General features: G+C 68.8%; 53 protein-coding genes, 1 pseudogene and 1 riboswitch (1 of these 55 cut by a window edge). Of the genes and pseudogenes, 32 read left to right on the top strand and 22 right to left on the bottom strand.

The genetic code is table 11. The annotated features are described in order from the left end of the window. Positions 1 to 14 precede the first annotated feature (14 nt). Both ON30_RS25600 and ON30_RS25595 read right to left on the bottom strand, forming a co-directional pair. Positions 15 to 563, bottom strand: a complete 549-nt coding sequence (locus ON30_RS25600; protein WP_040710814.1) for a methylated-DNA--[protein]-cysteine S-methyltransferase — start codon at positions 561 to 563, stop codon at positions 15 to 17. Between the two features lie 173 nt (positions 564 to 736). Then, positions 737 to 1012: a hypothetical protein gene (locus ON30_RS25595; protein ID WP_040710812.1), complete on the bottom strand. Its 276-nt coding sequence runs from the start codon at positions 1010 to 1012 to the stop codon at positions 737 to 739. Positions 1013 to 1073: 61 nt separating this feature from the next. On the opposite strand from ON30_RS25595, the gene yczR reads away from it, so the two are divergent. Then, positions 1074 to 2567 (top strand): MocR-like transcription factor YczR, encoded by a 1494-nt coding sequence (yczR, locus tag ON30_RS25590; RefSeq protein ID WP_040710810.1) that lies wholly within the window; start codon positions 1074 to 1076, stop codon positions 2565 to 2567. Positions 2568 to 2622: 55 nt separating this feature from the next. Beyond that, positions 2623 to 3327 carry an NUDIX hydrolase gene (locus ON30_RS25585; protein WP_051029951.1) on the top strand — a complete coding sequence of 235 codons (705 nt, stop codon included), beginning with the start codon at positions 2623 to 2625 and terminating at the stop codon, positions 3325 to 3327. Positions 3328 to 3367: 40 nt separating this feature from the next. Here the strand turns inward: ON30_RS25585 and ON30_RS25580 are convergent, their stop codons facing one another. Then, entirely contained in the window at positions 3368 to 4465 is a 1098-nt protein-coding gene (locus ON30_RS25580; protein ID WP_040710809.1) for a CaiB/BaiF CoA transferase family protein, read from the bottom strand. Positions 4466 to 4915: 450 nt separating this feature from the next. Between ON30_RS25580 and ON30_RS25575 the strand changes: the two genes are divergently transcribed. Then, complete coding sequence (locus tag ON30_RS25575; RefSeq protein WP_051029950.1) at positions 4916 to 5581, top strand: hypothetical protein; 666 nt, start codon at positions 4916 to 4918, stop codon at positions 5579 to 5581. Between the two features lie 2 nt (positions 5582 to 5583). Here the strand turns inward: ON30_RS25575 and ON30_RS41280 are convergent, their stop codons facing one another. Beyond that, positions 5584 to 6597, bottom strand: a complete 1014-nt coding sequence (locus ON30_RS41280) for an SDR family NAD(P)-dependent oxidoreductase (protein ID WP_040710913.1) — start codon at positions 6595 to 6597, stop codon at positions 5584 to 5586. Positions 6598 to 6703: 106 nt separating this feature from the next. Between ON30_RS41280 and ON30_RS25565 the strand changes: the two genes are divergently transcribed. Further along, on the top strand, positions 6704 to 7288 hold the full coding sequence (locus ON30_RS25565; RefSeq protein ID WP_040710808.1) for a TetR/AcrR family transcriptional regulator: 585 nt from the start codon (positions 6704 to 6706) through the stop codon (positions 7286 to 7288). 32 nt (positions 7289 to 7320) lie between these two features. Here the strand turns inward: ON30_RS25565 and ON30_RS25560 are convergent, their stop codons facing one another. From ON30_RS25560 to ON30_RS41275, 3 genes and pseudogenes are all read right to left on the bottom strand, one after another. Further along, on the bottom strand, positions 7321 to 8355 hold the full coding sequence (locus ON30_RS25560; RefSeq protein ID WP_051029949.1) for a fused (3R)-hydroxyacyl-ACP dehydratase subunits HadA/HadB: 1035 nt from the start codon (positions 8353 to 8355) through the stop codon (positions 7321 to 7323). Between the two features lie 172 nt (positions 8356 to 8527). Continuing rightward, a complete protein-coding gene (locus ON30_RS25555) occupies positions 8528 to 9442 on the bottom strand; it encodes a hypothetical protein (RefSeq protein WP_245554212.1) in 915 nt (304 codons plus the stop codon). A gap of 27 nt (positions 9443 to 9469) precedes the next feature. Then, a pseudogene (locus tag ON30_RS41275) lies at positions 9470 to 9661 on the bottom strand (helix-turn-helix domain-containing protein); the annotation flags it as partial. Positions 9662 to 9895: 234 nt separating this feature from the next. Between ON30_RS41275 and ON30_RS25550 the strand changes: the two are divergent. The 3 genes from ON30_RS25550 (at position 9896) to ON30_RS25540 (ending at position 12486) form a co-directional block, all read left to right on the top strand. After that, positions 9896 to 11344: a class I SAM-dependent methyltransferase gene (locus ON30_RS25550; protein ID WP_245554204.1), complete on the top strand. Its 1449-nt coding sequence runs from the start codon at positions 9896 to 9898 to the stop codon at positions 11342 to 11344. Continuing rightward, entirely contained in the window at positions 11335 to 11898 is a 564-nt protein-coding gene (gene cyaB / locus ON30_RS25545; protein WP_040710802.1) for a class IV adenylate cyclase, read from the top strand. The genes ON30_RS25550 and cyaB overlap by 10 nt, the downstream gene beginning before the upstream one ends. A gap of 105 nt (positions 11899 to 12003) precedes the next feature. Continuing rightward, positions 12004 to 12486 carry a DUF456 domain-containing protein gene (locus ON30_RS25540; RefSeq protein ID WP_040710801.1) on the top strand — a complete coding sequence of 161 codons (483 nt, stop codon included), beginning with the start codon at positions 12004 to 12006 and terminating at the stop codon, positions 12484 to 12486. Between the two features lie 28 nt (positions 12487 to 12514). On the opposite strand, the gene ON30_RS25535 is transcribed toward ON30_RS25540, so the two are convergent. After that, a complete protein-coding gene (locus ON30_RS25535) occupies positions 12515 to 13363 on the bottom strand; it encodes an amidohydrolase family protein (RefSeq protein ID WP_040710799.1) in 849 nt (282 codons plus the stop codon). A gap of 76 nt (positions 13364 to 13439) precedes the next feature. Next, positions 13440 to 14831, bottom strand: coding sequence for an FAD-dependent oxidoreductase (locus ON30_RS25530; protein ID WP_040710797.1), 1392 nt, complete (start codon positions 14829 to 14831; stop codon positions 13440 to 13442). Positions 14832 to 15184: 353 nt separating this feature from the next. Between ON30_RS25530 and ON30_RS25525 the strand changes: the two genes are divergently transcribed. From ON30_RS25525 to ON30_RS25515, 3 genes are all read left to right on the top strand, one after another. Further along, positions 15185 to 15655, top strand: a complete 471-nt coding sequence (locus tag ON30_RS25525) for an Rv0361 family membrane protein (protein ID WP_040710795.1) — start codon at positions 15185 to 15187, stop codon at positions 15653 to 15655. Between the two features lie 65 nt (positions 15656 to 15720). Then, positions 15721 to 15836, top strand: a riboswitch (SAM riboswitch). A gap of 14 nt (positions 15837 to 15850) precedes the next feature. Beyond that, positions 15851 to 16267 carry a rhodanese-like domain-containing protein gene (locus tag ON30_RS25520; RefSeq protein ID WP_040710793.1) on the top strand — a complete coding sequence of 139 codons (417 nt, stop codon included), beginning with the start codon at positions 15851 to 15853 and terminating at the stop codon, positions 16265 to 16267. Beyond that, positions 16264 to 17478 carry an O-succinylhomoserine sulfhydrylase gene (locus tag ON30_RS25515; protein WP_040710791.1) on the top strand — a complete coding sequence of 405 codons (1215 nt, stop codon included), beginning with the start codon at positions 16264 to 16266 and terminating at the stop codon, positions 17476 to 17478. The genes ON30_RS25520 and ON30_RS25515 overlap by 4 nt, the downstream gene beginning before the upstream one ends. Before the next feature lie 91 nt (positions 17479 to 17569). Here the strand turns inward: ON30_RS25515 and ON30_RS25510 are convergent, their stop codons facing one another. From ON30_RS25510 to fgd, 3 genes are all read right to left on the bottom strand, one after another. Further along, positions 17570 to 17908 (bottom strand): helix-turn-helix domain-containing protein, encoded by a 339-nt coding sequence (locus tag ON30_RS25510; protein ID WP_040710789.1) that lies wholly within the window; start codon positions 17906 to 17908, stop codon positions 17570 to 17572. After that, positions 17905 to 18288 (bottom strand): type II toxin-antitoxin system RelE/ParE family toxin, encoded by a 384-nt coding sequence (locus tag ON30_RS25505; RefSeq protein WP_040710911.1) that lies wholly within the window; start codon positions 18286 to 18288, stop codon positions 17905 to 17907. Before ON30_RS25505 ends, ON30_RS25510 begins: the two co-directional genes overlap by 4 nt. A 107-nt stretch (positions 18289 to 18395) precedes the next feature. Then, on the bottom strand, positions 18396 to 19406 hold the full coding sequence (fgd, locus tag ON30_RS25500; RefSeq protein ID WP_040710786.1) for a glucose-6-phosphate dehydrogenase (coenzyme-F420): 1011 nt from the start codon (positions 19404 to 19406) through the stop codon (positions 18396 to 18398). A gap of 184 nt (positions 19407 to 19590) precedes the next feature. On the opposite strand from fgd, the gene ON30_RS25495 reads away from it, so the two are divergent. Further along, positions 19591 to 20346, top strand: coding sequence for an HAD-IIA family hydrolase (locus ON30_RS25495; RefSeq protein ID WP_051029966.1), 756 nt, complete (start codon positions 19591 to 19593; stop codon positions 20344 to 20346). A gap of 1 nt (position 20347) precedes the next feature. On the opposite strand, the gene ON30_RS25490 is transcribed toward ON30_RS25495, so the two are convergent. Next, positions 20348 to 20866: a nitroreductase family deazaflavin-dependent oxidoreductase gene (locus ON30_RS25490; protein WP_040710781.1), complete on the bottom strand. Its 519-nt coding sequence runs from the start codon at positions 20864 to 20866 to the stop codon at positions 20348 to 20350. Positions 20867 to 21044: 178 nt separating this feature from the next. Between ON30_RS25490 and pta the strand changes: the two genes are divergently transcribed. Next, positions 21045 to 23117, top strand: a complete 2073-nt coding sequence (gene pta / locus ON30_RS25485) for a phosphate acetyltransferase (protein WP_040710779.1) — start codon at positions 21045 to 21047, stop codon at positions 23115 to 23117. Then, a complete protein-coding gene (locus tag ON30_RS25480; RefSeq protein ID WP_373282626.1) occupies positions 23114 to 24340 on the top strand; it encodes an acetate kinase in 1227 nt (408 codons plus the stop codon). Before pta ends, ON30_RS25480 begins: the two co-directional genes overlap by 4 nt. Before the next feature lie 17 nt (positions 24341 to 24357). Here the strand turns inward: ON30_RS25480 and ON30_RS25475 are convergent, their stop codons facing one another. Genes ON30_RS25475 through thiO form a run of 3 tightly spaced genes read right to left on the bottom strand, consistent with a single transcriptional unit; the run spans position 24358 to position 26427 of the window. Then, entirely contained in the window at positions 24358 to 25128 is a 771-nt protein-coding gene (locus tag ON30_RS25475; protein WP_040710778.1) for a thiazole synthase, read from the bottom strand. After that, the gene (gene thiS / locus ON30_RS25470; protein WP_040710777.1) at positions 25121 to 25339 is read right to left on the bottom strand and encodes a sulfur carrier protein ThiS; all 219 of its coding nucleotides are present in this window, start codon (positions 25337 to 25339) and stop codon (positions 25121 to 25123) included. Before thiS ends, ON30_RS25475 begins: the two co-directional genes overlap by 8 nt. Continuing rightward, positions 25336 to 26427: a glycine oxidase ThiO gene (gene thiO, locus ON30_RS25465; protein WP_040710775.1), complete on the bottom strand. Its 1092-nt coding sequence runs from the start codon at positions 26425 to 26427 to the stop codon at positions 25336 to 25338. Before thiO ends, thiS begins: the two co-directional genes overlap by 4 nt. Positions 26428 to 26492: 65 nt before the next feature. Here thiO and thiE point away from each other — a divergent pair, with 65 nt between their 5' ends. After that, positions 26493 to 27191, top strand: a complete 699-nt coding sequence (gene thiE, locus ON30_RS25460) for a thiamine phosphate synthase (RefSeq protein WP_040710773.1) — start codon at positions 26493 to 26495, stop codon at positions 27189 to 27191. A gap of 47 nt (positions 27192 to 27238) precedes the next feature. Here thiE and ON30_RS25455 read toward each other — a convergent pair whose 3' ends face one another. Continuing rightward, positions 27239 to 27910, bottom strand: a complete 672-nt coding sequence (locus ON30_RS25455; protein WP_040710772.1) for an NUDIX hydrolase — start codon at positions 27908 to 27910, stop codon at positions 27239 to 27241. A gap of 133 nt (positions 27911 to 28043) precedes the next feature. On the opposite strand from ON30_RS25455, the gene ON30_RS25450 reads away from it, so the two are divergent. From ON30_RS25450 to ON30_RS25420, 8 genes are all read left to right on the top strand, one after another. After that, positions 28044 to 29393 carry a GlnX family signal transduction membrane protein gene (locus tag ON30_RS25450; RefSeq protein WP_040710909.1) on the top strand — a complete coding sequence of 450 codons (1350 nt, stop codon included), beginning with the start codon at positions 28044 to 28046 and terminating at the stop codon, positions 29391 to 29393. Further along, on the top strand, positions 29390 to 30370 hold the full coding sequence (locus tag ON30_RS25445; RefSeq protein ID WP_040710771.1) for a glutamate ABC transporter substrate-binding protein: 981 nt from the start codon (positions 29390 to 29392) through the stop codon (positions 30368 to 30370). Before ON30_RS25450 ends, ON30_RS25445 begins: the two co-directional genes overlap by 4 nt. A 3-nt stretch (positions 30371 to 30373) precedes the next feature. After that, positions 30374 to 33169, top strand: coding sequence for a serine/threonine-protein kinase (locus ON30_RS25440; protein WP_083911658.1), 2796 nt, complete (start codon positions 30374 to 30376; stop codon positions 33167 to 33169). A gap of 70 nt (positions 33170 to 33239) precedes the next feature. Then, on the top strand, positions 33240 to 33593 hold the full coding sequence (locus ON30_RS37775) for a type II toxin-antitoxin system RelE/ParE family toxin (protein ID WP_085999405.1): 354 nt from the start codon (positions 33240 to 33242) through the stop codon (positions 33591 to 33593). A 103-nt stretch (positions 33594 to 33696) separates the two neighbouring features. Beyond that, positions 33697 to 34017 (top strand): helix-turn-helix domain-containing protein, encoded by a 321-nt coding sequence (locus ON30_RS25435; RefSeq protein WP_040710770.1) that lies wholly within the window; start codon positions 33697 to 33699, stop codon positions 34015 to 34017. An 872-nt stretch (positions 34018 to 34889) separates the two neighbouring features. After that, on the top strand, positions 34890 to 35873 hold the full coding sequence (locus tag ON30_RS25430) for an ABC transporter ATP-binding protein (protein WP_040710769.1): 984 nt from the start codon (positions 34890 to 34892) through the stop codon (positions 35871 to 35873). Continuing rightward, positions 35873 to 36688 carry a DUF2705 family protein gene (locus ON30_RS25425; RefSeq protein ID WP_040710768.1) on the top strand — a complete coding sequence of 272 codons (816 nt, stop codon included), beginning with the start codon at positions 35873 to 35875 and terminating at the stop codon, positions 36686 to 36688. Before ON30_RS25430 ends, ON30_RS25425 begins: the two co-directional genes overlap by 1 nt. A 526-nt stretch (positions 36689 to 37214) precedes the next feature. Further along, positions 37215 to 37979: an adenylate/guanylate cyclase domain-containing protein gene (locus ON30_RS25420; protein ID WP_040710767.1), complete on the top strand. Its 765-nt coding sequence runs from the start codon at positions 37215 to 37217 to the stop codon at positions 37977 to 37979. A 10-nt stretch (positions 37980 to 37989) separates the two neighbouring features. Here the strand turns inward: ON30_RS25420 and ON30_RS40195 are convergent, their stop codons facing one another. After that, a complete protein-coding gene (locus tag ON30_RS40195; RefSeq protein ID WP_501040346.1) occupies positions 37990 to 38154 on the bottom strand; it encodes a CG2302 family histidine operon protein in 165 nt (54 codons plus the stop codon). A gap of 168 nt (positions 38155 to 38322) precedes the next feature. Here ON30_RS40195 and ON30_RS25415 point away from each other — a divergent pair, with 168 nt between their 5' ends. The 9 genes from ON30_RS25415 (at position 38323) to ON30_RS25375 (ending at position 49512) form a co-directional block, all read left to right on the top strand. Then, the gene (locus ON30_RS25415) at positions 38323 to 40047 is read left to right on the top strand and encodes an acyclic terpene utilization AtuA family protein (RefSeq protein WP_040710766.1); all 1725 of its coding nucleotides are present in this window, start codon (positions 38323 to 38325) and stop codon (positions 40045 to 40047) included. Positions 40048 to 40087: 40 nt separating this feature from the next. Beyond that, positions 40088 to 41239: an acyl-CoA dehydrogenase family protein gene (locus tag ON30_RS25410; RefSeq protein WP_040710906.1), complete on the top strand. Its 1152-nt coding sequence runs from the start codon at positions 40088 to 40090 to the stop codon at positions 41237 to 41239. Next, a complete protein-coding gene (locus ON30_RS25405; protein WP_040710764.1) occupies positions 41236 to 42834 on the top strand; it encodes an acyl-CoA carboxylase subunit beta in 1599 nt (532 codons plus the stop codon). Before ON30_RS25410 ends, ON30_RS25405 begins: the two co-directional genes overlap by 4 nt. 8 nt (positions 42835 to 42842) lie before the next feature. Then, on the top strand, positions 42843 to 44855 hold the full coding sequence (locus ON30_RS25400; protein WP_040710762.1) for an ATP-binding protein: 2013 nt from the start codon (positions 42843 to 42845) through the stop codon (positions 44853 to 44855). Further along, positions 44852 to 46012: an acyl-CoA dehydrogenase family protein gene (locus ON30_RS25395; protein ID WP_040710760.1), complete on the top strand. Its 1161-nt coding sequence runs from the start codon at positions 44852 to 44854 to the stop codon at positions 46010 to 46012. Before ON30_RS25400 ends, ON30_RS25395 begins: the two co-directional genes overlap by 4 nt. 11 nt (positions 46013 to 46023) lie before the next feature. Next, positions 46024 to 46794: an enoyl-CoA hydratase family protein gene (locus tag ON30_RS25390; RefSeq protein ID WP_040710758.1), complete on the top strand. Its 771-nt coding sequence runs from the start codon at positions 46024 to 46026 to the stop codon at positions 46792 to 46794. A 5-nt stretch (positions 46795 to 46799) separates the two neighbouring features. Further along, on the top strand, positions 46800 to 47420 hold the full coding sequence (locus ON30_RS25385; protein ID WP_040710896.1) for a TetR/AcrR family transcriptional regulator: 621 nt from the start codon (positions 46800 to 46802) through the stop codon (positions 47418 to 47420). 155 nt (positions 47421 to 47575) lie between these two features. After that, the gene (locus tag ON30_RS25380; protein ID WP_040710756.1) at positions 47576 to 48847 is read left to right on the top strand and encodes an AAA family ATPase; all 1272 of its coding nucleotides are present in this window, start codon (positions 47576 to 47578) and stop codon (positions 48845 to 48847) included. Next, the gene (locus tag ON30_RS25375; RefSeq protein ID WP_040710754.1) at positions 48844 to 49512 is read left to right on the top strand and encodes an RloB family protein; all 669 of its coding nucleotides are present in this window, start codon (positions 48844 to 48846) and stop codon (positions 49510 to 49512) included. The genes ON30_RS25380 and ON30_RS25375 overlap by 4 nt, the downstream gene beginning before the upstream one ends. Before the next feature lie 75 nt (positions 49513 to 49587). Here the strand turns inward: ON30_RS25375 and cutA are convergent, their stop codons facing one another. The 4 genes from cutA to ON30_RS25355 form a co-directional block, all read right to left on the bottom strand. Beyond that, positions 49588 to 49902 carry a divalent-cation tolerance protein CutA gene (gene cutA, locus ON30_RS25370; protein WP_040710752.1) on the bottom strand — a complete coding sequence of 105 codons (315 nt, stop codon included), beginning with the start codon at positions 49900 to 49902 and terminating at the stop codon, positions 49588 to 49590. Between the two features lie 281 nt (positions 49903 to 50183). After that, positions 50184 to 52277, bottom strand: coding sequence for an ArnT family glycosyltransferase (locus tag ON30_RS25365; RefSeq protein ID WP_040710750.1), 2094 nt, complete (start codon positions 52275 to 52277; stop codon positions 50184 to 50186). Continuing rightward, positions 52274 to 53542 (bottom strand): bifunctional glycosyltransferase family 2/GtrA family protein, encoded by a 1269-nt coding sequence (locus ON30_RS25360; RefSeq protein WP_373282625.1) that lies wholly within the window; start codon positions 53540 to 53542, stop codon positions 52274 to 52276. Before ON30_RS25360 ends, ON30_RS25365 begins: the two co-directional genes overlap by 4 nt. A 47-nt stretch (positions 53543 to 53589) precedes the next feature. Next, complete coding sequence (locus ON30_RS25355; RefSeq protein WP_083911654.1) at positions 53590 to 54288, bottom strand: SAM-dependent methyltransferase; 699 nt, start codon at positions 54286 to 54288, stop codon at positions 53590 to 53592. A 166-nt stretch (positions 54289 to 54454) separates the two neighbouring features. Between ON30_RS25355 and ON30_RS25350 the strand changes: the two genes are divergently transcribed. Continuing rightward, positions 54455 to 54492, top strand: the 5' portion of a protein-coding gene (locus tag ON30_RS25350; RefSeq protein WP_040710748.1) for a TetR/AcrR family transcriptional regulator. 679 nt of this gene lie beyond the right edge of the window; 38 of the gene's 717 nt are visible here — the first part of the coding sequence; the start codon lies at positions 54455 to 54457; its stop codon lies beyond the right edge, outside the window.

Here is a 54492-nt window from a genome sequence, read left to right as displayed (position 1 = left end):
GCCCCCGAGCCGCTTCAGAACAGAGTCGGCTCCCCGAAGCCGGAGGTGCGTTCCAGCGCGAGCAGTCGCTGTTTCGTCTCGATCCCGCCGGGGGCGGAGAATCCGTGCAGCGCGTGGTCGGCGGTGAGCACCCGGTGGCACGGGACGATGAGCGGGATCGGGTTGCGGCCGAGGGCGCGTCCGACCGCTTGCGCCGCCCCTGGCTTGCCGATCTCGGCGGCGACCTGTCCGTAGCCGAGTGTGTGCCCGGGGTCGATGGCCCGGGTGACGTCGAACACCGCGCGGTGGAATTCCGGTTCGGCGCTCAGATCGAGCGGGATCCAGCGCAGATCGTCGAGTTCGCCCGCCAGATGCGCCCGCACCCCCGCGATGGCCTCGGCGATGGCCGCCGTGGGTTCCCCTTCGACGACCCCGCCGCGCGTGATCCAACCGTGCAGTGCGCCGGGCTTCGGGTTGGGCAGTCCGAACCGGAACACGACGTCGTCGTGCCAGGCGATCGCGCAGTCGCCGATCGCCGTATCGAACAGTGCCGCCCGCGCGGACGGATCGAGAGTGACGCCCATACCGCCAGTCTGCCCCCGGGGTCCGACACCACGACGATCCCCACCGTCGCCTGGGCTGCCGATACCTGTCCGAGGATCTGCCCGTGACTCAGATCAGCTCGAACGCCGAACGGATGGCGGCGGTGAGGTCCGACAGGTCCGAGTGTGGCGGTGAGAGGGCAATACCAGTCCAGTCAGGAAAAACTGGCCTTGAATCGGGCGAACAGTGGGGTTCGTGGCCGGGCGCACTGTGCGGTGACCGGCCCGGAAACAGACTCCGCGGGTGTCTCCGTCGGATCGAAACGGCTGTGGACGGCGTCCAGGTCGGAGTGTCTGCGCAGGTCGTCGTAGTGGGAGGCGGAGTCGGGGTCGGGGCGGAGGCAGTCCAGTGCGGTGCCGGCGGGTGGAGCGTACCGGTGCACGGCGTAGGCGAAGGCGGCGAGGACGAGCAGGGTGAGCAGCGCGGTCATGGCATCAATCGTGCGCCGACTGGCCTTGCCAAAAAATATCCACTGGCCCGATACTGGACCGATGGCGACGAGAGTGATCGGTGCGGCGGGACTGTCCCGGGATCTGGGGTTGTGGCGCGACGCCGACCCCGACGGCGGCAAACGCTCCGCCCGGCCCGCCTATCTGGCTCTGGCCGAGGGCATCCGGCTGTTGATTCACGACGGACGCGCCCCCCTCGGGGTGGCCCTGCCCAGTGAACGGGATCTGGCGGCGACGCTGGGCGTCAGCCGCACCACCATCACCTCGACGTACGCGTTGTTGCGCGAACACGGCTACCTGATCAGCAGGCAGGGCTCGCGCAGCACGGTGGCGTTGCCGCCCGCGGTCCCCAACGACGGAACCAAGCCGACGCGCGGGATCATCGCGATGATGGCCGAACCGGAGCTCACCACCATCGACATGACCTACGCCGCGATGGCCGCGCCGCCGGAGATGGCGCAGGCGTATTCCGGCGCGCTGGACGGACTTCCCGCCTACCTGGGCACCCACGGCATGGACCCGGTCGGCGTGCTGGCGCTGCGCGAGGCGCTGGCCCGCCGCTACACCGCGCGCGGCCTGCCCACCGACCCGGATCAGATCCTGGTCACCCTCGGCGCGCAGCACGGTCTGCGCCTGCTGCTGAACGTGCTGACCGCGCCCGCCGCGCGCGTGCTGATCGACCATCCGACCTATCCGAACGCGATCGAGGCGATCCGCGATGTCGGCGCGCGCCCGATCCCGGTCCCGCTGCGCCCCGAGGACAGCGCCCGGGCGTGGGATCTGGACGGTATCCGCAGCGCCGCCCGGCAGACAGCGGCGTCGCTGGCCTATCTGCTCCCCGATTTCAACAATCCGACGGGCCTGTTGCTCGATGCCGAGGGCCGCGCAGAACTGGCGGCCATCGCCCGCGAGACCAGGATGACGATCATCGCGGACGAGTCGATGGTGGATCTGCGATTGGACACCGCCACCCCGCCCCCGCCGTTGGCCGCGTTCGCCAAGGGCGGGGAGATCATCACCATCGGGTCGGCGTCCAAATCGTTCTGGGGTGGTCTGCGGGTGGGGTGGATCCGCACCAACCAGGCGTTGATCACGAAGCTGCTCGGCATCCGCGCGACCGTCGACCTGGGCACGCCGGTGATGGATCAGTTGGCCACGGTGCATCTGCTCGAGCACGCCGACACGATCCTGGACCGCCGCCGTGACCAGTTGCGCACCCAGCGCGCCGCGTTGCGGGAGGCGCTGGCCGAGGAGGCGCCGCAGTGGCGGGTGTGCGAGGGCGCGGGCGGGATGTCGCTGTGGGCGCAGTTGCCCGCGCCGGTGTCGACCGCGCTGGCCGCGACCGCCCCGAATTTCGGCGTGCTGCTCGCCGCGGGTCCGCGATTCGGCGTGCAGGGGGCGTTCGAGCGTTTCCTGCGGCTGCCCTACACCCATCACGAGGGGGATCTGCGGTTGGCGGTGAAGGGTGTCGCCGCCGCCTACCGCGCCCTCACCCCGCGCGCGGCCGACCCCCTCCAATCGCTGACCTTGTACTGAACGGAGCCCGGCCGACGGTGGCGACGTGACGGTCTCCGTGCGGCACTATCGAGGGATGGTTGCGCTATCGGGGGCGGGTCTTCCCGCCGACATCGAGGAGTTCCGGGTGACGGCGCGGGCCCGGCTCGCGGAGTTCCCCTACCTGGAAGTCCCGGAGGCGGCCGGGATCCGGCGGGCGGCGGTGCTGTTGTGCGTGGTCGCGCAGGAGGACGGCAGGCCCGCGGTGATCGTCATCAAGCGCGCTTATCGGGGGCGCAACGCGGGGCAGTGGGGTCTGCCGGGCGGGCGGCTCGACGACGGTGAGACCGCCGTGCGGGCGGCGATTCGGGAACTGCGCGAGGAACTCTCGCTGACGGCCGCACCCGAGGACGTGGTGGGCAGGCTGGACGATTTCCCGGCGACGTCGGGTTTCGCGATCACCCCGTTCGTCGCGGTGCTCGCGGACGCTTCGGCGTTGCTGGCCAGTCCGGACGAGGTGCATTCGGTGCACCTGGTCGATCTGGCGCGGTTGGCCGCCGAGGACGTGCCGCGCTGGGTGCGCGCGGGCGAGGCGGTGCGGCAGGCCGATCTGCCGGAGGACGCGGGCAGCACGGTCGCCCCGGACCGGGGTCTGTTGCAGATGCGCTTGGCGCCGACGATGACGATCCACGCCCCCACGGGCGCGATGCTGTGGCAGTTCCGCGAGGTGCTGCTGCTGGGCAGCCCGGCCGAGCGGGCCCGGATCGCCGATTTCGCGCAGCCGGAGTGGACCCGCCACTGAGAACGGCGGCGCGGCACCGGATGTGCCGCGCCGCGTCGGATCAGTCCGTCCAGACCGATTCGAAGGGGGTCGCCTCGGTGGGGGGCGGGGTGGGGATCGCGCTGGGGGTGCGGGAGAAGCGCGGCGCGGGCGCGTGCTGGACGATGCCGCCGATGTCCACCAGGCCGGTGCGCGCCACGATGTGCGGGTTCTGCTCGGCTTCGGTGAAGGTCAGCACCGGGGTGGTGCACGCGTCGGTGCCTTCGAAGACCGCTGCCCATTCGTCGCGGGTCTTGGTCTTGAACTTCTCGCTGAACAGCTTCTTCAGCTCGTCCTGACCGTTCGGGTCGATCTGGTTGGGCAGCCCGTCCGGATCGATCTCGAGACCTTTGAGCAGTTCGGCGTAGAACTGCGGTTCGATCGCGCCGACGGCCATGTACTTGCCGTCGGAGGTCTCGTAGGTGTCGTAGAAGGCCATGCCGGTGTCGAGCAGGTTGGTGCCGCGCTCGTCGGACCACAGGCCCACGCCGCGCATGCCCCAGATCATGTGCGAGAGCGCCAGCGCGCCGTCGACCATGGCCGAGTCGATGACCTGTCCCTTACCGGAGCTCTGCCGTTCGACCAGCGCGGCCAGCACGCCGAAGACCAGGAACATCGAGCCGCCGCCGAAGTCGCCGACCATGTTCAGCGGCGGGACGGGACGCTCACCCTTGCGGCCGATGGCGTGCAGCACGCCGGTCAGCGAGATGTAGTTGATGTCGTGGCCCGCGCGGTCGGCCATCGGGCCGTCCTGGCCCCAGCCGGTCATCCGGCCGTAGACGAGTTTCGGGTTGCGCGCCAGCGCCTCCTCCGGCCCCAGGCCCATGCGCTCGGTGACGCCCGGACGGAAGCCCTCGATGAGGACGTCGGCCTTCTCCACCAGGTCGAGGACCTTGGCGATGTCGGCGGGGTCCTTGAGGTTGGCTTCGACGATGGTGCGGCCGCGCCACTGCGCGCGTTCCATGTAGCCGGGCAGCAGGTTCGGCCGCTGCACCCGCACCACGTCGGCTCCCAGATCGGCCAGCAGCAGCGCCGCGTGCGGGCCCGGCCCGATGCCGGCCAGCTCGACTACCTTGATGCCCGCGAGCGGGCCCTGCTTGGCGGTGGATGGTGTGCTCACGCCTTACCTCGGTTCGTCGTTGATCCACGCACCGGCGTCCCGGTGCCGTCCCTCGGCACTCACCCGAGGATATTGACAGTATGACAATAACGTCGCCCGCGATCCACCGTCGGCCGGGTCGACCCTGACCCCGCGGAAACCGCAGGTCAGGTCGACGCCAATGCCGGCTCGCTCGAATGCGGCGCCCGAATTTCCGGGCCGGCCGCGGTGACGATCGTCTAGCATTCGGATATCCGCGACGGCGGACGAGTGTTCAGCGAGGTTCTCTCCCGTAATACGGCGTCATCGCGGAAATCGACGTTCGGCACTATCGCGTGCGCGCGTCGACACTTCCCCGTTCCACGATCCGCCGTATTCCGGGAGTTCCACGAAAGCGGTCGTACCTCGGCCGTGCGGAACGGGAGGGCGGCGATGGGTATGCGCTGGCGTCGATCGAGGCGTCGGGCGGTCATGCCGCCCCCGCGCCAGTTCCGCCGCCTGACCACGCCGCGCTCGGCCGCCGTCGCGGGCATCGTGTTCGCCGTGCTGTTCGCCGTCAGCATCGTGCTGCTGCGGATCGCGCTGCCCGGCGATCGTTTCGAGACCGAGACCTGGGTGGGGTCCGGCACCTGGCGAATACGGACCGCGCTGCTGCTCGCCCCCTTTTCCGGAATAGCCTTCCTGTGGTTTCTCGGTGTGATCCGCGACCGTATCGGCGAATTCGAGGACCGCTTCTTCTCCACGGTGTTGATCGGCAGCGGATTGTTGTTCCTGGCGATGATTTTCGTGTCGATGGGCGTCGCGGGCGGAATTCTGGCGCTGGGCAGACACACCGATACCCCGCAGGCCCAACTCGTGTATTTCGGTCGCGAAGTGATGTTGCAGATCAACGGTCACTACGCGGTGCGGATGGCCGGGGTGTTCATGATCTCGCTGGGCACCATCTGGCTGCGCACCGGACTGATGCCGCGGTGGCTGGTGGTGACCACCTACGGATTCGCGCTGTTCCTGCTGCTGGTGGTCAGTTTCACCGTGTGGGTGTCGCTGGTGTTCCCGGCCTGGGTCCTGTTGATCAGTGTGTACATCCTGTCGGCCACCCCGCACACCGCCTTGCCCGCCGTCGACCCGGACACCTGACCTCACGCGGGCCAGGTGAATTCGGGATCGCGGGCGTAGTCGAGTCGTCGCTGGTCCAGCGCCATCGAGACCATCTGCGGCGCACCGGGCCCGATGATCCGGCGCAGCGGCGGTTCCGGCATGTCCACCAGTTCGCGTAGTGCCGCGGCCGCGACCGTCGGATCGGCCTCCACCCATTCGGGCTCCGGTTCCGCGCTCCCCTCGGTATTCGCCTGCGCGGCGTGGACATCCGAGTCGTCGGCGGTGGGGTTGTCGGCCGGCGGCTCGTAGGCGGTGGAACTGTCGGTGGCCGGGTCGCCCGGGGTTGATTCGCCGGAGGCCGGATCGCCGGCGATCTCGTCGGCCGGTCGTTCGCCGGATGTCGCGGTGTCGGTGGGGGACGTCGTGCGGGCGGGGTAGTCGGGGGTGCCGAGGATCGCGGTGCGCAGGTCGGCGTAGGCCGGTTCGGCGGTGGCGAATCGCATGCTCGACTTCGCCCAGTCGGTGTCGAAACCGCCCAGTTGGGCGATGGTCACGGCGACGCCGAAGGGGCGCAACTCCTCGGCCAGCGCGGCGCTGAATCCTTCCAGCGCCCATTTGCTCGCGTTGTAGAGGCCGAACAGCGGCAGGCTGCCCACCGCGCCGACCGACGAGATCTGCACGATGTGCCCGCGGCCCTGGGCGCGCAGTCGGGGTGCGGCGGCTTGCGAGACCCACAGCGCGCCGTAGAAATTGGTGTCCATCTGGTCGCGGATCTGCTGTTCGGTGAGTTCCTCGACCGCGCCGACCAGCCCGTATCCGGCGTTGTTGACGACGACGTCGATCGTGCCCGCGAGGTCGAAGGCGCGCGTGACCGCGACCCGGACCGCGTCGCGGTCACGGACGTCGAGGGTGAGCACCGTCAGATCGTCGTGGGCGGGCAGGGCGCTCGCCTCGCGGACACAGGCCACGACCCGGTCGCCGTGGGCGAGGGCGGCGTCGGTGAAGGCGCGGCCGAGGCCGCGATTGGCTCCGGTGATGAACCAGGTGCGGGTCACGGTGAATCCTTTCGATACGAGACGTTTCGTCTCGACAAGAGTGACGAAGATGGCCACGCCTGTCAAGACGAGACGTTTCGTCTCGTTGCATGCTACCGTCGCACCCATGGCCGACACCCCCGCCGCCCGCCGCAGCGTCCGATCCCGCGCCGCCATCCTCGCGGCCGCGACCGAACTGCTCCGTGAACTGCCCTACCCGAAACTCACCATCGAGGCGATCGCCGCGCGCGCGGGCGTCGGCAAACAGACCATCTACCGGTGGTGGCCCTCGAAAGGCGCGGTGGTGTTCGAAGCCATGCTCGACGCCGACGCCGGCCCGGACGGTCTCGCCCTCCCCGACACCGGCGACCTCACCGCCGACCTCACCGCCCTGCTGCGCGGGTCCGTCGCGGCCATGACCGACCCGCACGCCGAAACGTTCCTGCGCGCCATGTCCATCGAGATCCAACAGGACCCCGACCTGGCCGCCGCCTACCGCGAGAACCTCCTGCTCCCGCAGCGCGCGGCGATCGTCGCGCGACTCACGGCCGGGGTCGAGGCCGGTGACCTGCGCCCCGACCTCGACCTCGAATTCGTCACCGACCTGCTGGTCGGCCCCGTCCAAACCCGCTGGGCCCTCGGCCTCGGCGGACTCACCGCCGACTACGCCGACGCCGTCGTCGCGGCCGTCCTCGCCTATGCGGGCGCCTGATCACGCGCGAGTCCGACCACGCGGTGACCTGATCAGGCCAGCCGCACGTCCGCCGTCGCGAGCCCGAAGATCTTGCGCCCACCCGACTTCGCCACGATCACGACCGTCGCCGACCGCGTCTCCGGATCCAACGACTTCACCCGACCGGTGAATTCGATCGTCCCGACCGTCTCCGCGTCCACGATCGCGTAATTCGCCAACCGCACCCCGTAGCGGGTCAACGCGCCCGGATCACCCAGCCACGACGTCACGAAGCCCGCGCCGAGCCCCATCGTCAACATGCCGTGCGCGATCACATCCGGCAGGCCCGCCGCCGCCGCGCTGCCCTCGTGCCAGTGGATCGGGTTCGCGTCACCCGCCACGCCCGCGTAATTCACCAGATCGCCGCGCGTCAACTGCGCGAACCGCGGCGGCAGTTCGTCGCCCACCGCGACATCCTCGAACTTCACCGATCCGGGCGCGCGGGTGCGGCCCGCCTGCGACAACTTCACCTCGGGCGCCTCGGCGGTCGCCGTGCCGTCGCCCGGATCGGCGCTGCCCGACATCATCTCGACCCCGTGCATCACCACCCGCTCGATCGCCTCGCGCGCGCCGGTGCCGACCTCCTCGGCGGTGATGCCGACGACCGTGGTGTACATGACCTGCGTCGCCTCCCCGGACTCGTCCAGGAAGGTGTTCTTCACCGTCAGCAGATCCTTGCCCGCGATGCGCCGCACCGACGACAACTCCACGTCGCTGATCAAGCGGTCACCGGCCACCGTCGGCTTGTACACCTCGAAGACCTGATCGGTCTGCACGTACACGTCGTAGCCGGTGACGACCTTCTCGAACAGCCTGCGATTGGCCAGCATCGCCGGAATCGACAAGAACGTGACCGGCGTCACCAGGCCGGGATACCCCAACGCGTCCGCCGCGTCCTCACTCCAATGCCCGGGGTGGTAGTCCTGCACCGCCCGCGCGTACTCCCGAACCTTCTCCCGCCCCACCTCGTAATATCCGTCCGCCCGGTAGTAATGACCCACCAGCGACTGCGAATGCGCGGCCACATCGAACGTAGCTTCCACCAAGACCCTCCTAGGTCCGCGATCACCCGACGGCACCGTCGGGCCACTCGGCTCCGGCGTAAACAATCCCACAGGGGTCCGCGAAGCGACAGCCCGCCATCTCCCCGGTCCCCCTCCCTGAATTCCCTGCTCGCCGCCTGAGCCGCAGCAGTAGCCGACAGCTATCGAACCGCACTCACAGTCGCGTGATCGCGTCCGACTCGATCTCCGCCATCAACATTCGCAACGTCAACGAGTGCTTCTCCGGCGGCAACGCGTCCAGTGCGGCGCGGGCTGTCGTCAGACCCGCTTGTCGGTCACCCGCTCGCGCCAGCATCAATCCGCGATGCATGTCCAGATGTGTGGCGAATCGTGGAAGCCCTGCCGGAAGTTCACTCCGAGCGTCCTGTTGAGCTCGGCTCGCGAACCGCTCGTCTCCGAGTCGCGCGGCGAGCAAGGAGAGAAAGACGTTCATCCGCCACCACGGCACCGCGTAGTCCGAGGTCTGTTCGTCCGAGTACGACACATCGAATTCGCGTCGACCGACATCGATCAGCTTTCGCCCGGTGTCCAGGTCACCGGCGAGTACCGCGGAATGGGCCCGACCCCAGATCGCGTTGAGTCGACCGAGACTGTGACGATGTGAGATCCCGAGAGCTTGGTCCGCGAACTGCCGAGCGATCGGCAACGACGCTCCCTCATAGCCGAGCGCGATCGCGGCGCGGCCACGTACCCAGACCCGGATGTCGTTGTCCTCGGACCGATCCGCGGCTTCGGCAGCCATCGAGTACCAGGAGATCGCCTTGTTCCCGTCCGAACCGGGATAGGTCTTTGCGAACAGGGTCATCAGTCTCGCCGCGACTGCCCACATCCGTGGCGAGTCCAGTTGCTGCTGTACGACCACCAGGTCCGCCGCGAGCCGTCGTTGGATATCGGCAGCACCTTGGGTCATGTAGTCGGTGCCGTATCGGACCAGTTTCGCTTCCCACGCCTCGACGTCCGGACCGGACGCGTGGAGTGCCGCCGAAAAGCCTTGCGCCAGCAGATCGGAGGCCACGACCGGTGCGATCGTGGTGGCTGCCAGATGGGACAGGAACTCGCGTCGCTTCACGTCGGTCTCCAACATGCTCAGCGGACAGTCGAGAACGGCAGCGAGATGCCGCAACCAGAAAGGTGACGGTTCAGAGCGTCCGGACTCCCACTGTCTCGAAATGTACTCGCGTGTCATGTTGAACCCGGATGCCTCGGACAGTTCACTCGCGAGCTTGCCTTGACTCCACCCCTTGCCGCGTCGCAACTGTCTGATCAGTTCCCCTATGGCCGACGACATACCACCACCCTGCCACTTCCGGGAGCTCGACGGTCGCTTCGTGACCGGGATGCCACCCCTGTGCCACTAGCAGGGCGGCTCCAACGATTGCACGTGCGCTTCAATCGGGACATACCACCTACCTGCCACTAAACGCGGAGGCGAACGCTTGGGGACCCTTATAGGGCTGTGTCGCCGGACAGAATGTATGCGCGACAAGCCTTGTCAGGAGTCTCTAACGATGAGGGGGCGGAGATGTTCTTAAGTGAGGGCGGCATCATGAAGGGTTCCGATACGCCGCATTCGCGGTGCCTTGTGTCCGACAGTTTCGATCTGGACCGGAAGGCCGCGGCCGACTACCTGGATGTAGCGGCCAATGATCACGGACGGGAGAAGGGACAGCTCGTGCAGCGGGCATTGACCCGGGTGCCCGCCCCTGAGCCGCATGTGCTCGAAATCGGTCCCGGTGGCGGGGCAGCCGTCGACTATCTAGCCTCCGAACTCGAGAATGATTCCCGCCGAGTGCGATTGACTCTGGTCGAAGTTCCGGGCATCTCGTCGCAGTCGCTTGCGGAGGCGATGGACCATTTCGGTGCCGTCGGCTCGTGCGATTTGATACGCGGTCGAGCGCAGGACATCACGTCGCTCATCGATGAACCCGTAGATGTGGTCAGCGCCTCCGCGCTGTTGCACGAGGTCTACTCATACGGTGGCGCCTATCCCGGACTTCACGATCTGATGCGAGCGTTTCCCAGTGTGGTCAGGCCTTACGGATTCTTCGTCTACCGCGACGTGTACGCGGTGGCGACTCCGTCGGTTCACGAGCGGGTGGTTCAGTCCTACAGTGCGCAATCCTGGTTGCGATTCCTACGGCTGTTCCTTCCGTACTATCTCCGTCACGGCACTCATCCATACCACCACCATGACGATGGTGTCGTCGTCCGACAGAACTCACGCGTGGTGGACGTGACGGATCTGGACACACGGTCATATGCGGTGATCAGTGCGCCGATCGGTGTCTGCCGCGAAATCCAAAGGCACTACATAACTCTGCGAGATCATGTCTGGCGGTCCGGCATCCTGGGATTCGAGCCGGTTCTCGAGGGACAGCTCTCGGCGGACTGGATCGACTTCCGCGCCGGTCACAAGCGGGTCCACTTCTCGTTCACCGACAATGGCTGGATTTCGCTCGACGAGCAGGCGAATATCCGGGCCGTGAGTGAACCCTTCGGTGACCATCATGTGATCGACGGTGACATCTTCGATGCGATCACCGACAGGGCGCTCGACACCTTCCTGGGTGCGGTGCAGCGTGAGGACCGAGACTGCGAGGCGGTCTGGAGCGCGTGGCTCGACCGAGAAGGCCGTGAGACCTACGCCTACCTCACAACCGGCGAACTTTTGACCGCGTTCGCCGTGAACTCGGCCGAGTCCGAAACCGATCGCCCGTCGGTGCTGCTGCCGGTGCGGCCCGACGATGTCTTCACCCATGCCCGGCACTACTATGACCGCTTCCTGACGAAAAACTTGTCCAACGCACTCGATGATGCCAAGCAGATGGTCTTGTTCCAGAACATTCCGTTAACCGATACACGGGCGTTGCGGCGTGGCCTCGCGACGATCCGACGGCATTGCTCGAAACCGGGCCTCGCCCGAGTACATTCGGTTCTACACGCGAGAGGATCATTCGGGGCATGCATCTGATCGAGGTCGAGCGCAAACGGGAGTTGGGTGATTCGCGGGGGCTGCGGGAACGACTCTTCGCGCTGGGTTTCCAGGAATCGGAACAGTTCACCGAGACGGACATCTACTACAGCCGCCCGGATGTCGATTACCTGGAGACCGTCGAATGCTTGCGGGTGCGGCAGCGTGATTCGTTCGCCGAGATCACGTACAAGCCGCCGTCCGATTCGGTGACGCACAGAGCGGGCGGAGTGATCGCTAAACAGGAGACCAACGTCGTTCTCGGCGGTGTCGAACAAGCCGCGGCGGCGAATCGACTCCTGTGTGCCGTCGGGATGGTCGAGTTGGTCCGGGTGGTCAAGAACCGGGTCACCTATCGCCACCCCGGACGCGAGGAGGTCGTGGTCAGCATTGATGCGGTCGACGGCGCGGGAACGTTCGTGGAGACCGAAATCACCGCCGCCGACTCCAGATCTGCGGCGACTCGTCTGGCCGTACTCGAGAGGGAACTGGGGATCGGGGGTCTGGGGGTGGTCGAGGTGCCGTATCGGGACTTGGTGATGGCCGGGCGGTGAACGGTCGTGGCGGGGGGAAGGGGGTTTCGGGTGTCGGGTGCGGTGGGGGTGGGGATGGGTGAGAATGGCGTCGCGTGACTGGGCGCGGACGGCGGAGGGATCAGCGTGAGCGTGTGGGGCGAGGTTGTCGTCGGGCTCGTCATTCTCGTGGGGTTGGTGGGGGTGGTGGTGCCGATTCTGCCCGGGGTGATCCTGATCTTCGGAGCGGTTCTGGTGTGGGCGATCATGACCGGCGGCGGCGGGGCTTGGGCGGTGTTCGGGGTGGCGGCCGCGTTCCTGGTGATCTCGGGGGTGATCAAGTACACGTGGCCGGGGCGCAAGATGAAGGACGCCGGGGTGTCGAACCGGGCGTTGGTGATCGGCGCGCTGCTGGGGATCGTCGGGTTCTTCGTGATCCCGATCGTGGGGTTGTTCGTGGGGTTCGTGCTGGGGGTGTATCTGTCGGAGTTGCAGCGACTGGGGCAGAACCAGTTGGCGTGGCCCGCGACGAAGCACGCTCTCAAAGGCGTCGGACTGTCGATGTTGATCGAACTGTTCGGCGGACTGTTGGCCGCGGGCGTGTGGGTGGCGGGGGCGCTCGCGATCTGAGGCGCGCGAGACAGAAGCGAGATGCGTTCTACCGTTCGATGATCGGCAGCGGAATGGTGTCGTCGGGCGGCAGCGCGGGCAACTGGTCGCGTCGCAGGGGCAGCGTGGGCGAGTTGTCGCGATGCGGCAGGCGCGGCGGGGATTTCGGCAGTCGGTAGAAGGCGCGCGCGTTGTCCTCGAGGACGGCGAACATGTCGGTGCCGACGACGTCGCAGATCAGGTCGACGTCGGAGTCGCGGAAGGGGCGGCCCGCGCGGGTGCCGGGCAGGTCGGTGCCGAACATGAGCGCGGCCGGGTTGACGGCGTGGATGCGGCGCAGCGTGTTGGCGACGTTCATGTTGACGCGGCCGAAACCCGTTGCCTTGACCCGGGCGCCGCGGTCGACGAGGTCGAGCAGGTAGGGCAGGCCGTCGGCGGACATGCCGAGGTGGTCGATGGAGAACGACGGCAGTTTGGAGATGACCGGTTGCAGCGAGGTCAGCATCTTGCCGTCGATGTAGACCTCGACGTGCCAGCCGACCAGATCGTGGGCGCGCAGGGCTTGCAACGTCATGGCGGTGATGTCGGCGGCGGCGCGTTTGACGTTGAACCGCAGCGCGCGCACGCCCGCGCGGTCGAGTTCGATGATCTCGTCGTCGGTGGCTTCCAAGTCGAGCGCGGTCACGCCGACCCAGCCTTCGCCGAGTTCGGTCAGCGCGGCTTTCAGATAGCTCTGATCGGTGCCCTGGAACGAGCCGCTGACGATCGCACCGCCGCGGATGTCGAAGCGCGACATGCGCTTCCGATAGTCCGCGATGGTGAACGGGGCGGGCAGGTAGCCGTCGTTCTCGGCCAGCGGGAACCGCGGGTCGAAGATGTGGACATGGGCATCGAACACTTGTACAGAATGCCTCAGCGGAGGAGTTTCCGCTGCCGGGCGGGACGGATTCCGGTGCGCCCGGCAGCGGTGTGGATCAGACCTTGTGCGGCTCGCTGGCGCGCAGCATGTCCTCGCGCTCGACGACCTTGACCCGTTCGCGGCCCTCGGGCTCGCCGAGCGAGCGCTCGTGGGCGTCGAGTCGGTACCAGCCCTGCCAGGTGGTGAACGGGATGCCCTTGGACTCGAGGAACGCGGTGACGGCGTCGAGTTCGGGTTCGGGCGCGCGTTCGAAGTTCACCGAGTCGTCGAGCAGGCAGGCGACCGTCTCGTTGGCGTCGCCCTTGGTGTGACCGATCAGGCCGACGGGGCCGCGCTTGATCCACCCGGTGACGTAGGTGGCGGGCAGGTAGCGCCCCGCGCCGTCGGCGTTCTCGTCGGCGAGCACGCGGCCCGCCTCGTTGGGCACGGTGCCGGCCTGGTCGTCGAAGGGCAGGTTGGTGAGGTTCTGCGACAGGTAGCCCACGGCGCGGTAGACGGCCTGGATGTCCCAGTCCTTGATGACGCCGGTGCCTTTGACGTTGCCGGTGCCGTCGAGTTCGGTGCGTTCGGTGCGCAGTCCGACGACCTTGCCGTTCTCGTCGCCGACGATCTCCGAGGGGGACTCGAAGAAGTGCAGGAACAGCTTGTGCGGCCGGTTGCCCTGGTCGCGGATGGCCCACTGCTCGAGGGTGTTGGCGACCATGTCGACCTGCTTGGAGTGGCGGCGCGCGGCCTCGGAGCCCTCGTCGTAGTCGATGTCCTGGGGGTCGACGATGACCTCGATGGTGGGCGAGTGGTCGAGTTCGCGCAGTTCCAGCGGCGTGAACTTGGCCTGGGCGGGGCCGCGGCGACCGAAGACGTGCACCTCGACGGCCTTGTTGCCCTTGAGGCCCGCGTAGACGTTCGGCGGGATCTCGGTGGGCAGCAGTTCGTCGCCGGTCTTGGCCAGCACGCGCGCCACGTCGAGGGCGACGTTGCCGACGCCGAGGACCGCGACCTTCTCCGCGTCCAGCGGCCAGGTGCGCGGCACGTCGGGGTGGCCGTCGTACCAGGAGACGAAGTCGGCGGCGCCGTAGGAGCCGTCCAGGCCGATGCCGGGGATCTCGAGCGCGCGGTCGGCGTTGGCGCCGGTGGAGAAGATCACGGCGTCGTAGAAGCGGCGCAGGTCATCGAGGGTGATGTCGGTGCCGTAGTCGATGTTGCCCAGCAGGCGCACCTGCTCCTTGTCGAGCACCTTGTGCAGGGCGGTGATGATGCCCTTGATGCGCGGGTGGTCGGGGGCGACGCCGTAGCGGATCAACCCGAACGGCGCGGGCATGCGCTCGTAGAGGTCGATGCTCACCTCGGCGTCGGACTTCATCAACGCGTCGGCGGCGTAGATTCCGGCCGGACCCGCGCCCACGATCGCGATGCGGAGCGGGCGTGTCGCTGCACTCTGTTCGGTCATCTGTTACGCGCACCCTCATGGTCGAGATCAATGTCGTCATTCTTAGCTTAGGCTAAGTTCAGCCGTCGTTTGGTCGCACCGGTCCGATGCGGGGCCGTGCCTGCACGGCGCTACGACGGTGAGCTGTCATTTTCGGCTGTGACAGCAGGCCGCAGTCTCGCGATTCTATCGGGGACGCGGTGCGGGACCCGTGGGGGTGTCCCGTGACGGGGTCCGCGTGGCCCGACCGCGGTCGGCGGCGATCCATGGATCAAGCCTACCGACCGACCGCCCGGTCCCGATAGCCGTCGGAAACGGGACGACAGCCGGGGGTCGGCGGATCGAAGACCGCGCCGACCAGGGATCATCGGGGTATGACCGAGCAGCGCCCCGCCCCCGACAGCGACGCGGACGACGAGCCGATCGTGGTCGACCAGACCGACCGGCGCAGCATCGTGCCCTTCGTCGCGGCCGCGATCTTCGCGGTGATCGTGCTGGTCGGGATCGTGGCGGGCGGGATTCTGTCGCCCGCTGAGAAAAATGTCACACAGGGCGACCGGATCGCGGCCGCCGCGCAGAACTACGCGAGCGCGCGCAACGCCACCGATCGTGTCCCGCCGCCCGGCGTCGCCTGCGACGGATTCGACGAGGCGAAGAGTCCGCTCGGCGCGCAGTTGGCGGGCGGCGGATCCGGCGGAACCTCCGTGCAGATACCGCAAGTGGCCGACCAGACCGTCAACGGCGACCGCGCCAAGGCCGCCGTCACCGTCCGCGTCGGCGACCGCGAGAGCACCGAGACCTGGAACTTCACCAGGGCCGGCGACAAGTGGCTGGTCTGCGGCTGAGCCCCCGCGTGGCGGCGCGCGGAATTGTTGACACCGCGCCCGCTGTCCGGGCAATCTCGTCAACGGGTCATGAGAACCAGCGCCAAGCCCCGGCTGGCTGGTCGGCAACCCTCCTCCGCGGTGGGGTGCTCCGGGTGACGACCTGGCCTCGCGTCGAAACATGATGCGGCAAGTGCGGATTCACAGGAGGTTGAGATGAGTTATGCCGGCGACATCACCCCACAGCAGGCGTGGGACATCTTGCGCGAACATCAGGACGCGATCCTGATCGACGTGCGCACCGAAGCCGAATGGCGGTTCGTCGGCGTGCCCGACACCACGTCGATCGAGCGGCCCACGCTGCTGATCGAATGGGTCGACGGCACCGGCGCGCGCAACCCGAAGTTCTCCGAACAGTTGGGTGAGGCCCTGGCGGGCCGCGGGGCGGAGTCCCCGGTGGTGTTCCTGTGTCGTTCCGGCCAGCGTTCGGCCAACGCCGCGCGGGTCGCCACCGAACTGGGCATCGCGCCCTCCTACAACGTGCTCGAGGGCTTCGAGGGCGGCCTGGACGCCGCCGGGCACCGCGGTCACGAAGGATGGCGCGCCGCCGGTCTGCCCTGGCGGCAGTCGTGATCACCGGCGGGGCCTTCGACAAGCCGCTGCCCGAAGGCGTCGGCCCGGCCACGCTCGGCGTGCGCGGCGGACTGCGCCGCTCGGGTTTCGAGGAGACCTCCGAAGCCCTCTATCTGACCTCCGGTTTCGTCTACGAGAGCGCCGAAGCCGCCGAGGCCGCGTTCACCGGCGACGTGGAGCATTTCGTCTACTCCCGCTACGGCAACCCCACGGTGGCGATGTTCGAGGAGCGCATGCGCCTGCTCGACGGCGCCGAAGCGGCCTTCGCCACCGCCAGCGGCATGTCGGCGGTATTCACCGCGCTGGGCGCACTGCTCTCGGCCGGTGACAGGCTCGTCGCCGCGCGCAGCCTGTTCGGTTCCTGCTTCGTGGTGTGCAACGAGATCCTGCCGCGCTGGGGCGTGGAGACGGTCTTCGTCGACGGCGAGGATCTGGACCAGTGGGAACAGGCCCTGTCGGTGCCGACGGCGGCGGTGTTCTTCGAGACGCCCGCCAACCCGATGCAGACCTTGGTCGACGTGCGCCGGGTGAGTGAACTCGCGCACGCGGCGGGCGCGAAAGTGGTGCTGGACAACGTCTTCGCCACCCCGCTGCTGCAACGCGGCTTCGAGTTGGGCGCGGACGTGCTCGTCTACTCGGGCACCAAGCACATCGACGGACAGGGCCGCGTGCTCGGCGGTGCGATCCTCGGGGAGCGCGACTACATCGACGGCCCGGTGAAGACGCTGATGCGCCACACCGGTCCGGCGCTGAGCCCGTTCAACGCCTGGACGCTGCTCAAAGGTCTGGAGACGATGCCGCTGCGGGTCCGACAGTCCACGGAGTCGGCGCTGAAGATCGCCCGGTTCCTCGACGGCCACCGCGCGGTGAGCTGGGTGCGCTACCCGTACCTGGAGACGCATCCGCAGTACGACCTGGCCACCAGTCAGATGAGCGGCGGCGGCACCGTGGTCACCTTCGAACTCGACGCGCCCGGCGACGAGGGCAAGAAGCGCGCCTTCGAGGTGCTCAACCGTCTGCGCATCATCGACATCTCCAACAACCTGGGCGACTCGAAATCCCTCATCACCCACCCCGCCACCACCACCCACCGGGCGATGGGGCCGGAAGGCCGCGCCGGAATCGGCCTGTCCGACGGCGTCGTCCGCATCTCGGTCGGCCTCGAAGACGTCGAGGACCTCCTCGGCGACCTCGACCACGCCCTGGGCTGATTCACCCGCGAAGGCCCCGTCCCCCGGACGGGGCCTTTCGCATCGGTCGCGCGCCCCACGACCCGAGCTGTCCCGTGCGGTGGGCCGGGCCTCAGGCGGCGTCGGTGTGGCTGGTGAAGTTGACGCGGGTGTCGTCGGCATCCAAGGCGATGTTGAGGGTGGCGTCGAGTGCTTCCGCGAGCTTCGCCAGCAGCGGAAGTGTCGGCATCGTGTCCGAACCTTCGATGCGCGAGATCTTGGCCTGGGTCAGGCCCGCTCGGTCCGCGAGTTCGGCTTGGGTGAGTCCGAGCTCGATGCGCCGGTCGTAGACGGCTCGTGCCAAGGCCATGGCGAGCCGGATCTCGCGCCGCGCTTCGACGACCGCGTCGGGCTCGACAACGCCTTCCGCGAGTTTGCGTTCTCGGAGGGTCTTCCAGCGAGCGTGACTCATCGTTCCAGTTCTCCTGCCTCGAGTGCCCGGCTGAATTCCCGATGGGCGGGTTCGTGTTCGGCTCGGCAGATCTGCTGAGCGAGTTTCGCGCGTTTGACCTCGATGTCTTCGCGCATGCGCGTCTTGCGGAAGACGGTCAGCAGGATGACTCGCCGTCCGGGAGCGAGCCAGTAGGTGATGCGTATCGGTGCGCCTCCCAACATCGGGCGCAACTCACGGACCCCGTCGCCTAGGTATCGCGCGAAGGGTTCGCCGAGCGACTCCGGTCGCTCGGCCAAGAGCCCGACGTACTCGTCGACCTTCAGGAAGTGTCTGGCAGGCAACGACTCCAGCCAGTCCGCGACTTCGGGCTCGATCTCGATAGTGAAGAGTTCACCCACCACGTCCACGATATATGTCGTTGTCGACATATACCAGTGCGAGGGGGCGGGGGAGGTAGAGGGGCCAAACGCGAAGGCCCCGTCCGGGTGTGGACGGGGCCTCGGGGTCAGGCGAGTTTGCGGAGGCGGGGGGCCAGGTCGCGTTGGAAGAGGTCGAGGAAGCGGCGTTGGTCGTGGCCGGGGGCGTGGAAGACCAGGTGGTTGAGGCCGGCGTCGAGGTAGGGCTTGATCTGGTCGACGGCTTCGTCGGGATCGCTGGCGACGATCCAACGTTTGGCGATCTGTTCGATGGGCAGCGCGTCGGCGGCGGCTTCCATTTCGATGGGGTCGGTGATGCTGTGCTTCTGTTCGGGGGTCAGCGACAGCGGGGCCCAGAAGCGGGTGTTCTCCAACGCCAGTTCGGGGTCGGTGTCGTAGGAGATCTTGATCTCGATCATCTTGTCGATGTCCTCGACCGAACGTTCGGCCTTGGCCGCGCCTTCGGTGACGGCGGGCAGCAGTTTCTCGGTGTAGAGGTCCATGCCTTTGCCGGAGGTGCAGATGAAGCCGTCGCCGGCGCGGCCCGCGTACCGGGCGACCAGGGGACCGCCCGCGGCGATGTAGATCGGGATGCCCTTGTCGGGGACGTCGTAGATCGACGCGCCGACGGTGGTGTAGTACTGGCCTTCGAAGTCGGTGCGGTCCCCGCTCCACAGCGCCCGCATCAGGTCGACGGATTCGCGCAGTCTGGCGAAGCGTTCCTTGAATTCCGGCCATTCGCCCTGGTAGCCGGTGGCGATCTCGTTGAGCGCTTCCCCGGTGCCGACGCCGAGCATGATCCGTTCGGGGTAGAGGCAGCCCATGGTGGCGAACGCCTGCGCGATCACCGCGGGGTTGTAGCGGAAGGTGGGGGTGAGCACCGAGGTGCCGAGTTGGATGCGGCTGGTGCGCTCGCCGACCGCGGCCATCCAGGCCAGCGAGAAGGGGGCGTGGCCGCCCTTGTGCCGCCAGGGCTGGAAATGGTCGCTGACCGTCGCGCTGTCGAGTCCGTGCTCCTCGGCGAGTACCGCGATTTCCACCAGTTCGCGCGGCCCGAATTGTTCCGCCGACGCCTTGTAACCGAGTTTGAGACCACTCATCTGTGCGCCACTCCTGTCGCTTTCGCTGCCGACGGCACAGCCGTGCCGCGGCCTTCTTCGACCATAGTCAGCGCCCGGGACGGGTGTGCGCAGGGTCTCATCGGCCGAGAACCGGCGGCGGTTCGGGGATGTAGCCGATAATTGGCTGGTGACCGATGAGCCGATTCTGTCCTACCTGACCGACATGGACGGCGTCCTCGTGCACGAGGACCATCTCGTCCCCGGCGCGGACCAGTTCCTCGCCGAACTGCGGGACAAGGACATCCCGTTCCTCGTCCTGACCAACAATTCCATCCGCACTCCGCGCGACCTGCAAGCGCGGTTGCGGCACACCGGCCTGGACATCCCCGAGGCGGCGATCTGGACTTCCGCGCTGGCCACGGCCACCTTCCTCGACGATCAGCGCCCGCACGGCACCGCCTACGTCGTCGGCGAATCCGGGTTGACCACCGCGCTGCACGAGATCGGTTACGTGTTGACCGACAGCGACCCCGACTACGTCGTCCTCGGCGAGACCAGGACCTATTCGTTCGAGGCGATCACCACGGCGATCCGTCTGGTCGAGCGCGGCGCGCGGTTCATCGCCACCAATCCCGACGCCACCGGGCCCTCACGCGAGGGCGTCCTGCCCGCGACGGGGTCGGTGGCCGCGCTGATCACCCGCGCGACCGGCCGCGACCCCTACTACGTGGGCAAACCGAATCCGCTGATGATGCGGTCGGCGTTGCGGCGCATCGGTGCGCATTCCCAGTCGACGGTGATGATCGGCGACCGCATGGACACCGACGTGGTGTCCGGTCTGGAGGCCGGGATGCGCACGATCCTGGTGACCACCGGCATCTCCACCCGTGCCTCGGTCGAGCAGTACCCGTACCGGCCGACGGCGGTCATCGATTCGGTGGCCGATCTGGTGGGGCGCACGAGTCACCCGTTCGACTGACTCAGGCCCGGCGCAGCGCGAAGATCCGCAGTTCGCGGTCGGTGCGCTCCCGGTAGGCGGTGTAGGCGGCGGACAGTTCGAGGAAGCGGGTGAAGATCGCGCCCGCGTCCTCCGACGGCACCCGGGTGGCGATGACCGGGATGCGTTCACCCGCGATGGCGACGGTCGCCGAGGGGTTCGCGATCAGGTTCGCCGTCCACGCCGGATGGTGGTCCAGCCCGAAATTGCTGCCGATCACGTGGAGGGTGTCGCCGTCGTGCAGGTAGATCAGCGGTTGGGTGCGGGGGAGGCCCGAACTGCGTCCGGTCGTGGTGAGCAGGATGATCGGCGCGCCGATGGGGCCGAGGAGCGTGTAGCGGGCGTCGGTGCGCGCGAGCAGGGCCCGGTCCAAGGGCATCAGTCGTCGCAGCGTCCAACTCCCCAACCGGGTCGCGGCGAATCGGTGCGCCGCGTGGGCCAGTGCTGTTTCGCGGGAGCCCCACTGGTTGTTCGGGAAATCCGTCCCGGGGTTGTCGGCCATGTGCGGACTATAGGCGGCCGGGGCCGATCCGTCGCCGCGTGCGTGGTCCCGGTCGCCCTGTCGGAGGTGTCGCCGCCTCGATCGCGAAGGTGATGCGAGCAGTCCGCGAGCGTGATTCTCCGGATAGTTGCCGGCTTCCGGCGGCAGCGGGACGGTCCGGCTCATTAAGCTCGGCGGCATGGCCGACTCCGCTCCGTCCACCGTGTACATCGCCTCACCGGAAGGCGACACCGGCAAGTCGACCGTCGCGCTCGGCGTGCTCCAGATGCTGTGCGCCAGCACCGCGCGGGTGGGGGTGTTCCGGCCGATCACCCGGTCCACCGACGAACCGGACTACATCCTCGAACTGCTGCTCGAGCACAGTACGGCCGACATCGACTACCACCAGGCGATCGGGGTCACCTACGAGCAGGTGCACGCCGATCCGGACGCCGCGATCAGCGAGATCGTGCTGCGTTTCCACGACGTCGCGAAGGTGTGCGACGCGGTGGTGGTGATCGGCAGCGACTACACCGACGTCGCGAGTCCGAGCGAGTTGCGTTTCAACGCCAGGATCGCGGTGAACCTGGGCGCGCCGGTGCTGCTGGTGGTGCGCGGCGCGGGCCGTGATCCGGAGGAGGTGCACCAGTTGGCCGAACTGTGCGCCGCCGAACTGCATCAGGAACACGCGCAACTCACCGCCGTCGTCGCCAACCGCTGCGATCCGGTGCGGATGCCCGAGATCCGCGCGGCCTTGGCCGATGTCGAGGTGCCGTGCTGGACGCTGCCGGAGGTGCCGTTGCTGATCGCGCCGACGATGGCCGAGTTGTGCCAGGCGGTCGGCGGCGAGATGTACAGCGGCGACCCGGAACTGCTCCAGCGTGAGGCGCTGAAGATCATGGTGGGCGGTATGACCGCCGAGCACATCCTGGAACGGCTCACCGACGGCGTGGTGGTGATCGCCCCCGGCGATCGCTCCGACGTGCTGCTCAGCGTGGTCAGCGCGCACGAGGCGGCCGGATTCCCGTCGCTGTCGGGCCTCATCATGAACGGCGGCATGCTGCCGCATCCGGCGGTGGCCCGGCTCATGGAGGGCCTCAAACCGCGACTACCCATCCTGACCACCGATCTGGGCACCTACGACACCGCCAGCGCCGCCTACCGCACCAGGGGGCGCATGTCGGCGGGCAATCCGCGCAAGGTCAACACCGCGCTCGCGCTGATGGAACAGCATGTCGACGCGCCGGAGTTGCTGGGGCGCATCAACGTTCCGCGCACCAGCGTGGTCACCCCGCAGATGTTCGAGTACCAGTTGATCGAGTGGGCGCGCGCGGATCGCAAGCGGATCGTGCTGCCCGAGGGCGGCGACGACCGCGTGCTGCGGGCGGCGGGCCGGGTTCTGCAACGTCGGATCGCGGATCTGGTCATCCTCGGCGACGAGGACGCGATCCGGGCGCGGGCCGCCGAACTCGGCGTCGACATCGCCGACGCGCAGGTGCTGAGCCCCGAAACCTCGGGCTACCTCGACGATTTCGCCGCCGAATACGCCGAACTGCGCAAGCACAAAGGTATGACGGTGGAGCGGGCGCGCGAAACTGTCAGTGACATCTCCTATTTCGGCACGATGATGGTGCATCGCGGGATCGCCGACGGCATGGTGTCCGGCGCCGCGCACACCACCGCGCACACCATCCGGCCCTCCTTCGAGATCATCAAGACCGTGCCCGGCGTCTCGACGGTGTCGAGCGTGTTCCTGATGTGTCTGGCCGATCGGGTGCTCGCCTACGGCGACTGCGCGGTCGTGCCCGACCCGACCGCCGAGCAGTTGGCCGACATCGCGATCTCCTCCGCGGCGACCGCCGCCCGCTTCGGCATCGAACCCCGGGTCGCGATGCTGTCGTATTCGACCGGTGAATCCGGGTCCGGCGCGGACGTGGACAAGGTGCGCAAGGCCACCGAACTGGTGCGCGAACGCACCTCGGAACTGTTGGTGGAGGGCCCGATCCAGTACGACGCCGCCATCGAACCGACCGTCGCCACCGCGAAACTGCCCGGGTCCGAGGTGGCCGGTCGCGCGACGGTGTTCGTCTTCCCCGACCTCAACACCGGCAACAACACCTACAAGGCCGTGCAGCGCAGCGCCGGGGCCATCGCGATCGGTCCGGTGCTGCAAGGGTTGAACAAGCCGGTCAACGATCTGTCGCGCGGGGCGCTGGTCGCCGACATCGTCAACACCGTCGCCATCACCGCCATCCAGGCGCAGGGCCGGTGAGCGGCGTGCCGGATTCCGCGCTGGTCCTGGTCGTCAACTCGGGATCGTCCTCGATCAAATACCAACTGCTCGACCCGGATTCGGGTGAGGTCGCCGCCTCGGGGTTGGTGGAGCGCATCGGCGAGGAGAACGGGTCGATCGAGCACCGCGCCGACGGGCGCACCGTCGAACACGAAGGCCCGATCGCCGACCACAAAGCCGGATTGCGCCTGGTGTTCGACATGTTCGCCGAAACCGGCCGCGATCTGGCCGGGGCGGATGTGCGCGCCGTGGGGCACCGGGTGGTGCACGGCGGCGAGGTGTTCTACGAACCCACGTTGATCACCGACGAGGTCGAAGCCGCCATCTCGGACCTGTCCGAACTCGCGCCACTGCACAATCCGGCCAATGTCACCGGCATCCGCAGCACCCGGGAACTGCTGCCGGGCATACCGCAGATCGCGGTGTTCGACACCGCGTTCTTCCACGGACTGCCCGAGGCGGCCCGCACCTACGCCATCGACGCCGATCTGGCGGCGGCGCACGGCGTGCGCAAGTACGGATTCCACGGCACCTCACACGAATACGTGTCGGGTCGGGTCGCCGAAGTGCTCGGGCGCGACCCGGAATCGGTGAATCAGATCATCTTCCACCTCGGCAACGGGGCCTCCGCCTCGGCCGTGCGCGGCGGCGCGCCCGTCGACACCACCATGGGTCTGACCCCGCTGGAGGGACTGGTCATGGGCACCCGCGGCGGGGACCTGGACCCGGGCATCCTGCTGCACCTCCTGCGGACCGCCGACCTGGACGTCGACGGGGTGGACCGGTTGCTCAACCGCGACTCCGGCATCAAGGGCCTGTCCGGCGTCAACGACTTCCGCGCCCTGCGCCGCCTCATCGATGATGGCGACCAGCGCGCGCAATTGGCCTACGACGTCTACATCCACCGCCTGCGTCGCTACCTCGGCGCGTACCTGGTCGAGTTGGGCCGCGTCGACGCGATCACCTTCACCGCGGGCGTCGGCGAGAACAGCCCCGACGTCCGCGCCGACACCCTCGCCGGCCTGGAGAACTTCGGCATCGAGGTCGACACGGCCCGCAACACGGCGAAAGACCGCACGGCCCGCCGCATCTCACCCCCGGACGCCCCCGTGGCCGTCCTGGTCGTCCCCACCAACGAAGAACTGGCCATCGCCCGCGCCGCCCGAAAAGTGGTCCGCGACCTGGAATCCCGAGACACCTGACGCGCACATCGAAGCGGTCAGCGGTCGGGGGAAGAGGCTTGGGCCCAGAAGCGTTTGGGGATGCGGCCTGCTTCTCGGGCGAGGTAGCCGGCGCGGACGGCGTCGGCCATGGCGGCGGCCATCAGGGCGGGGTGGCGGGCGCGGGTGACGGCGGTGGCCAGCAGGACGGCCGAACAGCCGAGTTCCATCGCCAGCGCGGCGTCGCTGGCGGTGCCGATGCCCGCGTCCAGGATGACGGGCACCTTCGCCTCGGCGACGATCATCTCGATGTTGTGCGGGTTGCCGATGCCGAGTCCGGTGCCGATGGGCGCGCCGAGCGGCATGACGGCCACGCAACCCGTCTCCTCGAGTCTGCGGGCCAACACCGGGTCGTCGTTGGTGTAGGGCAGCACGGAGAAGCCGTCGTCGACGAGTTGTTCGGCGGCGGTGAGCAATTCGACGGGGTCGGGCAGCAGGGTGCGTTCGTCGGCGACCACTTCGAGTTTGACCCAGTGGGTGTCGAGGGCTTCGCGGGCCAGGCGTGCGGTGAGCACCGCTTCGGCGGCGGTGCGGCAGCCCGCGGTGTTCGGCAGCGGGGTGATGTCGAGGCGTTTGAGCAGGTCGAGGACCCCGGTGCCGCCCGCGGCGTCGACGCGGCGCATCGCGACGGTGGTCAGTTCGGTGCCGGAGGCGATCAGCGCCTCCTCGAGGACGCTCAGCGATTCCGCGCCGCCGGTGCCCATGATCAGGCGGGAACCGAATTCGCGGTCGGCGATCCGCAGCGGCGGTAGGTCGGCGCGCTCAGCCACCTTGGACCGCCGTGAGCACCTCGATGGTCCAGCCGCGCCCGACCTGTTCGTCCCAGCGCGATTTGGGGAACACCGCGCCGTCGACGGCCAGCGCGACGCCTTTGCACGGCAGCGCCAACCGTTCGAGCAGTTCGCGGACGGTGAGCGGTTCGGCGAATTCGTGGTCCTCCCCGTTCACGGTGACACCGATGGGGACGGATGTGGCGGTCATCGTATTCCTCCTGCGGACGGGACGGTCGGCCGCGCCGCCGTCGAGAAGCGTTGCGGGTCGGCGGATTCCGCTTCGGGAACCGGTCGGTCCGCGAGTAGTCCGAGTATCGCGTCCACGGTCAGCGGCAGGGTCAGCATGCCGTTGCGGCCGTGGCCGGTGGCGACGAGCACCCGCTCGGTGAGCGCGCCGACGAGCGGCAGGTTGTCGGGGGTTCCGGGGCGCGAACCCGCGCTCGCCTCGGCGAGTTCGTATTCGGAGATGCCGGGCAGCACCGTCTCGGCGTCGGCGATCAGGTCGCGGACGCCGCCGACGGTGACGGCGGTGTCGAATCCGGCTTCGTACTGGGTGGCTCCGACCACGAGTCCGTCGGCGCGCGGCACCAGGTAGACGGGGCGGCCGTGCACGCGGGCGCGGATCACCCTGGTCGGGGCGGGGACCGCACCCGGACGGCGCCGCAGTCGCAGGATCTCGCCCTTGACCGGTCGCACGGGAAGTTCGGGGGCCAGACGCGCGGAGGCGGCGCCCGCGGCCAGCACGATCCGATCGAACGGCAGATCCAGGTCCTCGACCCGCTCGGCGCGGACCCGCACGCCCGCGTGAGCGCAGGCGGTGCGCAGGGCGGCGAGCAACAGGCGGTTGTCCACGGCCGGTTCGGTGGGGGCGAGCAGACCCGCCCGCACGGTGCGCGCCAGCGCCGGTTCCAGTGCTCGCACGCCCGCGCGGTCCAGCAGCGTCATCTCGTGACCGCGTTCGCCGACCCAGTCGGCCACGGTGCGCAGATCGGCGGCGTCGGCCCCGTCCAGCGCGGCGGTCAGAGTCTGTTCGGCGACGAACACCGAGGTGCCGGTCACCGCGTCCAGGCGCGCGGCGAACTCCGGCCAGCGCCGCAGCGACGCCGCCCCGAAGGCCAGCACACCGTCCTCGCCGGGCCACCCCTCCGACAGCGGGGCCAGCATGCCGCCCGCCACCCAGGACGCGCCCGAGGCGACGGCGGGATCGAACAGCGTCACCGACCATCCGGCGTCGGCGGCCCGCCAGGCCAGCGCGAGACCGACGGCCCCGCCACCGACGACGGCCAGCGTTCGCATTCGTTCCACCTGCCTTCTGGCCTCCTTGTTCGCATCCCCACGGTAGCGCGGCTACGGTCGAGGGCGTGCAACCCTCCCAACCCAAGCGACCCCTGTCACCTCGGGACCGTCTCGGCAGTGCCCTGCTGTATCTGTGCACGGATGCGCGTCGGGAGCGCGGTGATCTGGCCAGGTTCGCCGAGGCCGCGTTCGCGGGCGGGGTCGACATCATCCAGTTGCGCGACAAGGGGTCGCCCGGTGAGGCGAAGTACGGGCCGCTCGAGGCCAAAGCCGAACTCGGCGCGCTGGCCGAACTGAAATCGGCGGCGCGCAGGCACGGCGCGCTGTTCGCGGTGAACGACCGCGCCGACATCGCCTACGCCGCGGGCGCGGACGTCCTGCACCTGGGCCAGAACGATCTGCCGCCCTGGTACGCGCGGCGTGTGCTGGGCCCCGACGTCGTCATCGGACGATCCACCCACAACCGGGCCCAAGCCGGTCTGGCCGCCATCGACGAGCACACCGACTACTTCTGCACCGGCCCCGTGTGGGCCACCCCGACCAAACCGGGCCGCGCGGCGGCGAGCGTCGAGTTGGTGCGCTCGACCGCCGACGCCCACCCCACCCGCCCGTGGTTCGCCATCGGCGGCATCGACGCCGAGCGTCTGCCCGAAGTGCTGGAAGCGGGCGCGCGGCGGATCGTGGTGGTGCGCGCGATCACCGAGGCCGACGACCCGGAGGCCGCGGCGCGCGCGCTCAAGTCCGCGCTGGTGGAGGCCGGCTGATCGACGTGAGGAGCGTGTGCGGGGGAGTGGACCGGCGTCGGGGCGGGTCAGCCGAGTATCTGCGAGCGGGTCAGCGCGAGCACGGCGGCCTCCGACGGGACGGCGTCCACCGGATTCTCCGCCGCGGTGTCCACGATCCGCGCGTCGGCGCCAGGGCCGTCGGGTTCGGAATGCAGCCAGAGGAACCCGTCCTCGGCCAGATCCACGATCCGGGGAAGCGCCGCCGCGAGTTCTTCGTCGTCCCCCGGGCTGACCCGCGCCGGCGCGGCCCGCAACCCGGGCCAGGCCGCGGCGAAACCCGGATGCAACTGCCGGTCGGCCACCTCGTCCTCGGGAACCCAAGCCAATTCGGTGCTCTCGCGGTTGCGGCTGGTGCGCAAGGGTTCGGTGGTGTCGGCCACGACGGTGGTGTAGATCCAACCGCTGGGTGCCGACGCCGTCACCCGCTCGCCGCGCACCCGCACGTCGTCGGGGCGGATACCGGCCTCCTCCCACGCTTCGCGGACCGCGGCCGTCGTCGGGGATTCGTGACTGTCCAGCGCGCCGCCGGGCAACGCCCAGGTGCCGCCCTGATGACTCCACGGCGCGCGGTGCTGGAGCAGGACGGCGACACCGCCGCCCGCGAGCGGGGCGCGCAGCAACAACCCGGCTGCGCCGAACTTCCCCCAGTGCCGCATGCCGTCCGGGCCGAGCGACCAACCGTCTCCGTCACCACGCATCGCTACCCATCCTCATCCAGCCGCGACCCCGGCACATCCACCGCAGGGGGGTCGCCCGAGCCGCGGCACCGGTACGACCACAATAAACTGCGACGCGAGCGCCCACGGGTGGCGCGGACCCACGGAGGTGCACATGGCTCGGACCGGGGAGACGGTGGCTACGCGCCCGACTCTGGCGACTCTGCCCGCCGCGGTCTCGCGCGTCCACCTGGACCCGGACGAACTGCGCACCTTCGCGAGCTCCTCGCCCGCCAAGCTGATCGCCTTGGGATTGCTGCTGATCGGACTGTGTCTCGGAGCGGGTTCGGTGACCTCGAACACGGTGAGTGAACGGCAGGCGGCGCTGGAGGTGCTGCTCGCCGACACCGAACCCGACTCGCATTCCGCGCACAAGCTGTACACGTCGCTGTCGATCGCCGACGCCGCCGCGAGCACCGCGTTCATCTCCGGCGGCGTGGAACCCGAGACGGTGCGCGACCGCTACGCCCAAGCCGTCGGCGAAGCCGCCGCGGAGGTCGTCATCCATTCCGGCACCGCCGGTCACGACCGCCCCGAGAACTCCGTCGACACCCGATTGCGCACCGGCATCGCCACCGGCCTGCCCGTCTACACCGGCCTGGTGGAGACAGCGCGCACCAACAACCGCTTCGGGAACCCCGTCGGCGCGGCCTATCTCAGCGAGGCGTCCAACCAGATGCAGACGACGCTGCTGCCGATGGCCGAGGAACTCCAGGACCTGCGCTCGGACGCGGTCGACGTCGCCCAGCGCAACCACGTGCGCCCGCCCTGGTTCGCGATCGGACTGATCATCGTCGCGCTCGCCGCACTGGTGTGGGCGCAGGTCGAGGTGGCCGCGCGCTGGCGGCGCACCCTCAACGCCGGACTGCTGGTCGCCTCGGCGGCGATGTCGATCCTGTTGGCGTGGACGGTGATCGCCGGGTCGGTGTCGGCCGCGGCGATGATCGAAGGCCGCGACCACGGCGCGGTCCCCGCGTCCCGCCTCACCGAGAGCCGCATCCTCACCCAGCAGGCCCGCTCGGCCGAGACATTGAAACTGGTGCGCCGCGACGCCACCGGCGACTACGACCGCATCTTCGACACCGGCGTCGCCCGACTCACCGAACTGCTCGACGGCTATCCCGGTGACGCACCCGCCGCCGCGGCCGTCACCGACGCCCGTGCCGCCCTTGATCGTTGGCGGGCCGCCCACCAGCGAATGAACGAGGCGCTGGCCCGCGGCGACTACCAAGGCGCGTCGGTGGTCGCCACGGGCGCGGGCGGCGCCGACGCCGCCGCGCAGGTCGAAGCGTTGGACCGGGCGCTGGACGAAGGACTCGACCGCACCCGCGAAACCCTGCGCGGCCGGATCGCCACCGCCACCGACTCGTTGACCCTGCTCGGCCCCGGCGCGACCGCGCTGGCCTTCCTCGCCGTCGCCGCCATCGGCGTCGGACTGTGGCCGCGACTGCGGGAGTACCGGTGAGGCGGGCGTGCGGCATACTGGCCGCCGTCCTCGTCGCCGCCGCGGCGCTGTCGGGGTGCGCGGGCGACACCGACCCCGCCGCCCCCACCACCGCGGGCGACTACACCGAACCGCCGCTGCCCGCCAAAGCCGTTCCGCTGCTCACGGATATGCCGCTGCCGTCCAAGAACGACGTCCCCTGCGGCGACCCCACCGCCAGCCTGCGGCCCACCGGCGCGGGCAGTTCCGCGATCGGGGCCACCCTCGACGCCATCCGCGCCCGCGGCAGGCTGATCGTCGGACTCGACACCGGCAGCAACCTGTTCAGCTTCCGCGACCCGCTCACCGGCGCCATCGTCGGCTTCGACGCCGACATCGCCCGCGAGATCGCCCGCGACCTGCTCGGCAGCCCCGACCTCGTCGAGTTCCGCAGCCTCGGCTCGGCCGAACGCGAGGACGCGCTGCAACACCACACCGTCGACCTGGTCGCCAAGACCATGACCATCACCTGCGAACGCCGCCAGCGCGTCGCCTTCTCCACCGTCTACCTGCGCGCCAACCAGCGCGTGCTGGCGATGAAGAACTCCGGCATCACCGGTGTCGCCGACCTGGCGGGCAAACGCGTGTGCGTGGTGCGCGGCACCACCTCGCTGGAACGGCTGCGCCGCGAACAGCCCGCCGCCACCCTGCTCACCGTCCCCACCTGGGCCGACTGCCTCGTGGTCCTGCAACAACGCCAAGTCGACGCCGTCAGCACCGACGACGCCATCCTCGCCGGCCTCGCCGCCCAGGACCCCTACACCGAACTGGTCGGCGCGAGCATCAGCCCCGAGCCCTACGGCATCGGAATCCCGCGCGACGCCGACGATCTGGTCCGCTTCGTCAACGGCACCCTCGAACGCCTGCGCACCGACGGCACCTGGCGACAGCTCTACGACCGCTACCTGTCCAGCCTCGGCGACGCGGCGGGCCCTCCGACGCCGGTCTACCAGGACTGAACGATGAGTGAGCATCGCGAACGGCCCTCCGCCGACGAGCCGAACCCGGAAATCGAATTCGCCGTCCCCACCATCCGGTGGTCCGAAGTCGTGTCCGGTCAACGCGAGGCCGACGCGCCGCGAGTTCCGGAACCGGTGCTCCCCGACCCGCCCGAGGAATCCACCCAACCGCTCTACCTGGGTTTCTGGTCCGAACCGGAAGCCGCGGAGTCACCGTCGCCCGAGCAGTTCGGCGGGCCGCCGACCCAATTGAATCCCCGGCACAGGCCGGGCACGGGTGGTGAGGGGTTCACCGAGGACGACCATGCCGCGACCGAATTCGAGCCGCGGGCCGCACCTGAATCGCGAGTTCTGCCCACGGGAGGCGAAGGGCCCGCGACGGAATTCACCCCGCGAGAGTCCGACGAGCCACCGCCGACCGCGTTGACCGCTCGCGAGGACGATGGAGGTCCGGCGACATCCGCTGTCCCGTTCGATCCGGACGCCGGGACCGCCGCATGGTTCCGCGAACCGGATTCCGGACCGGCGGGCCCGAGCGGCCCCCGGCACGCCGCCGCGGAGAACCCCGGCGATTCCGGCTCCACCCAGCAGTGGCAGTCCGGTTCGGACTCCCCGCGCGGATCGGGTTCGCAACGCGATTCCGGTGCGGCGCTGCGGACTTCGGGGCGCAGCGTGCGCACGGCCCGTTCCCGTCCGACGGTGCGCCGACTGGGTGCGGGTCTGGTCACCATCCCGGCGGTGGCTCCGGCGGACCCGCTGGCGGCGGTCCTGTCCGATCCCGTCGTCGCGGAGGGCAAGCGGTTCTGTTGGCGGTGCGGAAGTCCGGTGGGTCGCGCGTCGGTGACCGGGCCCGCCACGACCGTCGGGGTGTGCGCGAAATGCGCCGCTCCCTTCGACTTCCGGCCGTCGCTGGGCGCGGGGGACATGGTGTCCGGCCAGTACGAGGTGCAGGGCTGTATCGCGCACGGGGGGCTCGGCTGGATCTACCTGGCGATCGACCGCAACGTCAGCGACCGGTGGGTGGTGTTGAAGGGCCTGCTGCACGCCGGTGACGCGGAAGCGCAGGCGGTCGCGGTGGCCGAGCGGCAGTTCCTCGCGGAGGTCGCGCATCCGAGCATCGTGAAGATCCACAACTTCGTCGAGCACGCGGGACCGGACGGCGCGCCGGTCGGGTTCATCGTGATGGAGTACGTCGGCGGTCGTTCCCTGCGCACGATGCTCGACGGCTACGCCCGCCCGGCGCGGATGCCGGTCGCCGAGGCGATCGCCTACGTGTTGGAGATCCTGCCCGCCCTGGAATACCTGCATTCGATCGGGCTCACCTACAACGACCTCAAACCCGACAACGTGATGGTGACCGAGGATCAGGTGAAACTGATCGACCTCGGCGCGGTCGCCACCATCGAGGCGTACGGAAACCTATACGGCACCAGGGGTTTCCAGGCTCCCGAGATCGAGAAGACCGGCCCGACCGTTGCCTCCGACATCTACACCGTCGGCCGCACCCTCGCCGTGCTGAGTCTGAATCTGCCGATGGAGCGCGGTCGCTACGCCGACGGCATTCCCGACCCGGCCGACCAGCCGATCCTGGCCCGTCACGAGTTCTTCCACCGCCTGCTGCTGTGCGCCACCGACCCGGAACCGGAGCGGCGTTTCGCCTCGGCCCGCGCGATGTCGGCCCAGTTGGCGGGGGTTCTGCGCGAGGTACTGTCGCTGGACAGCGGTACCGAACATCCGCAACTGTCCACGGTTTTCGGCCCGCAGCGCGCCAGTTTCGGCACCGAGGAACTGATCTCCCAGACCGACGCCTACGCCGACGGCCTCGGCCGCAGCGCGTTGCTGAAACCCGAGGACATCGTCGCGGCGCTGCCCACGCCGCTGCTCGACCCCACCGATCCGGCCGCTCCGCTGCTGGCCGCCGGCGTCGTCCCCGACCCGCGACAAGCGTTGCACGCCTTGGCCGAGGCCACCGAGCGCGCCGCCGCCGACCCGGACAACGCCCCGCCCACCCTCGCCCTCGAAGCCGCGCTCGCCGAAGCCGCCGCCCGCCTGGAACTGGGCGAGACCACCGCGGTACTCGACACGTTGGACGACCTCGACACCCTCGACTGGCGCGCCGACTGGTTGGCGGGCAAGGCCGAACTGCTGGAACACCAATACGAACCGGCGTTCGCCGCCTTCGACGCCGTGCTACGCGTGCTCCCCGGCGAGATCGCACCCAAACTCGCCCTCGCCGCCACCGCGGAACTGATTCTGCAACAATGGGATTCCGCCGACCACGAGCAGTGGCGGGCCTACGCCGAACGCTTCTACGCCAGCGTGTGGCGCACCGACCGCGCCGTCGTGAGCGCCGCCTTCGGCCTGGCCCGCCAACTCGCCGCGGCGGGTCGCGTCGACGAAGCCGTCGAAGCCCTCGACGAAGTGCCCGCCTCCTCCCGCGGTTACGCCACCGCCCGCCTCACCGCGGTCTGGCTCCTGCTCACCGCGCGCCCGGTGGCCGACCTGGACGAATCCACTCTCCACATCGCCGCCGCCCGCGTCGCCGCCCTGCCGCCCTCGGAGAACCGCGTCCCCCAACTCCGCGTCCTCGTCCTCGGCGCGGCCTTGGCCTGGCTGCGCGCAGGCAACACCCCCACCGACCCCACCACCTCCCTGTTCGACGCCCCCCTCACCGAACGCGACCTCCGCACCGGCACCGAACAGGGCCTGCGCACCCTCGCCCGCCGCGCCCCCGACCGCGCCCACCGCTACGCCCTCGTAGACCTCGCCAACACCATCCGAGCCACCTCCTGGTTCTGAACCCCAGTTGGTCCCTCGTCGGAAAGCCGCACCCAGCTGCGCGTATACAAAATTGTGTATAGTCGAGCCGGTGAGAGCGCAAACCCCCAAACCGGTGAGGTTCATCGGCCGAGCCCTCGACGAACTGCGCGACTTTCCCGAGGAAGCCCGTGGTGACGCGGGGCATCACATCTATCTGGTACAGATCGGCGACACTCCACCAGGGGCGAAGTCGATGTCCGATATCGGTCGAGGAGTATGGGAGATACGTATCGCCGAGAACGACAGTTGGTACCGAGTGCTCTACGTCGCCGAACTCGCGGGCAAGGTCTGCATACTCCACTGTTCTCGGAAGAAGTCGAACCAGACCCCGAATATCGCGCTCGAGACGGGGAGGAAGCGGTATCGCCAAGCCGTCGACGAGTCTGCCATCCGAACATCATGATCACCCGCGAACTTCTCCACCCCGCAGTGCAATCCGCCCCGCGCTCGCCTTGCCTGAACCGGGAAACCGCCAGCGGCGAGCGCCCATCCCGGAGGCGAACGCCATGACCACGGACAACACGAACGAATTCGCGTCGGTCTTCGACGCCATCTCCGACACCGCGGCGCAGGCCGAGAATCTGAAGGTTCGGTCGATGCTGCTCGTCGCCATCGGTGACCGCATCGACGAGTTCGGGTGGTCGCAGCGTGTGGCCGCGCAGAATCTCGGTGTGACGCAGCCCCGCATCAGCGACCTGAAGAACGGCAAACTCAGCAGGTTCTCGATCGACGTGCTCGTCAACCTCGCGAGCCGAGTCGGGTTGACCGTCGAGGTGAACATCGTTCCCGTCGACTTCGATCCAGCGACCGCCGGCGTCCGAAGCTGACGACGTTCGCACGCGTCGAACGTCTTTCAGCCTCAGATCGCGCGTGTCCGAACAAATGCGTCTATTCGCGGATCACGTCGGTGATGGCGCAACTATGGCCGAGTTCGGTACCGGCTCGCAGGCCCGTGTGGCCGGGGACGTCTCACCGCCTTCGCCGGCGGCTGACACTGGCCCGTGCGAGGTCACCGGGTGGGGTAGCCCGCCTGTGGTGGCTACGCATGAAAGTAGTGGTTCGGGCTCGCGGCGTAGTAGATCGTGAACGGGAGACTGAATCCGCACGAGAGGAGCCCGATGAGTACGTGCTTGGTGACCGAGTGCCCGGTCTGCTGCCGCACGTACTGTGGTCCTGGCCGGTTGTGGGGTGCTTGCTGCGGGTAGGGCACAGGCAGTTGTTGGTACTGCTGCGGCGGGTACTGCTGTCCGTACGGCGGCGGATATTGCACTGGGTATTGCTGGCCGTAGGGCTGTAGCGGTTGCTGTGGGTATGGCTGCTGGCCCTGCGGGTAGGTCAATTCGGCTCCCCTGTGTAGTGGGCGCGATCTGGTTGTTGCCCCCGTCGGCGGTGATCGCGCCAGCACATATTGGCAGTGCCGACAGTTTGCCGCAACGTAATCCGTGAAACTATTACCGCAGGTAAAAGACCTACTTGTACGTAACAAGACTGGTTGTTTCGGTCGTGGCCTCCGCCTGGTGATCGCGGGCGGCCGGAGTGCTATGCGGTCGAGGGCGCGGTTCACCTCTGGTATTCGAATGAAGACCCGGAATGCCGGACCGGGTGGGTACCCCTAGGGGTGGGGACTGCTACCTGAGGATGAGGGAAGAGAACACTTTGTGGTGACGCCAGAAAAAGGGGGATGGGGCAGGCTGGGGGAATGATCGAGCTGAGGGGCCTGACCAAACATTACGGGCAGACCGTCGCGGTTCAGGATCTGAGTTTCACCGTTCCACCGGGGCAGGTGACGGGGTTTCTCGGACCGAACGGGGCGGGTAAGTCGACGACGATGCGAATGATCCTGGGGTTGGATCGGCCGACTTCGGGGACCGCGTTGATCCAGGGCAAGACCTACGGGCAGTTGGACAGTCCGCTGCGCACGGTGGGGGCTTTGCTGGACGCGAAGTGGGTGCATCCGAATCGGTCGGCGCGCGCGCATCTGCAGTGGATGGCGGCCTCGAACGGGATCGCGAAGTCGCGGGTGGAGGAGGTGCTGCGCCTGGTCGGCTTGTCGGAGGTGGCCGGGAAGAACGCGGGCGGTTTCTCGCTGGGCATGTCGCAGCGGTTGGGGCTGGCGGGCGCGCTGCTGGGCGATCCGCAGGTGCTGTTGTTCGACGAGCCGGTCAACGGCTTGGACCCGGAGGGCATCCTGTGGATCCGCCGGTTCATGCAGCGTCTGGCCGGTGAGGGCCGCACGGTGTTGGTGTCCTCGCATCTGCTGTCGGAGATGGCGCAGACGGCCGAGCATCTGATCGTGATCGGGCGCGGTCGGCTGATCGCGGACACCACGACCAAGGAGTTCATCGAGAAGTCCTCGGAGACCTCGGTGCGGGTGCGCAGCCCGCAGTTGGACCAGTTGCGCAGCCTGTTGACCTCGAACGGGATGACGGTGCGCGAGGACGGCGAGTCGGCCGGCGGCCCGGCGTTGCTGGTGACGAACACCACCAGCGACGAGGTGGGCAAGTTGGCGGGCGCGAACGAGATCACCTTGTTCGAGTTGGCTCCGCAGCGCGCCTCGCTGGAGGAGGCTTTCATGCGGATGACCGGCGGTGCGGTGGAGTATCACGGTGCTGGTGTGGACGCGGCGGGTGCGCCCGGTCCGAATGTCCCCGGTTCCTACTCGGCGATGGGAGGGGCGCTCTGATGGGCGTGTTGGCCGCGGAACGGATCAAACTCACGTCGACCAAGTCGCCGATCTGGTGCACGGCGTTGATGATCGTGTCGGTGTTGGGCATCGCGGCGCTGTTCAGCTTGGTGATCAAGCTGGGTGTGCAGCAGTTCAACGATGACATCGCCGCCGGTAAGCAGCCGGTGGCGGACAACCCGTATCCGGACAACGGCATCGCCGGGCTCGGCATCACGGGTATCGCCTCGGGGTTCCCGGGGTTGGGGTACATCCTGGTGATGATCCTGGCCGCGCTGGCGGTGACCAGCGAATACCGTTTCGGCACGATCCGCGCGACATTCCTGGCGTTGCCGAACCGCACGTCGGTGCTGGTGGCGAAGGCCGGGCTGATCGCGGTGTTCGCGGCGATCCTGTCGGCGGTGTTGACGCTGGTCAGTTTCCTGATCTTCAAGGCGATGACGGGCAGTGACGCGGGCCGGGCGTTGAGTTTGGCCGACGGCGACAACAAGGTGTTCTACGCGGTGCCGATCTTCATCGTGTTGATCGTGTTCCTGTCGGTGGGCGTGGGCGCGTTGGTGCGCCAGTCCGCGGGGGCGTTGTCGCTGCTGATCATGTGGCCGGTGCTGGTGGAGCCGATCGTCGGTTTCTTCGGGCAGACGGGCCAGAAGATCCAGGTGCTGCTGCCTTTCCAGAACGCCGGGCGTTTCCTCGGCACCGCCAATACCGAGTTGCCCTGGCATTGGGGCGCTTGGGGCGGGCTGGTGTATTTCGCGGTGTTCGTCGCGCTGGTGTTCGGGGCGGCGCTGGTGGTGGTCAACCGCCGCGACGCCTAGCGTTCCCGAGACCACCCGGGTCGCATCCCTCGCCGCCCGGGTGCCGGAGTCGACGGTCTTGTCGGGAGATCGTCGCGCTCCGCGGGCGTCGCCGCCACTGCCCGGTGGCGACGCTTTCCGGTGGGTCCGGTGTGACTTCGCGTCACCCGGGCCCGCCGTTTGTTGTGTGTCGCGGTTACGTGAATTTCCGGGAAACTGCGTGATGGCGGGCGACCCGCTCCTCTACCGGACGGTAGCATTTGGGCAGCAACACCAGCGTTGTCCATCGGCGACCCGACGACGTGCTCGCCCGAGTTCGATCCGGAGGTGTCCGGTGGTGACGATCGGTGGTCTGTCGACAGTGCGGCGGCTGAGCTACGCTCGGTCCGTGAGCGAAACACCTTCCGGCGGTGGCGCGTCCGGTCCGGAACCGGGGGCGGACGGCGTGGAGTCGCCCGAAGTCGCGATCCCGTTGTCCTCGTCGTCGAGATCGTCGCGAACGCGACGCTCCGGCCAGGCATTTCGCCGGGTCCAGTTCGCGGCGTTCATGAACGCCGCCAATCAGCGACACGATGTGATCGATGCCTTGCGCAAGGCCAGGACCCAGCTTCCTGGCGATCCCGCTTTCGGTGACCCGCTGTCGGTTTCGGGGCCGGGCGGTGCGCGGGCGGTCGCGCGGGCGGCGGACAAACTGGTCGGCGACACCCCCAGCGCGGCCCGGGAGATCGGGTTCGGCGCCTTGCAGGTGTGGCAGGCGGCGTTGGAGCGGGTGGGGCGCGGTAAGGGTAACCGTGAGATAACTGTGATGTTCACCGATCTGGTGTCGTTTTCGCGGTGGTCGCTCACAGCGGGCGACGAGGCGACGCTGGATCTGCTGCGCGGGGTCGCCAAGGCGATCGAACCGCCGATCGCCGATCGCGGCGGGCAGGTCGTCAAGCGCATGGGCGACGGGGTGATGGCGGTGTTCTCCTCGGCCGACAGCGCCGTGCGCGCCGCGGCGGCGGCCAAGCGCAATCTGGAGAAGGTCGAGGTCAACGGCTATCGGCCGCGGATGCGGGTGGGTCTGCACACGGGGTCACCGCGCGAGATCGGCGGGGATTGGCTCGGTGTCGACGTCACGATCGCCGCGCGGGTGATGGAAGCGGGCGGCAACGGCAACATGATGATCTCGGAGGTCACCCTCGCCGCGCTGGGGGAGGACACGCTCGGCGAGTTGGGGTTGGCCGTCAAGCCCTATCGCCGCAGTTTCTTCGCCGCGCCGCTCAACGGCGTTCCGGAGGATCTGCGGATCTTCCGACTGTCCGGGGCGTGATCTCCCAGGGCTAGAGCCACCAGGCGATCGCGCCGCCCGCGGCGAGCAGGCCGCACAGGCCGAGGATCACCGCGGGGATACGCGCGGTTTTCCACAGGGAGTACGCGCCGCCGAGGAGGAATCCGGACAGCGCGAGCAGTAGGAGCACGGTGACGTCGCTGGACACGCTGATCATTGTGCAGGTCGCGGGAGGGTCAGGGTCGGTGGGGTCCATCGCGTCGGCAATTAACAAGCACGCAAGCTTGATTTTTTCTTGACCGGGTGTGATGCTGGTCGCGCAACCCCGAACGGCTCCGGCGCGGTCGCGCGCACGGGGCGTTCATCGCAGAGGAGGCCCCGGCTGATGAGTATGCTGGCCGCCGATCCGGACGTGCTCCGAATCGGCAACTGTTCCGGCTTCTACGGCGACCGGATCGGCGCGATGCGGGAAATGCTCGAAGGCGGGCACCTCGACGTGCTCACCGGCGACTACCTGGCCGAACTGACCATGCTGATCCTCGGCCGCGACCGCATGAAGGACGCGAGCCTCGGCTACGCCAAGACCTTCGTCAAGCAGGTCGAGGACTGCCTCGGCCTGGCGCTGGAACGCAAGGTGCGCCTGGTCGCCAACGCGGGCGGGCTCAATCCGGCCGGTCTGGCCGAGAAACTGCGCTCCGTCGCCGCCGACCTCGGTCTGCAGGCCGCGGTCGCCCACGTCGAGGGCGACGACCTGCTGCCCCGCGCGGACGAACTCGGCCTCGGGAAACCGCTCACCGCCAACGCCTACCTCGGCGCGTGGGGCATCGTGGAATGCCTGCGGTCGGGCGCGGACATCGTGGTGACCGGCCGGGTCACCGACGCCTCGGTGATCGTCGGACCCGCCGCCGCCCACTTCGGCTGGGGCCGCACCGATCACGACGCCCTCGCCGGCGCGGTCGTCGCGGGGCACATCATCGAATGCGGCACCCAGGCCACCGGCGGCAACTTCGCCTTCTTCACCGAACTCGCCGATCTCGGCCGACCCGGCTTCCCCATCGCCGAGATCCGCGCCGACGGTTCGAGCGTCATCACCAAGCACGCGGGCACGGGCGGCGCGGTCACCGTGGACACGGTGCGGTCGCAGGTGATGTATGAGATCCAGGGCGCGCGCTACGCCGGCCCCGACGTCACGGCGCGACTGGACACCGTGCGCCTGACCCAGGACGGACCCGACCGCGTGCGCGTCGACGGGGTCCGCGGCGAAGCGCCGCCGCCGCGACTGAAGGTGTCGCTGAACACCATCGGCGGGTTCCGCAACGAGATGCAGTTCGTGCTCACCGGACTCGACATCGAGGCCAAGGCCGCCCTCGCGCGCGAGCAGTTGGAGTCCTGGCTGACCGTCCGGCCCGCCGAACTGGACTGGACCCTGGCCCGCCTGGACCGGCCCGACGCCGAGACCGAGGAGCAGGCCAGCGCGCTGCTGCGCTGCGTGGTGCGCGATCCCGACCCGAACAAGGTGGGCCGCGCGTTCTCGGGGGTGGCGGTGGAACTCGCGCTGGCCTCCTACCCCGGATGCAGCTTCACCGCGCCGCCCGGCAACGGGTCGCCCTACGGGGTGTTCCGCGCGGGCTACGTCGACGCCGCCGAAGTGCCGCACGTAGCGGTGCTGCCGGACGGAACGCGGGTCGACATCGCCCCCGCCGCGGCGACCGCCGAGCTCGAAGCAGTCCCGGAACCCGCGCTGCCGCAACCGCTCCCGGTCGAGGAGACCCGCCGCGGACCGCTCGGCGAGATCGCGCTGGCCCGCAGCGGCGACAAGGGCGGCGACGCCAACATCGGCGTGTGGGTGCGCACCGAGGAGCAGTGGCGCTGGCTGGCGCACACCCTCACCGTCGAGAAGGTGCGGCAGTTGCTGCCCGAGACCGCCGACCTCGAGATCACCAGACACGTGCTGCCGAACCTGCGCGCGCTGAACTTCGTCGTGTCCGGTCTGCTCGGCGAAGGCGTCGCCTACCAGGCCCGATTCGACCCGCAGGCCAAAGGGTTGGGCGAATGGCTGCGCTCGCGCTGGGTCGACCTGCCCGCCGAAGCGCACAGAACCACCGCATGAACCCGATCGACGTCCAGCGAGCACCGAGTACGGAGTGGCGATGAATTCACCGTGGAACACCCAGGAGCGGCGCGAATTGCGCGCCACCGTCCGGGGTTTCGCCGAACGCGAGGTGCTGCCCCACCTCGACGACTGGGAGCGCGACGGGGAGATCCCGCGTGAACTGCACAAGAAGGCGGGCGCGCTCGGACTGCTCGGCATCCAGTTCCCCGAATCCGCGGGCGGCGCGGGCGGCGACGGCATCGACGCGATGGTCGTGTGCGAGGAGATGCACGAGGCGGGCTGCTCCGGCGGACTGTTCGCCTCCCTGTTCACCTGCGGCATCGCCGTGCCGCACATCATCGCCTCGGGTGATCGGGACCTGATCGAGCGTTTCGCCCGGCCCACGCTGGCCGGTGAGCTCATCGGGTCGCTGGCCATCACCGAACCCGGCGGCGGGTCCGACGTCGGCCACCTGAGCACCACCGCGCGCCGCGACGGCGACCACTACATCGTCAACGGGGCCAAGACCTACATCACCTCCGGCGTCCGCGCCGATTTCGTCGTCACCGCGGTGCGCACGGGCGGACCAGGTTCCGGCGGCATCTCGCTGCTGGTGGTGGAGAAGGGCACGCCCGGCTTCACCGTCGGCCGGAAACTGGACAAGATGGGGTGGCGGGCCTCCGACACCGCCGAATTGTCCTACGTCGACGTGCGGGTGCCCGCCGCGAACCTGGTCGGACCGGAGAATTCCGGGTTCTTCCAGATCGCGGGCGCGTTCGTCAGCGAACGGGTCGGACTGGCCGTGCAGGCGTATTCGCAGGCCCAGCGCTGTCTGGACCTCACCCTGGACTGGGTGCGTGCGCGCGAGACCTTCGGCCGTCCGCTGATCAGCAGGCAGGCCGTGCAGAACACCGTCACCGAGATGGCGCGGCGCATCGACGTCGCCCGCGTCTACACCCGCGAGGTGGCCCGCCGCTCCGCCGAAGGCGAGACCGACCTGATCGCGGAGGTGTGCTTCGCGAAGAACACCGCCGTCGAGGCGGGCGAATGGGTGGCCAATCAGGCCGTGCAATTGTTCGGCGGCCTCGGCTACATGCGCGAATCCGAGGTGGAGCGCCAATATCGCGACATCCGCATCCTCGGCATCGGCGGCGGCACCACCGAAATCCTGACCGGCCTGGCGGCGAAACGATTGGGGTACCAGTCATGACGGCACTGCGCAGCACCCTCGACAGCGGCTCGCCGGAATACCGGGCGGCCGCCGAGGCGATGAACGCCAAACTCACCGAGATCGACGGCGAATTCGCGAAGGCGATCGCGGGCGGCGGCCCCGACAAACTCGCGCGGCACCGCAAGCGCGGGAAACTCACCGCGCGCGAACGCATCGAACTGCTCGTCGACGAGGATTCGCCGTTCCTGGAACTGTGCCCGCTGGCCGCGTGGGGCAGTGAATTCCACGTCGGGGCCAGCGTGATCGCGGGCATCGGCGTGGTCGAGGGCGTGGAATGCCTGATCGTCGCACCCGATCCGACCGTGCGCGGCGGCACCTCCAATCCGTGGACCCTGCGCAAGAATCTGCGCGTCAACGACATCGCCAGGGAGAACCGCCTGCCGGTGATCGGACTGGTCGAATCCGGCGGCGCGGACCTGCCCACCCAGAAAGAGGTGTTCGTCCCCGGCGGACGGATGTTCCGCGACCTGACCAGGCTCTCCGCGGCGGGTATCCCGACCATCGCGCTGGTGTTCGGCAATTCCACCGCGGGCGGCGCCTACATTCCCGGCATGTCCGACTACACGGTCATGATCAAGGAGCGCTCCAAGGTCTTCCTCGGCGGTCCGCCGCTGGTGAAGATGGCCACCGGCGAGGAATCCGACGACGAATCCCTCGGCGGCGCGGATATGCACGCGCGGGTCTCCGGTCTGGCCGACTATCTGGCCGCCGACGAACAGGACGCGATCCGCCTCGGTCGCTCGATCGTGAAGCGGCTGAACTGGACCAAACGCGGACCGCGCCCGCGCGCGGAGGTGATCGCGCCGCTGTTCGACCAAGAGGAACTGCTCGGCATCGTCCCCGCCGATCTGAAGATCCCGTTCGATCCGCGCGAGGTCATCGCGCGCGTGGTCGACGGCTCGGATTTCGACGAATTCAAACCGCTCTACGGCAGCAGTCTGGTGACGGGCTGGGCGGAACTGCACGGCTACCCGGTCGGCATCCTCGCCAACGCGCGCGGCGTGCTGTTCTCCGAGGAATCGCAGAAGGCCACCCAGTTCATCCAATTGGCGAACCAGAAGAACACGCCGCTGCTGTTCCTGCACAACACCACCGGCTACATGGTGGGTCGGGAATTCGAGCAGAAGGGCATCATCAAACACGGCGCGATGATGATCAACGCGGTCTCCAATTCCAAGGTGCCGCACATCTCCCTGCTGATGGGCGCCTCCTACGGCGCGGGCCACTACGGCATGTGCGGGCGCGCCTACGATCCGCGTTTCGTGTTCGCCTGGCCCAGCGCGAAATCCGCGGTCATGGGCGGTGCGCAGTTGGCGGGCGTGATCTCGATCGTGGGGCGCGCGGCCGCCGAGGCGAAGGGACTGCCGTTCGACGAAGCCGCCGACGCCGGGATGCGCGCGGCGGTGGAGGCCCAGATCGAGGCCGAATCGCTGCCGATGTTCATGTCCGGGCGGCTCTACGACGACGGTGTCATCGATCCCCGCGACACCCGCACGGTGCTGGGGATGGCCCTGTCGGCCATCCACAGTGCCCCGATCGAGGGCGCCGACGGTTTCGGCGTCTTCCGGATGTGAGGCAGGCGATGAGTATCACGACAGTCCTGGTCGCCAACCGCGGCGAGATCGCGCGCCGGGTGTTCGCCACCTGCCGTCGCACCGGTCTGGGCACGGTGGCGGTGTATTCCGACGCCGATGCCGACACCCCGCACGTCACCGAGGCCGACGCCGCGGTCCGACTGCCCGGCAACACCCCCGCCGAGACCTACCTGCGCGGTGACCTGATCATCGAGGCCGCGCTGTCCGCGGGCGCGGACGCGGTGCACCCCGGCTACGGATTCCTGTCCGAGAACGCCGAATTCGCGCGCGATGTGCTCGCGGCCGGTCTGACCTGGATCGGTCCGCCGGTGGCGGCGATCGAGCAGATGGGGTCCAAGGTCGCGGCCAAGAAGATGATGGACGCGGCGGGCGTGCCGGTGCTGGCCGAACTCGATCCGGCCGAGGTCACCGAGGCGCACCTGCCGGTGCTGATCAAGGCGTCGGCGGGCGGCGGCGGGCGCGGCATGCGCGTGGTCCGCGCCCTGGCCGAGCTCACCCCGCAGATCGAGGCCGCGCGCCGCGAAGCGCAGTCCGCCTTCGGCGATCCGACGGTGTTCTGCGAGCGCTACCTCGAGACCGGCAGACATATCGAGGTGCAGGTCATGGCCGACGCCCACGGCCGCACCTGGGCGGTGGGCGAACGCGAGTGCTCGATCCAGCGCCGCCATCAGAAAGTCGTCGAAGAAGCGCCCTCGCCGCTGGTGGAGCGCACACCGGGCATGCGCGAGCGCCTGTTCGAGGCCGCCCGACTGGCCGCCGAGGCCATCGGTTACACCGGCGCGGGCACCGTCGAATTCCTCGCCGACGAGGCCGGGGAGTTCTACTTCTTGGAGATGAACACCCGCCTCCAGGTCGAACATCCGGTCACCGAATGCACCACCGGACTCGATCTGGTCCGGCTGCAACTCGAGGTCGCCGCGGGCGGCGCGCTGCCCGGCGAACCGCCCGCCATGCGCGGCCACTCGATCGAGGTCCGCCTCTACGCCGAGGACCCCGCCCAGGTCTGGCAGCCCCAGAGCGGGCCCGTGCACCGGATCGAGATCCCGCTGGTCCGTACCGAATTCGACCTGCTCGAGCGGCCCGGCGTGCGACTGGACACCGGTGTCGTGGACGGGTCGACCGTCGGCGTGCACTACGACCCGATGCTCGCCAAGGTCATCTCCTGGGCCGAGACCCGCGACGAGGCGGCCCGGCTACTGGCCGCCGCCCTGCACCGCGCCCGCGTGCACGGCCTGGTCACCAACCGCGACCTGCTGGTGCGGGTGCTGCGGCACCCGGCCTTCCTGGCCGGCGACACCGACACCGCGTTCTTCGCCACCCACGGCCTGGACACCCTCGCCGCGCCGCTGGCCGACCCGGACGCGCAACGGTTGTCGCTGGTCGCCGCCGCCCTGGCCGAAGCCGCCGCCAACCGCGCGTCGGCGGGCGTCGGCGGCGGACTGCCCAGCGGGTGGCGCAACCTGCCCGCGCGGTTCCAGCGCAAGTCCTACCGCACCCGCGCCGACACCACCGTCGAGATCGACTACCGCTTCGACCGCGCGGGCGGCGTCACCGTCGACGGACACGACGGGCTCGCCCTGCTCGACCTCACCCCCGACCGGGTCGTCCTCGCCGTCCCCGGCGACCGCGGACCCGTGCGCAGGCAGTTCGAGATCGCCCGCTACGGCGACCTGGTGTGCGTCGACTCCCCGCTGGGACCGGTTGCCGCGCACCGGCTCCCGCGCTTCAGCGACCCCGCCGACCACGTCGCCACCGGATCGCTGCTGGCCCCCATGCCCGGCAGCGTCATCCGCCTCGGCGCGCAGACCGGCGACCGGGTCACCCGGGGACAGCCGATCCTGTGGCTGGAGGCGATGAAAATGGAACACACCATCGCCGCCCCCGCCGCGGGCGTCCTCAGCGCGCTCAACGTCACCGTCGGCCAACAGGTCGACATCGGAACCGTCCTCGCCGTCGTCGACCCCGACACCGAGGAGAACGACCAGGAGAACCCGGCATGAGCTTCATCGAGACCGACGAACGCAAGGCGCTGCGCGCGGCCGTGGCCGCCCTCGCCGAGAAATACACCTACCGCGACTACGTGCTGCCCAAGGCCCGCCGCAACGAACCACTCGACGAACTGTGGGCCGAGGCGGGCGCGCTCGGCTTCCTCGGCGTCAACCTGCCCGAGGAATTCGGCGGCGGCGGCGCGGGCATGTACGAACTCGCGCTGGTGATGGAGGAACTGTCCGCGCAGGGCGCGGGCCTGCTGCTCATGGTGGTCTCCCCGGCCATCTGCGGCACCATCATCACCAAGTACGGCACCGACGAACAGAAGCAGAACTGGCTGCCGCGCCTGGCCGACGGCAGCGCGAAAATGGTCTTCGGCATCACCGAACCCGACGCCGGCTCCAACTCGCACCAGATCACCACCACCGCCCGGCGCGACGGTGACGACTGGATCCTCAACGGCCGCAAGATCTTCATCTCCGGCGTCGACCAGGCCGAAGCCGTGCTGATCGTCTCGCGCACCGAGGACCACAAGACCGGCAAACTCAAGCCCGCCCTGTTCATCGTCCCCACCGACGCCCCCGGCTTCACCAAGGTGGCCCAGCAGATGGACATCATCGAACCCGACCACCAGTACAACCTGTTCCTCGACGACGTCCGGTTGCCGTCCACCGCGCTGGTCGGCAAAGAGGACGCCGCGCTCATGCAACTGTTCGCCGGCCTCAACCCGGAACGCATCATGGGCGCCGCGATGGCCGTCGGCATCGCCCGCTACGCCATCGACCGCGCCGTCGAATACGCCAAGCAGCGCACCGTCTGGAAGACCCCGATCGGTGCGCACCAAGGCATCTCGCATCCGCTCGCCCAGGTCAAGGTCGAACTCGAACTGGCGAAACTGATGATGCAGAAAGCCGCCGTCCTCTACGACGAAGGCGACGAGATGGGGGCCGCCGAAGCCGCCAACATGGCCAAATACGCCGCCGCCGAAGCCAGTATCCGCGCCCTCGACCAAGCCATCCAGACCCACGGCGGCGCCGGACTGACCAGCGACTACGGTTTGGCCGCCATGCTCGCCGCCGCCCGCATCGGCCGCATCGCGCCGGTCAGCAGGGAGATGGTGCTCAACTTCGTCGCCCAGCATTCCCTCGGCCTGCCCAAGTCCTACTGACGGAGACGCCCGTGACCGACCCGTACGTGCGCTACGAGGTGCGCGAGCGCATCGCGACCCTCACCCTCGACTCCCCGCACAACCGCAACGCGCTGTCCTCCCGCCTGGTCACCGAACTGCTCGACGGACTGGACAGGGCGGCCGGTGACCCCGACGTCCGCGCGATCGTGCTCGCCCACACCGGCAACACCTTCTGCGCGGGCGCCGACCTGAGCGAGGCGAGCGACGCCGACCCCGCCCTCGCCATGGACGAACGCTCCCGTGCCATGATCGCGGTCCTGCGCGCGCTCGTGGCGACGCCGAAACCGGTGCTCGCCCAGATCGACGGGAACGTGCGCGCGGGCGGCATGGGCATCGTCGCGGGCTGCGACATCGTCGTCGCGGGCCCCGGCAGTTCCTTCGCGCTCACCGAAGTGCGCATCGGACTCGCCCCCTTCATGATCTCGCTCACGCTGCTGCCGCGCCTGGACCCCAGGGCCGCGAGCCGCTACTACCTGACCGGTGAGAAATTCGACGCCGCCACCGCCGCGTCCATCGGACTGGTCACCCTGACCGCCGACGACCCCGCCGCCGAAGTGGCCCGCCTGTGCGCTGAACTGCGCAAAGGCGCGCCGCAAGCGCTCGCCGAAGCCAAACGGCTGGTCAACGCGCCGGTGCTCGCCGAGATCGCCACCTCCGCCGAAGACCTCGCGCGCCGCTCCGCGAGCTTCTTCGGCAGCCCCGAGGTGCGCGAAGGCATGACGGCCTTCCTCCAGCGCCGCCCACCGACCTGGGCAGAATGATCGACATGGCGACACCCCACGAACCCAAACAGGACCGCAGCCGAGCCACCCGGCAGCGCCTGTTGGAGGCGACCATCGACTGCCTGGCCCAAACCGGCTGGGCCGCCGCGACCGTCGCCGTCGTCGCCGAACGGGCCGGGGTGTCGCGCGGGGCAGCCCAACACCACTTCCCCACCCGGGAAGAACTCATCACCGCCGCCCTGGAATACATGTTCGACATCCGCAACGACCAAGCCAAACGCGAAGCCGCCGCGCTCACCGAGAAAGTCGACGGCCTCGCCCGCACCGAAGCCGTCGTCGCGGGCCTGGTCGAGTCCTACACCAGCAACCTGTTCAAAGCGGCCCTACAGGTCTGGACCCACGCCGCCGCCGACCCCGCCCTGCGCGAACGCATCGTCCCCCTCGAAGCCCGCTTCGGCCGCGCCTCCCACCGCCGCGCCGTCGAAGCCCTCGGCGTCGACGACACCGACCCCGTCGCCCACCACCTCGTCCAAGCCACCCTCGACCTCGCCCGCGGCCTCGGCCTCGCCGACGTCCTCACCGACGACTCCGCCCGCCGCCAACAAATCGTCACCCAATGGTCCGCCACCCTCCACACCTCCCTCCACCCCACGGCCGTCCGCTGAACCTGATCGTCACCCGCCTCGAAGCCGAGGGTTGATCCGCCCTTCCCCGGCCGGCGTCCGTCAGGTGCTGCCTCAGATTGCTGCTCAGGCGTTGATCAAGGCCCTATTTGGTACGGTTTCGACGAAGATGCCGGTCCAAGTGCAGTGAGGTGCCGATGCTCATCCGGTTCGAAGTAGAGAACTTCCGCTCGATACTGGAGCCCGCGGAACTGTCGATGGTCGCGGTCGACGACCGGCCCGAGGCGCGGACTCACGCCAAATTGGGGGCGTCGCTGGTGCCGGTCGCGGGGATCTACGGGCCCAACGCCTCGGGCAAGTCCAACGTCCTGGCGGCGCTGGCGTGGCTTCGGACCTCGGTACAGAACTCCCTGCGCGCTTGGGACGACGAGATCCCGGTCGAACCGTTCGCGTTCGGCCGGGCGAAGGCCGAGGATTCGTCGTTCATCCTCGAGTTGGAGGTCGACGGAGTCCGCTTCGAATACCTCCTCGATGTCGGACGCCATCGCGTCAGTTACGAGGCGCTGTTCCACTACCCCGAAGGACGCCGACGTCGCGTATTCGAGCGCGAGGCGAATGAACTCACCTTGCAGCGAGGACTCGGAGAACTATCCGGAACACGAACGCTCCTGACCGATAGGTCCTTGGCGCTGTCCATCATGCGCCGATTCGATGAGCCGATAACATCCGCGTTCTCGCGGGCACTGGTCCAGATGAGAATACTCGGCCAGTCGCTGAACGGGTCCGGGCGCTTCGTGGGTATCCGGCAATCGCTCCGCCTTTTCGATGTCCCGCAAGAAGAAGAGCTCGACCTCTTCGGGGACGGAATCACTTCGGACGAGCCGGGATGGCGCTCCGCTCGACAACAGGCGATGGCGCTGCTGCAACTCGCTGATCTCGGCGTGGTGGACGTGGAAATAGAAGAAGCCCAAGTGGAGGTGGGCCGAGGTGAACAGGTCACCCGCCGCACCCCGCAACTCGTGCACGCCGCCGACAGCGAGCGACTCGCGTTCGACTATCGTCACGAGTCGGCTGGCACACGGACCTGGTTCCAACTGATCGGGCCGGTACTCGACGCGCTGGGTTCGGGAACCCTGATCCTCTTCGATGAGCTAGATGCCAACCTGCACCCCACCCTCACGGCGCAACTGATCAAACTGTTCAAAGGCAGAAAGTCCAATCCGCGCGGAGCGCAGTTGCTCTTCACGTCGCACGACACCAACCTCTTGAATCACCTCAACCGTGACGAGGTCTGGCTGACTCAGAAGACGACGAGCGGATCGACGCGCTTCGCGGCGCTCTCCGACTTCGCCGGTGAGCGGGTCCGGAAGTCCGCCAACCTGGAAAGCGGCTATCTGAGTGGACGATTCGGTGCGCTACCCGATGTCTCGCATCCGGATATCCTCCACGAGCTGGGGCTGTTGGGGTGAGTGCGAAGAATCGAGGTAAGAATCCCAGATCGCTCAAGCGGAAGACGGAATCGACCGCTGTGCGGACAACTCTACGGGTGTACGTGGAGGGCGTGACCACCGAACCCGAGTACATCGATGCGCTGAAAAGACTCCCCGAGTTCATCGACTCGGTGTCGGTGGACGTCTCCATCGAGGAGGCGGGAGCGACGCCGATGCGCCTTGTCGAGGCAGCCTGCGCCGATAAACGCCGCGCCGATCTCGATATCGATTCCTACTGGTGCGTATTCGACGTCGAATCCCCCGATCGGCACCCCCACCTCGATCGGGCACGGCAGATGGCCCGGGACAACGGTGTCCACCTCGCGATCAGCAACCCCTGCTTCGAGGTGTGGTTGATCCTGCATCACGTGCGCCATTCGGGACATCTGTCGACCAACGCCGCGATCCAACTCAGGAATGAACTGGACGATTCCGGCGGCAAGCATCTCGATGGCCCGCTGTACATGAAAATGGTGGACGAGGCGATCCGTCGTGCGGGATCTCTGCGAGAGAAACATCGGCGAGACTGCACCGACTTTCCCCACGACAATCCTTCTTCATCGATGGATCGATTCGTGCTCGATATGCGCGCGGCTCTGAAGACCGGGGCACCTCGCACCGAGCCCACGGCAGATTGCGATTGACCGCACTACACATGGGGTGACCGTGGCTCTCGGATCTATCCGCGATGCGAGCTCGGACCCGAGGTGTTCACCTGGTCAGTGGGTTTCGGTGCCCAGCCAGCGGAGGTAGGCTTCGGAGCCAGCGACGATCGGTGTCACGAGGACTTCGGGCACGTCATAACTGTGCACGGATTCGATGTGCTCGATCAGCGGTGCGACCTTGTCGGCGACGGTCTTGATGTCGACCCGCCACTCGGTCTCGTCCTGAACCTCTCCCTCCCAACGGAAGACGCTGCGGAGGGGGTGGATCTGGGCGCACGCGCCGAGTCGATTCTCCACCACTCCGCGCGCGATCCCGAGCGCCGCTTCCTCGGTGTCCGTGGTGGTCGTGACCACGACGTGTTCAGCCATGCCCGCGAGCTTAGCCGGCGAAATCCGCCTCCTGTGGCGGGCGTTGGGACGGAGGGGCTCGACCACTTCGGCGGCCGTGGTGTCGCTGGTGCGGATCGCGTCGCGGACGAGGTGGGCCGAGCGAAGGCATCAATACTTACTCGTGACGTAATTATTGGTGTGTCGAGCGAGGGTCCGGCTGTGAATTGGGGCGCGGACCGGCTCGACGGGGAGTTCGGTGGTCGTGGTTTCGAATGGGGAACGCGCCCACCTGGCGGGGTGGGCGCGTTCGAGGGGAGGGGCTATTTGGTGGTGAGGTCGTAGAGGGTTACGCCGTCCACTTCGGTGGCGGTGAAGTTCTGTTGGACCCAGGTGGAGATCTCGGAGTTGCCGCCGCCGGGGCCGCCTCGGCCGCCGCCGATGAAGTAGTGGATGCGGCCCTGGGCGACGTACTCCTGGAATTGGGCGAGGGTGGGGGAGGGGTCGCTGCCGTTGAAGCCGCCGATCGGCATGACCGGGAGTTCGGTGGCGAGTTGGTAGCCGGCGGCGCTGTTGGAGCCGATGGCCGCCGCGACCCAGGTGTAGGCGTCGGAGTCGGCTTCGAGCAGGGCGGTCACCCGGGCGCTCGGGGTGGAGGAGCCGAGGAAACCGCCCGGGCCGAAGCCGCCGTCGGAGCGGGTGGTGCCGTTCGTGGTGGTTGTGCCGCCGGTGGTGGTGCCGTCCGAGGTGGGCGGCGTCGAACCGTTGGCGGCGGCACCGCCGGGTGCGGTGGATGCCCCACCGTTCGGCATCCCGTTGGCCGGTGCGCCGTTGGTGAAACCGTCTGCTGCGGCACCGTTTCCGTCCTGTCCGCGACGCCCGTCCTGCCCGAACCGGTTCTGTCCGTCCGGGCCGCCCATACCTCCGGGCCCGCCGTGCATCCCGCCCACGTTCGGCCCGGCGGAGGGTATCGACCCCTGGTGCGCGCCGGCGATGGTGTCGGCGGAGTAGGCGACGGGGCCCGCGATGCCGACGAGGACGGCGGCCGAGGCGACGACCAGCGCCACCTTGCCGGTGATCCGCACGAGCAGGGCGATCGTGGTGACGATGCCCAGAGCGAGGACGGTCCAGCGCAGCCAGGGCAGGAACTCGGCGCTGCGGGTGAGCAGCAGCCACGCGGTGGCGGTGGTGAGTCCGACCGTGGCGGCGAGGGCGAAGCGCACCCACGCGCGGTCGCGGGCGGCCCACATCTGGACCGCGCTGGCGCCGACGAGTGCGGCGATCGCGGGGGCCAGGGCGACGGTGTAGTACTGGTGGAAGATGCCGGCCATATAGCTGAACACCAGGCCGGTCACCAGCAGCCAGCCACCCCACAGGATCAGCGCGGCGCGACGGTCGTCGGTGCGGGCGCCCTTGCCGCGCAACAGGAGTCCGGCGAGCAGCCCGATCAGGGCGGCGGGGAGCAGCCAGGCGATCTGACCGCCCTGGGCGGGCTCGAACAGGCGGGTGATGCCGGTGCTGCCCCACATGCCGTTGCCGCCGGGCGGGAGTTCGCCGCCGGGGCCGACGCTGCCGGTCTCCTCGCCGTTGAGGCGGCCGAGTCCGTTGTAGCCGAGGGTGAGTTCGAGGATGGAGTTGTCGTGGGAGCCGCCGATCCAGGGGCGGGAGTCGGCGGGCCACAGTTCCACGGCCAGCAGCCACCATCCGGCCGCGACGATCATCGACGCGCCCGCGGCGAGCAGGTGCAGTACGCGTTTGCCGAGGGCGGGCGGGCCCGCGATCAGGTAGGTGAGCGCGAGGGCGGGCACGACCAGCAGGACCTGCAATTGCTTTGTCAGGAAACCGAATCCGATGAACGCGCCGGTGAGGAGGAGCCAGCGCAGTCGGCCGTCGCGCAGCGCGTTGGTCATCGCCCAGGCGGCGGCGACCATGAGGAACACCAGCAGCGCGTCAGGATTGTTGAACCGGAACATCAACGCGGCCACCGGGGTGACGGCCAGCGCGAGGCCGGCGAGCAGTCCGGCGGTGGGCCCGAACGGCTTGCGCACGGTCGCCCACAGCAGCGCGACGGTGCCGACGCCGAGTAGCACCTGCGGGACGAGGATGCTCCAACTGTTGAGCCCGAACAGGCGCGCCGACAGTTCCATCACCCACAGCGAGGCGGGCGGTTTGTCGACGGTGATCGAGTTGGCGGCGTCGGAGGAGCCGAAGAAGAACGCCTTCCAGGACACCGAACCTGCCTGCACGGCAGCGGAATAGAAGGAATTGGCCCAGCCGTTGGCGCCGAGGTTGCACAGATAGGCGACGGCGGTGCCGAGCAGCAGCACCGCGAGCGCGGGATATTCGCGGCCGATCCGACCGCGGGCGTGGGCGCGGGGCAGGTCCGCCGCGGTGGGCGGGGCAAGGGTCGCGGTCATCGGGCGGTCACCTCCGTGAGTTCGCCGGTGGGGCCGCTGTCGCGGAAGACCCACCGCAGTCCGAGGAAACGGGTGAGGGTGGCGACCAGGTTGGCCAGCACCAGCACGAGCAGTTCGACGTGCAGGGACGCGCCGGGCACGAAGCGGTGCAGCGCGAACAGCGACCCGCTGGTGACCAGCAGCCCGAAGGCGAAGATCAGCAGACCTTGGAACTGATGGGTGACAACGTCTTTCGAGCCGCGCACGCCGAAGGTGAACGCGCGGTTGGCGGCGGTGTTGCCGATCGCGGTGATCAGCAGCGCCGCGAAGTTGGCGACCTGCGGACCGCCGAACGGCTGGATCAGCACGTAGAGCAGGGCGTAGGCGACGGTGGAGCAGACGCCGACGATGGCGAAGCGGGCGACCTGCCCGACCATGCCCAACGGCACGCCCGGCACCAGCGGTTCCCGCCCGACGGCGGCGCGCAGTTCCTCCAGCGGCAGGGCGCCCGTGGTCAGGCCGCGCAGCAACCGCCACACGCCGAGCAGGTCCTTGCGGGCGGTGTCGACGATGTCGACGGTGCTGTCGGGATCATCGATCCAGTCGACGGGGACCTCGTGGATGCGCAGTCCCGCGCGTTCGGCCAGGACGAGCAGTTCGGTGTCGAAGAACCATTCGCCGTCCTCGACCAGCGGCAGCAGGCGGCGCGCGATCTCGGTGCGCATCGCCTTGAACCCGCATTGCGCGTCGGAGAATCCGGCGCGCAGAGAGGCGCGCAGGATGAGGTTGTAGCAGCGGGAGACGAATTCGCGTTTGCGCCCGCGCACCACCCGGGAGGAGGCGTCGAGGCGAGTGCCGATCGCGATGTCGGAATGTCCGGTGATCAGCGGGGCGACCAGCGGCAGCAGCGCGTTGAGATCGGTGGACAGGTCGACGTCCATGTAGGCGACGATCTCGGCGTCCGACCGTTCCCACACCGCGCGCAGCGCGCGGCCGCGCCCTTTGGCGTCGAGGTGGACCACCTCGACGTCGGCGAATTCGCGGGCCAGGTCGCCGGCGACGCGCAGGGTGTCGTCGGTGCTGGCGTTGTCGGCGATGGTGATCCGGGCGGGGAAGGGGAAGCCGTCGCGCAGGTGCGCGTGCAGTCGGCGCACGCACACCGCGAGATCGGCCTGTTCGTTGTAGACGGGGATCACGACGTCCAGGACGGGCGTGACCACCGCTGCGGTCGAATCCGCCCGGTGCTCGGCGGTGGCGGTGTCGGTCATGGGGACAACGATCGTCACCGCTGCTACAGCCAGGCCGGCTCTCCGCTGTGAGGTTCCTGTGACCGTCAGGCGCGGCGGCGCAGGCGCAGGATGTTGTCGGCGCGGATGCCGGTCTTCCCGTCGGGCCAGGTCACCTCGCGGTGCACTTCCTCGGAGGCTTCCACCGTCCAGCGGTCCTCGGGCAGGTCGAGGGCGCGCAGCACCTCCTCGACGGTGGGGAAGTGCACATCCGGGTGCGGCGGGTCCTCGACGAAGGACGGCCAGCCCGCGTGGCCGGCGACCAGCAGCACGCCGTCGACGGCGACCGCCTCGGCCGCGCGGCGCAGCACCGCGGAGCGCTCGGCCTCCTGGGCGACCGGGCTGTGGAAGAACTGCGCGGACACCAGATCGAACTCACCCTCGGGGAAGCTGACGTTCAGGTCGTGTTCGGCGAAGGTGATCCGGTCGCGGACCCCGGCCTGTTCGGCGTGCGCGGCGGCCCGGCTCAGTGCGGTCGCGGCGATGTCGACCGCGGTGACCCGCCAGCCGCGTGCGGCCAGCCAGACCGCGTCGCCGCCCTCGCCGCAGCCCAGGTCGAGCGCGGCGCCGGGCGGCAGATCGCTCGCCTCGCGGACCAGCAGCGGGTTCGGGTCGCCGGTCCAGATCTGGCCGCGCTCCCGGTAGAAGCCTTCCCAGAACTCCTTGGGATCGGCGGGCTGGTCGCCGTCACCGCGGTTGTGGTCGTGGTCGTGGGTGTGGGAGGTGTGGGTGGTGGTGTCGGTCATGTCGCCATGGTGGACCCGACCCGCGCGAGCTGACCAGTTTTCTTGCTGTTCCGGCAACTCGATATGCCATTTCGGCTCCCCGGATGGCCACTCGTGCCTCCCTGTCGCGCCGGCTGTGACGGAACGGCCCGTGGCGGACCTCACGGTTGGTACGGTCGGGTACGTGATGCAGCGCGGCCGAACTCTGGACCAGACGCCACCCGA

It is taken from the genome of Nocardia takedensis NBRC 100417 (assembly GCF_000308695.1).
Lineage (GTDB): Bacteria > Actinomycetota > Actinomycetes > Mycobacteriales > Mycobacteriaceae > Nocardia > Nocardia takedensis.
This window is presented reverse-complemented; position numbering and strand designations above follow the sequence as displayed.

What these genes read in the sequence shown, in the direction of transcription:
- ON30_RS25530 (WP_040710797.1), bottom strand. Translation starts at nt 14,831, where the DNA reads ATGACCGAACAGAGTGCAGCGACACGCCCGCTCCGCATCGCGATCGTG.
- ON30_RS25585 (WP_051029951.1), top strand. Translation starts at nt 2,623, where the DNA reads ATGGTTGCGCTATCGGGGGCGGGTCTTCCCGCCGACATCGAGGAGTTC.
- ON30_RS25490 (WP_040710781.1), bottom strand. Translation starts at nt 20,866, where the DNA reads ATGGCCGACAACCCCGGGACGGATTTCCCGAACAACCAGTGGGGCTCC.
- ON30_RS25385 (WP_040710896.1), top strand. Translation starts at nt 46,800, where the DNA reads ATGGCGACACCCCACGAACCCAAACAGGACCGCAGCCGAGCCACCCGG.
- ON30_RS25575 (WP_051029950.1), top strand. Translation starts at nt 4,916, where the DNA reads ATGCCGCCCCCGCGCCAGTTCCGCCGCCTGACCACGCCGCGCTCGGCC.
- ON30_RS40195 (WP_501040346.1), bottom strand. Translation starts at nt 38,154, where the DNA reads ATGATCAGCGTGTCCAGCGACGTCACCGTGCTCCTACTGCTCGCGCTG.
- ON30_RS25355 (WP_083911654.1), bottom strand. Translation starts at nt 54,288, where the DNA reads ATGACCGACACCACCACCCACACCTCCCACACCCACGACCACGACCAC.
- ON30_RS25395 (WP_040710760.1), top strand. Translation starts at nt 44,852, where the DNA reads ATGAGCTTCATCGAGACCGACGAACGCAAGGCGCTGCGCGCGGCCGTG.
- ON30_RS25415 (WP_040710766.1), top strand. Translation starts at nt 38,323, where the DNA reads ATGAGTATGCTGGCCGCCGATCCGGACGTGCTCCGAATCGGCAACTGT.
- ON30_RS25525 (WP_040710795.1), top strand. Translation starts at nt 15,185, where the DNA reads ATGACCGAGCAGCGCCCCGCCCCCGACAGCGACGCGGACGACGAGCCG.
- ON30_RS25420 (WP_040710767.1), top strand. Translation starts at nt 37,215, where the DNA reads ATGAACGCCGCCAATCAGCGACACGATGTGATCGATGCCTTGCGCAAG.
- thiS (WP_040710777.1), bottom strand. Translation starts at nt 25,339, where the DNA reads ATGACCGCCACATCCGTCCCCATCGGTGTCACCGTGAACGGGGAGGAC.
- cutA (WP_040710752.1), bottom strand. Translation starts at nt 49,902, where the DNA reads ATGGCTGAACACGTCGTGGTCACGACCACCACGGACACCGAGGAAGCG.
- thiO (WP_040710775.1), bottom strand. Translation starts at nt 26,427, where the DNA reads ATGCGAACGCTGGCCGTCGTCGGTGGCGGGGCCGTCGGTCTCGCGCTG.
- ON30_RS25600 (WP_040710814.1), bottom strand. Translation starts at nt 563, where the DNA reads ATGGGCGTCACTCTCGATCCGTCCGCGCGGGCGGCACTGTTCGATACG.
- pta (WP_040710779.1), top strand. Translation starts at nt 21,045, where the DNA reads ATGGCCGACTCCGCTCCGTCCACCGTGTACATCGCCTCACCGGAAGGC.
- ON30_RS25495 (WP_051029966.1), top strand. Translation starts at nt 19,591, where the DNA reads ATGGACGGCGTCCTCGTGCACGAGGACCATCTCGTCCCCGGCGCGGAC.
- ON30_RS25520 (WP_040710793.1), top strand. Translation starts at nt 15,851, where the DNA reads ATGAGTTATGCCGGCGACATCACCCCACAGCAGGCGTGGGACATCTTG.
- ON30_RS25405 (WP_040710764.1), top strand. Translation starts at nt 41,236, where the DNA reads ATGACGGCACTGCGCAGCACCCTCGACAGCGGCTCGCCGGAATACCGG.
- fgd (WP_040710786.1), bottom strand. Translation starts at nt 19,406, where the DNA reads ATGAGTGGTCTCAAACTCGGTTACAAGGCGTCGGCGGAACAATTCGGG.
- ON30_RS25595 (WP_040710812.1), bottom strand. Translation starts at nt 1,012, where the DNA reads ATGACCGCGCTGCTCACCCTGCTCGTCCTCGCCGCCTTCGCCTACGCC.
- ON30_RS25440 (WP_083911658.1), top strand. Translation starts at nt 30,374, where the DNA reads ATGAGTGAGCATCGCGAACGGCCCTCCGCCGACGAGCCGAACCCGGAA.
- ON30_RS25450 (WP_040710909.1), top strand. Translation starts at nt 28,044, where the DNA reads ATGGCTCGGACCGGGGAGACGGTGGCTACGCGCCCGACTCTGGCGACT.
- ON30_RS25565 (WP_040710808.1), top strand. Translation starts at nt 6,704, where the DNA reads ATGGCCGACACCCCCGCCGCCCGCCGCAGCGTCCGATCCCGCGCCGCC.
- ON30_RS25410 (WP_040710906.1), top strand. Translation starts at nt 40,088, where the DNA reads ATGAATTCACCGTGGAACACCCAGGAGCGGCGCGAATTGCGCGCCACC.
- ON30_RS25455 (WP_040710772.1), bottom strand. Translation starts at nt 27,910, where the DNA reads ATGCGTGGTGACGGAGACGGTTGGTCGCTCGGCCCGGACGGCATGCGG.
- ON30_RS25380 (WP_040710756.1), top strand. Translation starts at nt 47,576, where the DNA reads ATGCTCATCCGGTTCGAAGTAGAGAACTTCCGCTCGATACTGGAGCCC.
- ON30_RS25550 (WP_245554204.1), top strand. Translation starts at nt 9,896, where the DNA reads ATGTTCTTAAGTGAGGGCGGCATCATGAAGGGTTCCGATACGCCGCAT.
- ON30_RS25510 (WP_040710789.1), bottom strand. Translation starts at nt 17,908, where the DNA reads ATGAGTCACGCTCGCTGGAAGACCCTCCGAGAACGCAAACTCGCGGAA.
- ON30_RS25435 (WP_040710770.1), top strand. Translation starts at nt 33,697, where the DNA reads ATGACCACGGACAACACGAACGAATTCGCGTCGGTCTTCGACGCCATC.
- cyaB (WP_040710802.1), top strand. Translation starts at nt 11,335, where the DNA reads ATGCATCTGATCGAGGTCGAGCGCAAACGGGAGTTGGGTGATTCGCGG.
- ON30_RS25425 (WP_040710768.1), top strand. Translation starts at nt 35,873, where the DNA reads ATGGGCGTGTTGGCCGCGGAACGGATCAAACTCACGTCGACCAAGTCG.
- ON30_RS25400 (WP_040710762.1), top strand. Translation starts at nt 42,843, where the DNA reads ATGAGTATCACGACAGTCCTGGTCGCCAACCGCGGCGAGATCGCGCGC.
- ON30_RS25365 (WP_040710750.1), bottom strand. Translation starts at nt 52,277, where the DNA reads ATGACCGCGACCCTTGCCCCGCCCACCGCGGCGGACCTGCCCCGCGCC.
- ON30_RS25430 (WP_040710769.1), top strand. Translation starts at nt 34,890, where the DNA reads ATGATCGAGCTGAGGGGCCTGACCAAACATTACGGGCAGACCGTCGCG.
- yczR (WP_040710810.1), top strand. Translation starts at nt 1,074, where the DNA reads ATGGCGACGAGAGTGATCGGTGCGGCGGGACTGTCCCGGGATCTGGGG.